The 54,889-nt window shown below is 51.1% G+C and carries 37 protein-coding genes, 2 tRNA genes and 1 pseudogene (1 of these 40 only partly in view); 11 read left to right on the top strand and 29 right to left on the bottom strand.

The features are described 5' to 3' along the window. On the bottom strand, nt 1–1,193 hold the 5' portion of the coding sequence (locus B5G10_RS05445; protein ID WP_087423723.1) for a Na/Pi cotransporter family protein. Its footprint begins 631 nt before the window's first position; only the first 1,193 of its 1,824 coding nucleotides appear in the window; its start codon is at nt 1,191–1,193; its stop codon lies off the left edge, out of view. Between the two features lie 181 nt (nt 1,194–1,374). On the opposite strand from B5G10_RS05445, the gene B5G10_RS05450 reads away from it, so the two are divergent. Continuing rightward, complete coding sequence (locus B5G10_RS05450; RefSeq protein WP_087423724.1) at nt 1,375–3,048, top strand: nucleoside kinase; 1,674 nt, start codon at nt 1,375–1,377, stop codon at nt 3,046–3,048. A 77-nt stretch (nt 3,049–3,125) separates the two neighbouring features. On the opposite strand, the gene B5G10_RS05455 is transcribed toward B5G10_RS05450, so the two are convergent. Then, nucleotides 3,126–4,103: a polyprenyl synthetase family protein gene (locus B5G10_RS05455; protein WP_087423725.1), complete on the bottom strand. Its 978-nt coding sequence runs from the start codon at nt 4,101–4,103 to the stop codon at nt 3,126–3,128. Nucleotides 4,104–4,219: 116 nt separating this feature from the next. On the opposite strand from B5G10_RS05455, the gene polA reads away from it, so the two are divergent. Together polA and mfd are read left to right on the top strand one after the other, a co-directional pair. Beyond that, nucleotides 4,220–7,003 carry a DNA polymerase I gene (gene polA, locus B5G10_RS05460; protein WP_087423726.1) on the top strand — a complete coding sequence of 928 codons (2,784 nt, stop codon included), beginning with the start codon at nt 4,220–4,222 and terminating at the stop codon, nt 7,001–7,003. Between the two features lie 77 nt (nt 7,004–7,080). Next, nucleotides 7,081–10,425, top strand: coding sequence for a transcription-repair coupling factor (gene mfd / locus B5G10_RS05465; RefSeq protein WP_087423727.1), 3,345 nt, complete (start codon nt 7,081–7,083; stop codon nt 10,423–10,425). Here the strand turns inward: mfd and B5G10_RS05470 are convergent. Together B5G10_RS05470 and B5G10_RS05475 are read right to left on the bottom strand one after the other, a co-directional pair. Beyond that, nucleotides 10,364–11,767, bottom strand: coding sequence for a mechanosensitive ion channel domain-containing protein (locus B5G10_RS05470; protein ID WP_087423728.1), 1,404 nt, complete (start codon nt 11,765–11,767; stop codon nt 10,364–10,366). The genes mfd and B5G10_RS05470 overlap by 62 nt on opposite strands. A gap of 126 nt (nt 11,768–11,893) precedes the next feature. Then, a complete protein-coding gene (locus B5G10_RS05475) occupies nt 11,894–13,675 on the bottom strand; it encodes a family 10 glycosylhydrolase (protein WP_087423729.1) in 1,782 nt (593 codons plus the stop codon). A 404-nt stretch (nt 13,676–14,079) separates the two neighbouring features. Here B5G10_RS05475 and ychF point away from each other — a divergent pair, with 404 nt between their 5' ends. Next, entirely contained in the window at nt 14,080–15,183 is a 1,104-nt protein-coding gene (gene ychF / locus B5G10_RS05485; RefSeq protein ID WP_087423731.1) for a redox-regulated ATPase YchF, read from the top strand. A gap of 85 nt (nt 15,184–15,268) precedes the next feature. Here ychF and B5G10_RS05490 read toward each other — a convergent pair whose 3' ends face one another. Next, on the bottom strand, nt 15,269–16,945 hold the full coding sequence (locus B5G10_RS05490; protein ID WP_087423732.1) for a S41 family peptidase: 1,677 nt from the start codon (nt 16,943–16,945) through the stop codon (nt 15,269–15,271). A gap of 36 nt (nt 16,946–16,981) precedes the next feature. Then, nucleotides 16,982–17,974: an adenosine kinase gene (locus tag B5G10_RS05495; protein ID WP_241147720.1), complete on the bottom strand. Its 993-nt coding sequence runs from the start codon at nt 17,972–17,974 to the stop codon at nt 16,982–16,984. An 82-nt stretch (nt 17,975–18,056) separates the two neighbouring features. Here B5G10_RS05495 and B5G10_RS05500 point away from each other — a divergent pair. From B5G10_RS05500 to B5G10_RS05515, 4 genes are all read left to right on the top strand, one after another. Continuing rightward, nucleotides 18,057–18,133 (top strand) — tRNA-Asn (locus B5G10_RS05500). A 19-nt stretch (nt 18,134–18,152) separates the two neighbouring features. After that, nucleotides 18,153–18,226: transfer RNA gene (locus tag B5G10_RS05505), tRNA-Asn, on the top strand. A 177-nt stretch (nt 18,227–18,403) separates the two neighbouring features. Beyond that, a complete protein-coding gene (locus B5G10_RS05510; protein WP_087423734.1) occupies nt 18,404–19,330 on the top strand; it encodes a magnesium transporter CorA family protein in 927 nt (308 codons plus the stop codon). A gap of 90 nt (nt 19,331–19,420) precedes the next feature. After that, a complete protein-coding gene (locus tag B5G10_RS05515) occupies nt 19,421–20,257 on the top strand; it encodes an HAD family hydrolase (RefSeq protein ID WP_087423735.1) in 837 nt (278 codons plus the stop codon). Nucleotides 20,258–20,343: 86 nt separating this feature from the next. Here the strand turns inward: B5G10_RS05515 and B5G10_RS05520 are convergent, their stop codons facing one another. Next, nucleotides 20,344–21,318 carry a DMT family transporter gene (locus B5G10_RS05520; protein ID WP_087423736.1) on the bottom strand — a complete coding sequence of 325 codons (975 nt, stop codon included), beginning with the start codon at nt 21,316–21,318 and terminating at the stop codon, nt 20,344–20,346. Nucleotides 21,319–21,640: 322 nt separating this feature from the next. Here B5G10_RS05520 and B5G10_RS05525 point away from each other — a divergent pair. Continuing rightward, nucleotides 21,641–22,336 (top strand): annotated as a pseudogene (locus B5G10_RS05525) (alpha/beta hydrolase); the annotation flags it as partial. A gap of 130 nt (nt 22,337–22,466) precedes the next feature. Here the strand turns inward: B5G10_RS05525 and B5G10_RS05530 are convergent. From B5G10_RS05530 to B5G10_RS05595, 14 genes are all read right to left on the bottom strand, one after another. Next, nucleotides 22,467–24,641 (bottom strand): alpha-N-acetylglucosaminidase, encoded by a 2,175-nt coding sequence (locus B5G10_RS05530; protein WP_087423738.1) that lies wholly within the window; start codon nt 24,639–24,641, stop codon nt 22,467–22,469. A 10-nt stretch (nt 24,642–24,651) separates the two neighbouring features. Continuing rightward, complete coding sequence (locus B5G10_RS05535; protein WP_087423739.1) at nt 24,652–25,746, bottom strand: heparan-alpha-glucosaminide N-acetyltransferase domain-containing protein; 1,095 nt, start codon at nt 25,744–25,746, stop codon at nt 24,652–24,654. Continuing rightward, nucleotides 25,737–26,990: a TRAP transporter large permease subunit gene (locus B5G10_RS05540; RefSeq protein ID WP_087423740.1), complete on the bottom strand. Its 1,254-nt coding sequence runs from the start codon at nt 26,988–26,990 to the stop codon at nt 25,737–25,739. Before B5G10_RS05540 ends, B5G10_RS05535 begins: the two co-directional genes overlap by 10 nt. Next, nucleotides 26,983–28,128: a glycerate kinase gene (locus B5G10_RS05545; protein WP_087423741.1), complete on the bottom strand. Its 1,146-nt coding sequence runs from the start codon at nt 28,126–28,128 to the stop codon at nt 26,983–26,985. The genes B5G10_RS05540 and B5G10_RS05545 overlap by 8 nt, the downstream gene beginning before the upstream one ends. A gap of 36 nt (nt 28,129–28,164) precedes the next feature. Continuing rightward, nucleotides 28,165–30,333 carry an alpha-N-acetylglucosaminidase gene (locus tag B5G10_RS05550; protein ID WP_087423742.1) on the bottom strand — a complete coding sequence of 723 codons (2,169 nt, stop codon included), beginning with the start codon at nt 30,331–30,333 and terminating at the stop codon, nt 28,165–28,167. A 141-nt stretch (nt 30,334–30,474) separates the two neighbouring features. Further along, nucleotides 30,475–32,058 (bottom strand): hypothetical protein, encoded by a 1,584-nt coding sequence (locus B5G10_RS05555; protein ID WP_087423743.1) that lies wholly within the window; start codon nt 32,056–32,058, stop codon nt 30,475–30,477. 12 nt (nt 32,059–32,070) lie between these two features. Then, entirely contained in the window at nt 32,071–33,096 is a 1,026-nt protein-coding gene (locus tag B5G10_RS05560; protein WP_087423744.1) for an endonuclease/exonuclease/phosphatase family protein, read from the bottom strand. Nucleotides 33,097–33,130: 34 nt separating this feature from the next. Beyond that, nucleotides 33,131–35,140 (bottom strand): beta-L-arabinofuranosidase domain-containing protein, encoded by a 2,010-nt coding sequence (locus B5G10_RS05565; protein WP_087423745.1) that lies wholly within the window; start codon nt 35,138–35,140, stop codon nt 33,131–33,133. A 37-nt stretch (nt 35,141–35,177) separates the two neighbouring features. Next, nucleotides 35,178–35,957, bottom strand: coding sequence for an endonuclease/exonuclease/phosphatase family protein (locus tag B5G10_RS05570; protein WP_087423746.1), 780 nt, complete (start codon nt 35,955–35,957; stop codon nt 35,178–35,180). Nucleotides 35,958–35,970: 13 nt separating this feature from the next. Then, a complete protein-coding gene (locus B5G10_RS05575) occupies nt 35,971–36,825 on the bottom strand; it encodes an endonuclease/exonuclease/phosphatase family protein (RefSeq protein WP_087423747.1) in 855 nt (284 codons plus the stop codon). Between the two features lie 26 nt (nt 36,826–36,851). After that, nucleotides 36,852–38,579 (bottom strand): RagB/SusD family nutrient uptake outer membrane protein, encoded by a 1,728-nt coding sequence (locus B5G10_RS05580; RefSeq protein WP_087423748.1) that lies wholly within the window; start codon nt 38,577–38,579, stop codon nt 36,852–36,854. Between the two features lie 13 nt (nt 38,580–38,592). After that, nucleotides 38,593–41,964 (bottom strand): TonB-dependent receptor, encoded by a 3,372-nt coding sequence (locus B5G10_RS05585; RefSeq protein WP_241147723.1) that lies wholly within the window; start codon nt 41,962–41,964, stop codon nt 38,593–38,595. 78 nt (nt 41,965–42,042) lie between these two features. Then, nucleotides 42,043–42,984, bottom strand: a complete 942-nt coding sequence (locus tag B5G10_RS05590) for a FecR family protein (protein ID WP_087423750.1) — start codon at nt 42,982–42,984, stop codon at nt 42,043–42,045. Between the two features lie 86 nt (nt 42,985–43,070). Beyond that, nucleotides 43,071–43,622: an RNA polymerase sigma-70 factor gene (locus tag B5G10_RS05595; RefSeq protein WP_087423751.1), complete on the bottom strand. Its 552-nt coding sequence runs from the start codon at nt 43,620–43,622 to the stop codon at nt 43,071–43,073. A 416-nt stretch (nt 43,623–44,038) separates the two neighbouring features. Here B5G10_RS05595 and B5G10_RS05605 point away from each other — a divergent pair, with 416 nt between their 5' ends. Both B5G10_RS05605 and B5G10_RS05610 read left to right on the top strand, forming a co-directional pair. Beyond that, nucleotides 44,039–45,268 carry a site-specific integrase gene (locus B5G10_RS05605; protein WP_087423753.1) on the top strand — a complete coding sequence of 410 codons (1,230 nt, stop codon included), beginning with the start codon at nt 44,039–44,041 and terminating at the stop codon, nt 45,266–45,268. Nucleotides 45,269–45,293: 25 nt separating this feature from the next. Continuing rightward, a complete protein-coding gene (locus B5G10_RS05610) occupies nt 45,294–46,412 on the top strand; it encodes a PDDEXK nuclease domain-containing protein (RefSeq protein WP_087423754.1) in 1,119 nt (372 codons plus the stop codon). 158 nt (nt 46,413–46,570) lie between these two features. Here the strand turns inward: B5G10_RS05610 and B5G10_RS05615 are convergent, their stop codons facing one another. From B5G10_RS05615 to B5G10_RS05650, 8 genes are all read right to left on the bottom strand, one after another. After that, nucleotides 46,571–48,586 (bottom strand): KUP/HAK/KT family potassium transporter, encoded by a 2,016-nt coding sequence (locus B5G10_RS05615; protein ID WP_087423755.1) that lies wholly within the window; start codon nt 48,584–48,586, stop codon nt 46,571–46,573. 230 nt (nt 48,587–48,816) lie between these two features. Continuing rightward, nucleotides 48,817–49,548 (bottom strand): hypothetical protein, encoded by a 732-nt coding sequence (locus B5G10_RS05620; protein WP_087423756.1) that lies wholly within the window; start codon nt 49,546–49,548, stop codon nt 48,817–48,819. 6 nt (nt 49,549–49,554) lie between these two features. Beyond that, a complete protein-coding gene (locus B5G10_RS05625) occupies nt 49,555–50,484 on the bottom strand; it encodes a relaxase/mobilization nuclease domain-containing protein (RefSeq protein ID WP_087423757.1) in 930 nt (309 codons plus the stop codon). Then, nucleotides 50,450–50,833, bottom strand: a complete 384-nt coding sequence (locus tag B5G10_RS05630) for a MobC family plasmid mobilization relaxosome protein (protein WP_087423768.1) — start codon at nt 50,831–50,833, stop codon at nt 50,450–50,452. The genes B5G10_RS05625 and B5G10_RS05630 overlap by 35 nt, the downstream gene beginning before the upstream one ends. Nucleotides 50,834–50,989: 156 nt before the next feature. After that, nucleotides 50,990–51,919, bottom strand: coding sequence for a toprim domain-containing protein (locus B5G10_RS05635; protein WP_087423758.1), 930 nt, complete (start codon nt 51,917–51,919; stop codon nt 50,990–50,992). Between the two features lie 162 nt (nt 51,920–52,081). Next, a complete protein-coding gene (locus tag B5G10_RS05640; protein WP_087423759.1) occupies nt 52,082–53,155 on the bottom strand; it encodes an AAA family ATPase in 1,074 nt (357 codons plus the stop codon). A gap of 5 nt (nt 53,156–53,160) precedes the next feature. Continuing rightward, nucleotides 53,161–53,448: a helix-turn-helix domain-containing protein gene (locus tag B5G10_RS05645; RefSeq protein WP_022456179.1), complete on the bottom strand. Its 288-nt coding sequence runs from the start codon at nt 53,446–53,448 to the stop codon at nt 53,161–53,163. Nucleotides 53,449–53,680: 232 nt separating this feature from the next. Next, on the bottom strand, nt 53,681–54,589 hold the full coding sequence (locus B5G10_RS05650) for a hypothetical protein (RefSeq protein ID WP_087423760.1): 909 nt from the start codon (nt 54,587–54,589) through the stop codon (nt 53,681–53,683). Nucleotides 54,590–54,889: the final 300 nt, after the last annotated feature.

Here is a 54,889-nt window from a genome sequence, read left to right on the forward strand (position 1 = left end):
GCCTGGGGCAAATTCAACTCCGAAGCCGACAACATGCCTCGCGAGATGAACTTCAGCTGGAACTCCTCGTCGGTCTTGTCCTTGACCCGTACCAACCGGGTAACAATCTTCTCGTAGAGCCCGGTAAACCAAATCATGATGGTCACGTTGATCACATTGAATACCGTGTGGAACATCGACAACCCAAACGATACCGAGAACTGCATGGCCTCGAAACGGGCTTTCTGCTGTTCAAAATCGGGGGTATCCAGGGAGGTGCCATTGTTCAGCGCATTAATCAGCGAAGGATGAGTCTGCTCGTTGACCTCGACAAAAGCCATCAGGTCGTTGGGATTCCCCACGCCGAGCGAAGTACATATCCACACGATAAAGCGAATAAAGGGATAATACAGAACAAGCGTCCAAATCGACCCCAGCACATTGAAGAGCAGGTGCCCCATGGCGGCACGCTTGGCCGACACATTGGCACTGATTGAGGCCAGCAACGGTGTGATTGTGGTACCTATGTTACTACCCAGGATGAGAGCCGCAGCGATATCGAAGGTAATCCACCCCTTGCTACACATGATGAGCGAGATGGCCAGCGTGGCACTTGAGGCCTGCACAATCATCGTCACGATGGCGCCCACGGCACAGAAGATGAGGATAGAGAGGAAACCCAGTTGAGTGTATGAGGTGAGAAATTCAAAAATCTCGGGATTGCTTTTCAGGTCGGGCACCGAGTGATTCAAGTAATCAAGCCCCATGAAGAGGAAGGAGAAACCTATGAGAAACTCGCCCCACGACTTGCGGGTACTGTTGCCCGAGAAAAGCAGTGGTGTACCTATACCAATGAGAGGGAGAGCAAACAGAGTGATGTTGACTTTGAAACCGAAGATGGAGATAATCCAGGCTGTGACGGTGGTTCCCACGTTGGCACCCATAATTACCGACATCGACTGCCCCAGAGTCATCAAGCCGGCATTGACAAAGCTCACCACCATCACCGTCGAGGCCGAAGAGCTCTGTATCAGAGCCGTTATCAATATACCGGTAAACATTCCTGAAAACCGATTCTTTGTCATTACAGCAAGGATATTGCGAAGCCTGTCGCCCGCCACCTTCTGTAACCCCTCACTCATGACCTTCATTCCATACAGGAACAAGCCTACCGACCCGATTAAGGTCAAGAAGTCCAGAAATGTGTACTCCATAAAAGTTTCTTAAATAGTTGTTTTATTATCCTCTTTGTGGTATATTTAACACTCAATCTTGCATCTGGGGAAAAGATTCCTTTGCAAATTTATACAAATAAAAAGACTTGCACAGAGCAACGATTATTGTTTTATTTTTATTAACAAAAAGTATGGTCCTCAGCCACATTTTGAGATGACTATGGAAAGAGAAAAATTTGACGTTTATTGTGTAAACACCGGCCAGTTCATACCTGTGGACGGAGGTGAAAGTCTGCTCGAAATCTACGAAATGGCAAAACCCCAACTGACTCATCGTCCGGTATGTGCCTATGTAAATAACAAAACCGAAGAGTTGCGATATCGGGTATATGGACCCAAGGATATCGAGTTTCTCGACATCACCCACCCCTCGGGCATGCGCACCTATGTGCGCTCGCTCTGCTTTGTCATGTACAAAGCCATCAGCGATATCGTTCCCGGCACGAGGTTGCGCATCGAGCACTCCCTCTCGCACGGCTACTACTGTCTGCTCGACAATCCCGAAGCACTCAAACCCGAAGTCATCGCCCGCATCAAGGAGCGCATGGCTCAAATCATCGCGGCCGATATCCCCTTCAAGAAAATCGAATGTCACACGACCGACGCCATCGAGGTTTTCCGCCAACAGGGCATGCTCGACAAAGTGGAGCTGCTGCAATCGACCCGCCAGCTCTATACCCAGTATCACACGCTCGACGGCTTGGCCGACTCGTATTACAGCTGGCTCACCCCCTCGACGGGCTATCTGCAAGGGTTCGACCTGATGAAATACAACGGCGGTGTGTTGCTGGTTCCACCCATGCCCGACGACCCGCAGACTCCAGCCCCCATAGAGCCCCAGGAGAAGATGCTGAACGCTTTCAAAGAGTACCTCACCTTCAACCACATCATCGGGTTGAGCAACATCGGCGACCTCAACAAGGTGGTCGAGAGTCGCCAGGCGACCGACCTCATCAAGGTGGCCGAGGCGTTGCACGAAAAGAAAATCAGCAAGATTGCCGACGACATTACCCGGCGGTATCACGAGGAGGGCACCCGCATCGTGCTCATCTCGGGCCCCTCGTCATCGGGGAAGACCACCTTCTCCAAACGGCTTTCGATCCAACTCATGACCAACCTGCTCAAGCCGGTGGCCATCTCGCTCGACAACTACTTTGTCAACCGCGAAGATACCCCGCACGACGAGACCGGCGACTACGACTACGAGTCGCTCTATGCCCTCGACCTCGACCTCTTCAACAAGGACCTCAACCGATTGCTGCATGGCGAGACGGTACAGATGCCTACCTACAACTTCGAGACCGGCAGTCGCGAATACCGGGGCAACACCTTGAAACTCGACGAGGGAGCCGTGCTCATTCTCGAAGGCATACACGGGCTCAACCCCGACCTCACCCCGCAAATCGAACCACACTTGAAATACCGCATATACGTATCGGCTCTCACCACCATCTCGATCGACGATCACAACTGGATACCCACGGCCGACAACCGGCTGCTGCGCCGCATCATCCGCGACTACAAGTACCGCGGTGCCTCGGCCCAAAGCACCATTGCCCGCTGGGGCAGCGTGAGACGGGGCGAAGAGAAGTGGATTTTCCCCTACCAGGAGAATGCCGACGCCATGTTCAACTCGTCGCTCCTCTTCGAACTGGCCGTGATGAAAGACTATGCACAGCCCATCCTCAGCGCCGTGCCCCACAACTGCCACGAGTATGCCGAGGCACACCGACTGCTCCATTTCCTGGGATATTTCCAGTCGATCAACCAGCGCGAGATACCGCCCACCTCGCTCCTGCGCGAGTTCCTCGGCGGCAGCAGTTTCAAATACTGACTTGTACAGCAAACGACAAACGGGACTGCCCCCCAAAGGGACAGTCCCGTTGTTGTATTCAAATCTCTTTTAAGCAGCTATTTCTCGCGCTCAATGGTATAGTCGAGAATAGAGATGAGGGCATCGACCGTCTCCGACGGAGGGAACCCCTCGAGCAACGCCACGGCCTCGTTGCGTATGCGCTTCATCGTCTCATAGGCATACTCGATACCACCCTCACGCTTGGCATACTCGATGAGTGTGTACACATGCTCGGCCGAGAGATGCTCTTCGCTAAACAGCAAAGCCCGCATGGCCTCGTTTTCGGCTCCCGAGCCGTGTGTAATCGCATAGATGAGCGGCAAGGTGATTTTCCCCTCACGCAAATCGTTGCCCGTGGGTTTACCTATCACCTTATCTTCGTAGTAGTCAAATATATCGTCCTTAATCTGGAAACAAAGGCCCAACTTCTCGCCAAACAGGCTCAACCGCTCGACATCGGCCTTGCAAGCTCCAGCAGCCAAAGCGCCCAACTGCATGCAGGCATAGAAGAGCGACGCCGTCTTGCGGCGAATCACCTCGAAGTATGCACCTTCGTCAAGCCGGTGATTGCGGGCATTGGAAAGCTGGTCGATCTCTCCGCGAGCCAACTCCCGGCCCAGCGTGCCCAGACTCGAAATGATTGCCATCTGGTTGGTACGCACCGAACAGTCGAGCGCGCACGACACGAAATAATCGCCGGTCAACACCGCAATGCGATTGTCATACAGATGGTTGATCGTAGGCAACCCGCGACGTTTCTGCGACTCATCGACTACATCGTCATGAATGAGGCTGGCATTGTGCAGCAGCTCCAGCGAAGCGGCGGCATCGATAGCCGTGCGAGGCACCGGGCCGAACAATCGAGCGCACAGCAATACCAGAATAGGCCTTATCTGCTTGCCTTTACTCTCGAGGTAGGTATTTATCACCTCGTTCATCAAAGGACTGTTTGTATGCAGGGTCTCGGTAAGGGTCTTATTCAGTAAATCGAGCTCTCCAATAATAGGTTGCCGTATGACCAAAAGTTTATCCATATCAATTTATTCTGGTGCAAAAATAGTAATAAAACAAAAGAATCCGTATTTTTATCGTAATTTTACCGCATTGCAATAACGCTTTTTTAATTCTTATCTACAAACCGCATATCCGCATGCAAGAGAAAAGACTGTTTCTGTTAGATGCCTACGCGCTTATCTATCGCTCCTACTATGCATTCATCAAGAACCCCCGAATCAACTCCAAAGGTGTGAACACCTCGGCCATTCTGGGGTTTGTCAATACCCTCGAAGAGCTGCTCAAGAAAGAGAATCCTTCGCACATTGCCGTGGGGTTCGACCCCCAGGGACCCACATTCCGTCACGAGGCCTACGACCAGTACAAGGCCCAGCGCGAAGAGACTCCCGAGGTGATACGCTACTCGGTCCCCATCATCAAAGATATCATCCGGGCCTACAACATACCCATCATCGAGGTGCCCCGCTTCGAAGCCGACGACGTGATTGGCACACTGGCCAAACTGGCCGAGAAGGAGGGATTCGACACCTACATGATGACCCCCGACAAGGACTACGGCCAACTGGTATCACCCCACATCTTCATGTATCGCCCCAAGTTCGGCGGCGATTTCGAGATACTGGGCCCCGACGAAATAAAGGCCAAATACGGCATCGATTCGCCCGAGCAGGTAATCGATATCCTGGGACTCATGGGCGACAGCTCCGACAACATTCCGGGCTGTCCCGGTGTGGGCGAAAAGACAGCCGTGAAACTCATCGCCGACTTTGGCGGCATCGAAAATCTGTTGGCCCATACCGACCAACTGAAGGGGGCTCTCAAAACCAAAATCGAGTCGAACCGCGAGCAGATTGAATTCTCGCGTTTCCTGGCCACGATTCGCACCGACGTGCCTCTGACCTTCGACGAGGTAGCTCTGCGACGCGAACCCGTCAACGGCGAGAAACTGCGCCCCATCTTCGAGGAGCTGGAATTCCGCACCCTCACCGACCGGGTACTGGGTAACAAGACAGCCGCAGCCACTCCCAAACCAGCGCCGCAACGCTCACTCTTCGACCAGGCTCCGGCCGAGCAGGAGACTGCCCAGGAGCAACCGGTCGAGTCGAAACTCGCCGACATCCACACCACCCCCCACACCTACCACCTGACCGATACCCCGGAGAAGATGTGGGACCTGGCTGCACTCCTGGCCTGTGCCCCGGCTTTCGCCTTCGACACCGAGACGACCGGCATCGACCCCATGAACGTCGAACTGGTGGGACTCTCCTTTGCCCTCAAAGAACACGAGGCCTATTACGTGCCCGTGCCCGACGACCAGAAGAAGGCACGCGAAACGGTACGCATCTTCAAATCGGCTCTCGAAAACCCGGCCTCGCTCAAGATCGGGCAGAATATCAAATACGACTACATCGTGTTGCACAACTACGGGGTAGAGGTCAAGGGCAACCTCTTCGACACCATGGTGGCCCACTACCTGCTGCAACCCGAGCAGTACCACAACATGGACTATCTGGCCAGCATCTATCTGGGTTACAAAACGGTGGAAATCGAAGAGCTCATCGGCCCGAAGGGGAAAAAGCAACTCTCCATGCGACAGGTCCCCATCGAGCAGATATACCCCTATGCCGCCGAAGATGCCGACATCACCCTGCAACTGAAAAACCGGCTTGAGAAAGAGTTGGCCACGGGCAAGATGGAAAAGCTCTTCTATGAGATGGAGATGCCTCTTACCCGCGTACTCGCCGACATGGAGATCACCGGCGTGAACGTCGATATCGCCGAGTTGAAGAGTTCGTCGGACCTGCTCACCCGGCGTCTGGAAGAGCTCGAACAGGAGATTTACCAACTGGCCGGCACCACCTTCAACGTCAGTTCGGCTCGGCAGGTAGGCGAGATTCTGTTCGACCGGCTCAAAATCGACGAAAAGGCCAAGAAGACCAAGACCGGACAGTATTCTACCACCGAAGAGATTCTGGAGAAACTGCGTTCGCGCCATCCCATCGTAGGCAAGATTCTCGACCAGCGCGGCATACGCAAGCTGCTGAGTACCTATATCAACGCTCTGCCCGAGCTGATCAATCCCAAAACGGGCAAGATTCACACCTCGTTCAACCAGACGATTACCGCAACCGGCCGCCTCAGCTCGAGCAACCCCAACCTGCAAAACATACCCATACGCGACAGCGAAGGGCGCGAGATTCGTCGGGCCTTCGTGCCCGACAAGGGGTGCCTCTTCTTCTCGGCCGACTACTCCCAAATCGAGCTGCGCATCATGGCCCACCTGAGCGGCGACCGGCACATGATCGAGGCCTTCCGCGAAGGGTCGGATATCCACGCCGCCACGGCCGCCAAGATCTACAAAGTGCCCATCGACCAGGTCACCTCCGATATGCGGCGAAAGGCCAAGACGGCCAACTTCGGTATCATCTACGGCATTTCGGTATTCGGCCTCGCCGAGCGGCTCAACATTCCCCGCAGCGAAGCCAAGGTGCTTATCGACGGCTACTTCGAGAGCTACCCCCAAATCAAGGAGTACATGAACAAGAGCATCGAGGTGGCCCGCGAAAAGGGTTATGTCGAGACCATCTGCGGCCGCAAACGCATGCTCCCCGACATCCACTCGCACAACAGCGTGGTGCGGGGTTATGCCGAACGAAATGCCATCAATGCCCCCATCCAGGGCAGTGCCGCCGACATCATCAAGATTGCCATGATACGCATTGCCCGGCGGTTTGAAGAGGAGGGTCTGAAGAGCCGCATGATTTTGCAGGTGCACGACGAACTCAACTTCAACGTCCCCGCCGACGAACTCGACCGGGTGAAGGAGATCGTGTGCCACGAAATGGAGAATGCCTATCCCCTGCAGGTACCTCTGCTGGCCGACTACGGAGTCGGACACAACTGGCTCGAGGCTCATTAACCAGAAAAACAGAGCTACACACCCCTTCGCGACAAATAATTGTGTAACTTTGTTTCCCGGTTAAGTATAGGACAAGCATGGACATTCAAAGTTTCTCGGCACTCTTCAACACGCCGGCCAGGCGTGATGCGTTTTTGTCACTGGTAAAGGATCACAAGAAAAAGAATATTTTCGTTCAAGGGCTCGAAGGTTCGGCCCCTGCCCTGCTCTTCTCCAATCTGTTGGAGAACAAGCAGCCACACCTCATCATTGCCAACGACCTCGACGAGGCAGGTTATCTCTACAACGACCTGGTACAAATCAACGGCAGCGACCGCGTCCTGCTCTTCCCCTCGGGCTACAAGCGCGACATCAAGTACGGGCAACCCGACCCTCCCTCCGAGATCCTGCGCACCGAGGTGCTCAACCGGCTCAACCAGAAAGGCGATGCCCTGCTGGTGGTCACCTATCCCGAAGCACTTGCCGAGAAGGTGGTACCGGTCGATACCCTGTCGGACAGCACACTCCATATCGACAAAAAAAGCAAATGCGACATCGTGGCCCTGGCCGACAAGTTGCGGGCACAGGGATTCAACGAGGTCGATTATGTGTATGAGCCGGGACAGTTTGCCGTGCGAGGCAGTATTCTCGATGTATTCTCGTTCACCAACGAGTTGCCCTATCGTATCGACTTCTTCGGGAAAGAGGTGGAGAGTATCCGTACCTTCGAGGTAGAGACCCAGCTCTCGACCGAGCGGCTCGACGAAGTCTATATCGTCTCAAACGTATGCGGGCAAGAGGCTTCGGGCATCTCGATGCTCGATTTCATCGACAAAAACGCCCTTCTCGTGTGCCACAATCTCTCGTGGGCGCTCGACCGCATCGAGGCTATCGCCTCGGAGTCTCTCTCGGAACAGACCCTCATTGCCGAGGAGGGCGACCGCGACGCCATGAAGAAGGTTATCGACCCGGCCGCTTTCCGCCGAAAGGCGCTCTCGTTCCGCCGCATCGACTACGGCTCGTCGAGCGAGGCGGCTACCCCGGCCGTCATGCGATTCGACTGTGCCCCACAGGGCATCTATCACAAGAACTTCGATCTCGTGAGTCAGTCGTTCGCCCAATTCATCGAGAAAAAATACACCATCTACATACTCAGCGACAGCGAGAAACAGATTGAGCGGCTCCAGGCCATCTTCGAGGAACGAGGCGAATCGATTACCTTTACTCCCGTGCTGAAGACCCTGCACGAGGGATTTGTCGATAACGACCTGAAGATGTGCTGCTTCACCGATCACCAGATATTCGACCGATTCCACAAATATACCCTCAAGAGCGAGCACGCCCGCTCGGGCAAACTGGCCCTGTCGCTCAAGGAGCTCAACCAAATCGAGGTGGGCGACTACATCGTGCATGTCGATCACGGTATCGGACGCTTCGGCGGACTCATCCGCACCGAAATCAGCGGGAAGATGCAGGAGGTAATCAAACTCACCTACCAGAACGACGACATCATCTTCGTGAGCATACACGCCCTGCACAAACTGGCCAAATACCGGGGCAAAGAGGGCGAAACGCCTCGTATCAACAAACTGGGCAGCGGCGCCTGGGAGCGCATGAAAGAGAAGACCAAGGGCAAGATGAAAGAGATTGCCCGCGACCTTATCAAACTCTATGCCGCCCGCAAACAGGAGAAGGGATTTGCCTTCTCGCCCGACTCGTTCCTGCAACAGGAGCTCGAGGCCTCGTTCATTTATGAAGATACTCCCGACCAGATAAAATCGACCGCCGAGGTAAAAGCCGACATGGAGCGCGAACGCCCCATGGACCGGCTCATCTGCGGTGACGTGGGATTCGGTAAAACCGAAATAGCCATACGGGCAGCCTTCAAGGCGACCTGCGACAACAAGCAGGTGGCAGTGCTCGTGCCCACTACCGTGCTGGCCTTCCAGCACTACCAGACCTTCAAGGAGCGACTCAAAGAGTTTCCCGTGCGCATCGAGTATCTGAGCCGGGCCCGCAAGGCCTCGGAGGTAAAAGCCATCCTCAAAGATCTGGCCGAACGGAAAATCGACATCATCATCGGCACCCACAAACTCATCGGCAAGGATGTAAAGTTCAACGACCTGGGATTGCTCATTATCGACGAGGAGCAGAAGTTTGGCGTAGCGGTCAAGGAGAAACTCAAACAGATGAAGGTCAATGTCGATACGCTCACCATGTCGGCCACCCCTATCCCCCGCACCTTGCAGTTCTCGCTGATGGGGGCGCGCGACCTCTCGGTCATCTCTACCCCGCCGGCCAACCGCTACCCCATACAGACCGAGGTACACGCCTTCAACGACGACATTATCAAAGAGGCCATCAACTTCGAGATGAGCCGCGGCGGCCAGGTGTTCTTTGTCAACAACCGCATACCGCAACTGTATGAACTCGAGAATACCATACACCGGCTGGTCCCCGATGCCCGCGTAGTCATCGGCCACGGACAGATGCCGCCCGATAAACTGGAGCAGGCCATCATCGACTTTGTCAACTACGACTACGACGTGCTGCTGGCCACCACCATTATCGAGTCGGGTATCGACATGCCCAACACCAACACCATCATCATCAACGATGCCCAGAACTTCGGGTTGAGCGAACTGCACCAGCTCAGAGGGCGTGTGGGCCGCAGCAACCGCAAGGCCTTCTGCTACCTGCTCACTCCGCCGCGACACACCTTCTCGGTCGATGCCCGCCGGCGGCTGCAAGCCATCGAGAGCTTCTCGGAGCTGGGTAGCGGCATACACATTGCCATGCAAGACCTCGACATACGGGGTGCCGGCAACCTGCTCGGGGCCGAACAGAGCGGTTTCATCGCCGATCTGGGCTACGAGACCTACCAGAAAATATTGAAAGAGGCGGTCGATGAGTTGAAAAACGACGAGTTCAGCGACCTCTACTACGGGGCCGATTCCGACACGAAACCCGAGGAGTTTGTCTCGGAGTGTACCATCGAGTCGGATCTCGAGATTCTCTTCCCGGCCGACTACGTGCCGCAGGAGTCGGAACGCATCTCGCTCTACCAGGAGCTCGACAACATGGAACGCGAGACTGATATACGCCAGTTCTGTGAACGGCTCGAAGACCGCTTCGGGCGTATTCCCCACGAAGCCATGGAGCTCATCCGGGTCGTACGCCTCAGACGCCTAGCCAAACAACTGGGTATCGAAAAAGTGGGTTTGAAACAGGGTCAGATGTATCTCTACTTCGTCTCCGACGAGCACGTGGCCTACTACCAGTCGGCAGCCTTCGGGCGCATCCTGGCCTACCTGCAAAAGAACCCGCGCCAATGCAAACTGCGCGAAATCAAAGGGCGTCGTTCCCTGGCCATAAAAGACATTACTTCGGTGGAATCGGCGGTTGCGGTGCTTGAGGAGATGCTGCAGACGACCCCGGTTTAGCCGCCGGCGAACCCGACCCTCGCATCGTACCGAAAGGTATCCCCCACAACTCGTCGGGGTGATGCCCGGCCGTGAGCAGGGCTGCATTGATGTAGTCGCGGCTCGACGGGTTCTGGAAAGGATAGAGCCCGAATTGCGGCATGATGGCGGCGTAGTGTTCGAAAATCTCCGATTGAATCGACTCGTAGCTTACCCAGTCGGTATTGGTCGAAAAGCAATAAAGCTGCAAAGGGAGCCCGTTGTCGGTGGGATCGAGGGCCCGCACCATCAGAAGCATCTGCCCACCGATAAACTTGTGCCGTTGCAGATAGAGCACCATATAGGCCCTGAACAGGCCCAGATTGGTCTCGATAGTACCATTGACCAGCCCCTCGCTATTCTGGGTATTCTCGACTACGCCACGTTGCTGTTGAGCCTGCTTTTTCTCGATGAAATCGCGCAAAATCTCGATCTGCTTCATCTTTTCCAGGAACTCGGGAGTACAGAATTTCACCGTACTCAAATCGATGGTCAGCGAGCGCATGATGCGTCGGCCACCGGCTTCGGTCATTCCCCGCCAGTTCTGCACCTCGCCCGACACCAGTGAATAGGGCGGCAACGTCACAATCGTGTTGTCGAAGTTCTGCACCTTCACCGTATCGAGCGACACGTCAATGACGATGCCGTTTACACTACCACCCGGCACCACAATCCAGTCGCCATTGCGAATCATGTCGTTTTGCGACAGTTGCACGCCCGCCACAAAACCCAGGATACTGTCTTTGAACACCAGCATCAGCACGGCAGCAAAAGCGCCCAGCCCCGTAATGAGGGCCATGGGCGACCGCTCGATCAGGATCGACACCGTCACAATCACCCAAAAACCGGCCAGCAGCCCTTTAACAATCTGAATCATCCCTTTCATGGGCCGATTGCGCAATGCCGTGCGACTCGAATAGATTTCCCAAAAGACCGACAACTGCGTATTAATCGAAAAAACAATCACGCCCAGCACATAAATCCAGCACAATTTCTCGATCAGTTTCAAGAAAGCCGGCGTGCCATGAAAGGCAAATGGCAACAGCGACAGAATGACCAGCGGCGGTATCACATGAGTCATGCGGGTAAAGAGGTGGGCCTTGACCAACCCCTTCATCAAACTGCCACCCCGATACCGGGCAACCTGCTGAATCACATAAATGACAATGACCCGCAAAATGCGTCCCACCACGATGGCAATGATAAACACCAAAATACTATACACAATCTGGTTCCACACGGGCGATGGCTCACCCGTGAACCTCAACAACAGATCCGATACCCAGGCCATCAACCGGTCGGCTATCTCGTATGCCTTGTTCATCGTTATCTCTTTTTTCCCCTAAAAACGCCTCACCCGCCCGTTGGGTTCATCTCGATTCCACACAAAAAAAAGTGGCTGTCTCTCCTGTGAGAGACAGCCACTTTCCGTAAAAAGACCACTATGTATCTATTGAACGATTATTTTCTGCCCGTTGACCAGATAGAAGCCGGCAGGTAGAGCCACCTCGGTCGTGCCCGGTTCGACTTGTACCTCGTGCATCAACTGCCCGGCAATCGTGTGGATGCTAACCATCGTCGCCTCGGGAGCCGATATGCAAACGGCGCCCGGTACCCCATAGATTGTCAGCGCGTCGGTCTCGACAGCCTGGATACCCGAAGGCGTTTTGATATAGGGTTCCGACTCGTTGCCGGCGGCATCGATGGCTGTCACAACAAAGTAGTAACCCGACTGTGTACATGACGATACATCGGCACTCGTCTCCCAAGTAACCCGCTGCAGATAGGCCGATTTCTCGTATGTTGCAGAATTATAAGCTACCCGGCTGGGCACGTAATAGATGGCATAGCGCATTGTCTCGTCGGCTCCGTCGGCCCGCCACGAAAGGGTATTCCCCGAGAGGGTAATCTCGGTAATTTCGGGCAGAGTCTGGGGCGTTTTCCAACTCATGAGCGGGGTCAAAGCCGGCTGGGTAAACTTCTCCTCGGCCAAGTAATCGGCCAAACCGTAACTGAAGAACTGGGTCGTGTTGAAGAATACATGCCCCGGAGCTCCCAGCAGGTCGGTCGAGCGGTTCATGTCCACCTCAAAGCCGCACTCCTCGGTTCCTTGGGCAGCCGTAGCGGCAACCGACCGCTCGACCATCGACAGACTGTTGTATTCGTTCTCGGTCATATGAAGCCGCTGTAGGATACTTTTGCGCTGCGGACCACTCTGCGGCATGGTAGAGACACGCATGCTCGAATAGAAATGACGCTCCATCACCTCGGCTACCCCGGCCCACCAGGGAACCAGGGTCTTGTAGCCCCATGGCTTGGTGTTGAAACTGGGCCAGTAACATTGTGGCGAAATGAAGTCGATACTCTTTTCCTTCAGCCAGGCCACACCGTCGCAATAAAGTTGCGAATAGGCACTCGTGCCCCCGCTCGTATTCAGGTAGTCGATGCCATAGGCCGTAGCCACACTTTGGGGCCCACCCCAGATGCCAAAGGGACCGATGCCGAATTTTACGGTAGGCTTCGTCTCCTGAATCATACTGTATATGTCGGCAATCAGTTTGTTCACACTCTCGCGTCGCCAGTCGCCCACATTCTTCCCTGCCGGCTTGTAAAGGCCTTGCGAATAGGCATCCTCGTTGGTAGTCCCCTCATAGGGATAGAAATAGTCGTCGAAGATGAGACCATCGACATTGTAGTGCGTGATGATATCCCTGAGGACATCTACCAGATAAGACGCCACCTCGGGGTTTCCCGGGTCGAGAATATAGCTCGACGAATACTCGAGCAACCACTCGGGGTGGTTTTTGCGGATGGGATCGTCGGCACCGTGCATATTCTTCACGCTCTCATAGCGGTAGGGATTGATCCAGGCATATAGTTCCATGCCCCGCTTGTGAGCCTCGCCAATGGCAAAAGCCAACGGGTCGTAACCCGGGTCTTTACCTCGTGTACCGGTGAGGAACTGCGACCAGGGTTCGTAAGCAGACTGGTACAAAGCATCGCACATGGGGCGCACCTGCAGATAGACGACATTCATGCGGGCTGCCTGCATGCCATCGAGTATCTCGATAAGCGAAGCCTGCTGCTGCGCAGCTGTTTCTGTCGATTTGGGCCAATCGATATTGCTCACCGAAGCCAGCCAGGTGGCCCTCAGTTCCCGTTTGGGAGAATCGGCTGCGACCGAAAAAGCCAAAGCCACAGCCCCAAAAAGAAGAAGGAGATGTTTTTTCATGGTACTCGCAGATTATCAGTGTGTTTACAAAAATACACCAAAATTGGAATTTACCCGCTTTTTATACCTAAATAAAACACAACAACATTTAAAATACTTTTATGCCATTTTACCCTTCTACACCTCCTCTGGCGTGGAAAAGACGAAATACGCAAAAGATTCCTTACCTTTGTAGAAGATAGGATGTGACTCGACATAGCCAAACTTGAAAAACAAGTTTTCCTGTTTGTCTTTACTCTCGCCTTTCACTATCTTTGCAGGGCCTGCATAAACAGGAGGCGACAGGACGAAAGTCCAGGAGCTGGCAATTGCTATGCTAAGCACTAAAATCCAGACACTTGCAGCTGCCGCCACCCGTTGCTGCGATATTTTTAGTGAGAATATAAACAAAACAATACAATAGCATGAGTTTACAATGTGGTATAGTCGGGCTGCCCAACGTGGGCAAATCGACTCTTTTCAACTGTTTGTCCAATGCCAAAGCGCAATCGGCAAACTTTCCGTTCTGTACCATCGAGCCCAACGTGGGAGTAATCACCGTTCCCGACGAGCGGTTGAACAAACTGGCCGAGCTGGTTCATCCCCAGCGCATTGTCCCCACGACGGTCGAGATTGTCGATATTGCCGGCCTGGTCAAAGGGGCCAGCAAGGGCGAGGGACTGGGCAACAAGTTCCTGGCCAACATACGCGAGACCGATGCCATCCTGCATGTGCTTCGTTGCTTCGACGACGACAACATCACGCACGTCGATGGATCGGTAAACCCCGTGAGAGACAAAGAGATTATCGACTTTGAGTTGCAACTCAAGGACCTGGAGACCATCGAGTCGCGCATCTCGAAGGTGCAGAAACAGGCACAAACCGGCGGTGACAAGGTGGCCAAAATCGCCTACGAGGTGCTGAGCCGCTACAAGGAGGCTCTCGAGCAGGGTAAACCGGCCCGCACCGTTACCTTCGAAACCAAGGACGAGCAGAAGATTGCCCACGACCTCTTCCTGCTCACCAACAAACCGGTCATGTATATCTGCAATGTCGATGATGCCAGTGCCGTGTCGGGTAACAAGTATGTCGATATGGTGCGTGAAGCGGTCAAGGACGAGAATGCCCAGATACTGATTGTGGCTGCCAAGACCGAATCGGAGATTGCCGAGTTTGAAACCTACGAAGAGCGGCAGATGTTCCTCAACGAGATAGGACTCGAAGAGTCGGGCGTGTCGCGCCTCATCCGCGCCGCCTACAGCCTGCTCAACCTCGAGACCTACTTTACCGCCGGACCTCAAGAGGTGCGTGCCTGGACCTACCTGAAGGGTAGCAAAGCCCCGCAATGCGCCGGTATCATACACACCGATTTCGAGAAAGGCTTTATCCGCGCCGAAGTCATCAAATACGACGACTATGTAACCCTGGGTTCGGAGAACGCCTGCAAAGAGGCCGGCAAGATGTATATCGAAGGCAAGGATTATGTGGTGCAAGACGGCGATATCATGCACTTCCGCTTCAACGTATAATCGGCATTAAGCTTCATAACCATAAGAGAAAGGGCGATGAAACTCGGTTTCATCGCCCTTTCTCTTATTCGTTTGGTGCCGCCAATCAGCGTTTCGGCGACAGGTTCAGAAGTTGAGAATAGCGGGCATTGTCGTTCAATACAGCGCAAGCCTCGGTCAAGTCCTTGTCGTTCTTGATCGACTCAATCACTTCGCCCTTCTGGTAGTAATAACGCTTCACAATCTCAATCGAGAGCAGTTGCCTTATTTCGTCGCGGAACGTCTCCAAATCACGGTCCAAATCGTGGTTCAGACTGGCCTCCAGCGCCTCAAACTGCTTTTGAGTATTCTCGTCGAAATAGCCCTCAAACTTGGCCACCTCTTTCAAGTCGGCCAGGATACGCTCGCTCTGCTTGTCGTATTTGAAGTTCTTCGACTTCACAAAAGCCTTGAAATCGTTATAGACCGAGTCGGGCAATACAAACTCCTTGGCAGGAGCAATCGTGTCGTGTTGAGCCGCATATCGGTTGGCATAGTCAAAGAAATAGAAGTCGCGCATCAGATAGTAGCTGATGTTTCCCCTCCGCTCGACCGAGGTCTCTATGTCGGGCTTGATACCGCCTCCGTCGCGCACGATGCGTCCGTGGGCTGTCTTGAATTCGTGGGTGAGGCTGTCGGGGATACGGGCCACACTGCCATCGGGGTTGCGGTGCGAATAGTCGATCGCCTGGATGAGTCGTCCGCTGGGGATATAATAGCGGGCAATCGTCACCTTGAGAATCCCGTTATAGGGCAACGGGCGGGTCGATTGCACCAAACCCTTTCCAAACGAGCGAGAGCCGATAATCACGGCCCGGTCGAGATCTTGCAGCGAGCCGGCTACAATCTCCGACGACGAAGCGGTTCCCCCGTCAATCAGTACGGCCAGCGGTATATGTTCATCGACCGGCTCCTGAGTGGTCTTGTAAATCTTGTCCATCTGCTTGTTGCGACCCCGGGTCGAGAGCACCTCTACCCCCTTGGGCACAAACAGGTTGACAATTTGCACGGCCTGCTCCAAAATACCGCCGCCATTGCCGCGCAAATCGAGCACGAGCGAAGTCACGCCCCGCCGTTTCAAGTCTTGCAAAGCCCGTTTCACCTCATCGGCAGCCGAGTCGGTAAAACTATTCAGATAAATATAGCCGACACTGTCGCACACCACATCGTAGTAGGGCACGACAGGCATATGCACCTTCTTGCGGGTGATGTCGAACGAAAGAGTGCCCTCGACACCCGGCCGCTCTACGGTCACTCGCAGCTTGGTATTGGCGGGGCCCTTCAGCCGCTCGCTCACGGCCGAACTCTTCCACCCCTTCACCGAGTCGTTGTCGATCATCACAATCTTGTCGCCGGGACGCAAACCTGCCAGCTGAGCAGGCATCCCCTCGTAGGGTTCGGAGATATAGACGGCATTGTCGCGCTCGACGATAATCGAGCCTATGCCGGCATACTCGCCGGTGGTCGATACGAAGAAATCGTCTTTGTCCTTCTCGGGAATATACTCGGTATAAGGGTCGAGGCGGCTCAACATGGCATTGACGCCGTCGCCGATAGCCTTCTCGGCATTGATGGTATCGACATAAAACAGGTTCAGCTCCTTGAAAAGCGAGTTGAATATATCGAGATTACGCGAAACTTCGAAATCACGCCGGTCCGATTTCCCGGCCGGTGCCGCATTTGCCACGCCCAACCCCAAGATAAGTACCCAGGCGAGTCCTATGCTCAAACTTACTTTTTTCATGACACAACTCTTTTTGTCTTAGCTTTACGAAGATAGTCAATGCTGCCGGTCCTCGGCAATCATTGCAGCTACTTTTAACTTTATTTCATCCCATATCTCGTCGCTCATCTTGGGGCCTATTACCTTGATCACCCTACCGGCCAGCAGCGAGCCTATCTCGCCGCAAACCTTCAACGAGCAATGTTGCGACAAACCATAGAGGAAACCCGAGGCATACAGGTCGCCGGCGCCCGTCGAATCGAGCCGCACCTCGGGTGTGGCCGGTACCTCTACAATGACATCCCCATGGCCCACAAACGAACCTTGAGCCCCACATTTGACTACCGCAATCTGGCAGTGACGGGCCAACGTCTCGACAGCCCGGCGCGGCTCTTCGCCCACATAGGCCATCGCCTCTTCTTCATTGGCAAAAAGGATATCGACATAGTTCTCTACCAGGGTGTGGATAATGGCGTAGTTCTCCTTCACGACATTGTAACTTGCCATATCGAAAGAGACCTGCAACCCCAACTCCTTGGCCAGTTGCACGGCCCGCAGGATGAGGGCCTCGTCTTGTACCAGATAGCCCTCGATGTGCAGCAGGTCATACCCGGCAAACCTGTCGGGTGTGAGTTCGTCGGCACTCAACGTGGCCGCGGCCCCCAGAAAAGTACCGAAGGTGCGCTCGCCGTCGGGAGTAATCAAGGTCATGGCACACCCCGAAGCCTGGTCGCACTCGATAAGCGAGGTCTTTACCCCGTTGCGCTCCATATCCTCGCGGAAGAAACGCCCGTAAGCATCTCGCCCTATCTTGCCGATGAAACCGCCCTCTACCCCCAAGCGGGTGACACCCGAGACGGCATTGGCAGCCGAACCGCCCGAAGCCAGCGTCGTTTCCAGACCTTCGAAGACCGCCATAATCTTCAATAACCGATCTTCGTCAATCAGTTGCATTCCCCCCTTCAAGAGGCCCATCGACTCGAAACACGAGTCGGAATGTAAACGTGCCAGCACGTCGGTAAGTGCGTTTCCCAGTCCTACTATCCTCATTGTAGAAATTTTTTTTGCAAATATATTGCATAATTGGAAATAACCCATTACTTTTGCATCGCATTTTTAAGGAATGATATCTTCTTCAGTAGCTCAGTCGGTTAGAGCATCTGACTGTTAATCAGAGGGTCGTTGGTTCAAGTCCAACCTGAAGAGCCACACATTTTAAGACTATTATTCTTCAGTAGCTCAGTCGGTTAGAGCATCTGACTGTTAATCAGAGGGTCGTTGGTTCAAGTCCAACCTGAAGAGCTTCGGGGAGTTCGTTCACAAGACGAACTCTTTTTTTCACCAAAAACCAATCAATTATGGACGATTCAAACCCGCGAACGTACAGTAGTATTCACACCTCCCTTGGGAGCAAGTAACGTTTGAACGTCAAATTTTGCGAGCTCTCCTTGGGATACAAAACAAGAAAGGAGCAACGCAATGAGAAAATATCTCTTTTGTGAAGCAGGGTTCGTAGAGAAACCCAACTGGCTTCCCAACTGCTGGGTGAACGTAGAGAGCCCCACTCAAGACGATTTCGATTTCCTGGAGAATGATTTGAAGGTGCCCGCCGCCTTTCTACACGACATCGCCGATACCGATGAGCGTCCCCGCATCGATAACGAGGGTAACTGGTTGTTGACCATCCTGCGCATCCCCGTGGTCGAGCAGAACAGCTCTATCTCCTACACCACCGTGCCCATAGGCATCATTACCAACAATGAGATTATCGTTTCGGTATGCTATCGATCGACCGACATGATTCCCGATTTCATCGAGCATACCCGCCGCAAAGAGATTGCAGTACCCAACAAATACGAGTTCATCTTACGACTCATCTACTCCTCGGCCGTGTGGTACCTCAAGTATCTGAAACAGATCTACAACGAAGTGAATTCGGCCGAAAAGGAGCTGCAACGAAGCATCCGCAACGAAGACCTGCTGCGACTCATGAACCTGCAAAAGTGCCTCGTTTACTTCAATACCTCGATTCGAGGCAACGAGATGATGATAAGCAAGCTGCCCAAGATTTTCCACGAGAAGGACTACCAGAACCCCGAACTGCTCGACGACGTCATGATCGAGTTGCGACAGGCCCACAACATGGTCAACATATACAGCGATATTCTCACCGGCACGATGGACGCCTTTGCCTCCATCATCTCGAACAACGTGAACACCATCATGAAACGCATGACCAGCCTCTCGATTGTGCTCATGGTGCCCACGCTCATCGCCAGCTTCTACGGCATGAACGTCGATATACACATCGAGCAGATACCCCATGCCTTCTCGCTCATCGTATTCTTCTCGATACTGTTGTCGGCCCTGGCTTTCGTCATATTCCGTAAAATCAAGTGGTTCTAACGACCGCTCCCTGTGGGGGCTGGCAAGCCAACCCCTCCTGCCCCCGTATAGAGACCCATAACCCACGAGACCGAAACAACCTGCACGACGATGAAAACCCAAACGCTCTATATCTCCGACCTGGACGGCACGCTGCTCAACGGCGACTCGGTCGTCTCGCCCCGTTCGATACAAATCCTCAACAGTCTGTTGCAAAAGGGGATGCGCTTTACCGTAGCCACAGCCCGCACGCCAGCCACGGTCATACCGCTGTTGCAGGAGCTCGATCTCGACCTGCCGGCCGTACTCATGAATGGGGCCGTACTCTACGACATCCGTCGCAGACGCTACATCCGCGCCAACGGATTTACCGACGACTCGGCCCTGCAATATATCCAACAACTCGAGCAGCGCGCCCTCGTGCCCTTTGTCTATCGCATCGACGGCAACAAACTGCAAGTCTTTCACAAGCCACTTGCCAATGACATGCAACGCGAGTTCAAACGCCAGCGCGAGCACACTCCCTATAAGGACTTCGTGCTCATCGACGACTATCGCACGTCCCTGCTCGAAAGACCACCCCTCTTCATCCTGGTCATCGACCTCTTCGACCGCCTCGAGACCGCCGCTGCCGAAATAAACCGGTCGGGCAAATGCAGCCTCTTTTGCTATCGCGATATTGTCGATCCCCGCTACGGCAATCTCGAAATTTACCCGCTGGGAGTCTCCAAAGCGGCCACGGCCCAACAGATAATCGACCAACTCAACCCCTGGGAGGTCGTGGCCTTTGGCGACAACCTCAACGACCTGCCTCTCTTCGGTCTGGCCGACCGTCGCTACGCTCCCGAAAATGCCATGGACGAGGTGAAGCGACAGGCTACAGCCATTATCCCCGACAACAATCACGACGGTGTAGCCCGGTTCCTTTGCGACGACTACCTGCAATAAGCGACACCCAACAATCTACCGATAAAAATTGAGCCGCAAGAATGGGATTTCTTGCGGCTCAATGCTATTTTCAATTCGTCTATTCCTTACCAGTTACCCTTGTCATTCGCGTCACGATTCTCCTGAGCAGCCTTGAGCGCCAACTCGGCCTCGAGTTGTGCCCTCGACTTACTGGTCGTCACCACATACACGCCCAGGAATACCAGCAAAATGGCAAACCCTTTCATCATATCGAAGCTATCCATACCCCACCAAACAGCCAGCAGCGAGGCCACAATGGGTTGAATATAGTTGTACATGCTCACTACGGTAGGCCGCAACCGTTTCTGACCGACCGAAACCAGCATATACGACAAGAAGGTGGCTCCGAATATCACAAAGAACAAGTCGAGATAGACCGTGCTGCCAAGCTTTTCAAACGGAATGTGCATCACATCGACACCACCGATGGGCAGACAACATATCGACGCAAACAAAAACATCCACTTCATGAGCGTGACCGGCTTATACCGGTTGATAAGATCTTTGAATGCCACATAGTAAATGGCAAAGCTTATCTCGGCAATCAGGCAGAACAGATCGCCCATGACCCTATCGCTCGACAAGGCTCCCGACCCGCCTTTGGCACTGGCTCCGTTCAGAATCAGCATCAACGCCCCCGAAAGGCCCATGAACACACCTATCACTTTCTTGCCCGTCATCGGCTCCTTCTGAATAAAGGCCGCCAAAATCATGGTGATGATAGGCGTGAGCGACGCTACTACCGAGGCATCGATAGGCGTCGTGTAGGAGATTCCCACAACAAAGAAACCTTGGTTGAGAGTGATGCCAAACAAAGAGGCGACAAAAAGTAACAGTAAATCGCGCTTGGTTACCGACTCGCGAGGCATGAACAGCGAGGCTATCCAAAAGAAAACGGCTGCCCCCACCATACGCATATTGGTCAACGAAAAGGCCGATATGAAACCTGTTAAAAAGATCGATTTAGAAATCGGCGACATAATTCCCCACAGGAAATTCGCCGTAAACATGGCCGAATGGCCCTTTAGCTTCTCTTTCATTTCCCGTTATTTTGGGCGCAAAAGTACAAATTGTTTCGTCACGAAATTCGTTTGGTCAAACATATTTTTTTGAGACCCGCATCACCTTTGGGCTTATGCGACTATCTTTGTAGTAGTTACCTCATCACGAGCAACACAATCGCATATCCTAAAGACAACACCTATGAAACGTCACCTGCTCACCACCCTGCTCCTCGCTACCACCCTACTGATTGCCCCCCTTCACGCCCAAGAGCGACAGCCCATCGATATTCCCCTGTGGGTAAATGGCCCTGCCGAGAAGAACAACGACACGGGGAAAGCCTATGACGAAAACGCACACATATACCAACCCTCGATACGAGTCTTTCTACCCGACGGGAAAAATACCGGGCGAGCCATCGTCATGTGCCCCGGTGGAGGCTATGCCATGCTGGCCTACGGCCACGAAGGGTATGACTTTGCCCCCTACTTCGCCCAGCAAGGCATTGCGCTCATTGTCGTGAAGTACCGCATGCCCCACGGCAATCACAAAGTCCCCCTGGCCGACCTGTGCGAAGCCATGCGGGTAGTAAAAGCTCATGCCCGGGAATGGAATATCGACCCCGACGATATAGGAGTGATGGGATTCTCGGCCGGCGGACATCTGGCCTCGACACTGGCCACCCACTACCCCAAAGAGTTGAGACCCGCCTTCCAGATACTCTTCTACCCCGTCATCACGATGGACGAAGCCATCACACACCCAGGTTCTCGCAAAAACCTCATTGGCGAAAAACCCGAAGCCCGACTCATCGACTACTACTCCAACGAACAACAGGTCGATGCCGAGACCCCGCGAGCCTTTATCGCGCTCTCCGACGATGACGACGTAGTGCCCGTCGAGAACAGTCTGCGCTACTACAACGCCCTGCACCGTCACCACGTGCCCGTGTCGCTGCACATCTATCCCACCGGAGGTCACGGCTGGGGCTACAACGACAGTTTTCTATTCAAAAATGCCGTTCTCAACGAACTGGCCGACTGGCTGCGCTCGTTCTGAACAACGAAGACAGTTTTTTCCTGCAAGCACACTGTAAAAAATGGCCAGTACCCACCGGCCAAATACCAAGAAAGAGGCGATGGCTGCTATCGCAGTCACCGCCTCTTTCCCTTTTCTACAATCTATTTTAACGCCCTATTTTCTTCTCGTATTTTCTCAACAGCTCTCGCGAAGTATCGAGCAAGGTACCGTTGCGATCAATCTCCACGGGGTCTGTACTCTCCACCCATGCTTGTTCAAAGGCGGCAAGCTGCCGGTTCAACGCCTGGCTGTCGAGCTCAACTCCCTGTTCGGCCGCAGCGATTACCGCATTGAAATAGATCTCCCAACGACCGGCATAATACGATTTCACCAATCCGGCCCACGTACGACTGGCATAGTCGTTCAAGTTGCCTCCCCAGGTGGTAATAAGATTACGGGCATTCTTCTCGTAATAGTCTTTCAAGGCTTCGGTCGTACCCATGCTGCGGGCCTCACCAATCCACGAATCAAGCGAGGCATGACTGTGAAAGGCATTAAGAGCCTCCAAATCGGCCAGAATCTCACGCATCTCGGCAGCCTTAGCCTGCAAGGCCGGGACATTCTGCTCGCGGTACAACCGATCAAACTCCTGCTTTACCGTCAAGAAATAATTCCCCAAAAGCTGACGACCCACCATCACAAGGTCGATACTGTATGCATCTCGCTGACAATCGGGCACATCGAGCAATAGTTTCCAAACCTGCAACAAGGTGGAATTGTCATATTCATTACCGGTGCGCTTGTCGTGGTTATTGCCCAACTGCGGGCGGAACCCCGGTAAAATACCCAACGTGCGGGGCACCTGCACGAAAATATCGTCATACAAGAGGTGCCAGGCTTTACGTGCCGGAACCGAGACAGCTCCCACGTGGCGATCGGCCAACCGGTCAATCCACTCTTGCTCGTCCACAGCTAGGGTCCAAGCCTTCTCGAAGATATACTCATAGGGGAACTGATCGATGTCCAGTCCCTCCAACGTAGAGCCTATTCCCACCAGATTGTCACCTCCGTTTTTCATAGCCTCATCAAGACGATGTCCGCTCTCCCCGACATTGCCGGTAAGGGTCGTATTCCCTCCGAAATTGCCCAGATAGCACCAGATATAGGGCTGCCCGTGAAACTTGTCGGTACTCTTCCACAACTCGACATTCTCGCAATGATAGTCGAGCAGCATCATCTTGTCTTGCGACACCCCGGTCAGCAGCGCCTTGATGCGTGGAGCTGTCCACAAATCGCGGTCATGATAAAACATCCAGGTCATCTGCAACCACACGGCTGCAGGGTCGGCGGCGGTCAGCGTCTTGTACATGTCGGCCGATACCTGGGCCAAATACTCCGGCTCCCAACTGGGCGGATCCACCTCGTTGAAGGGATCCACACCATAGATGTGATCGGTACCGAACAGCTTTTCCTGCTCTTGAAGGAAACACTTCTGAATCTCGGCAAACAGCGGCTCCTCGGGGTTCAAGAAATGGCAACGGTAAGTATCGGAAAATCCGGCCCACTTACCCAGGTATTGAATATTGGCCTCGGGATAGATACGCTTCAACGCCGCTGGCACATGACCGGCAAAAGCCGGCAACACGGGAGTCATGTTCAACTCGCGCTCCCGGGACAGGATCTTCTGCTGCAACGCGGTCTGCGACTCCAACCACTCCATGGGCAGAGGCCCGTTCCACCCGTCGATATTGGCCATGCGGTGCCAAGGCAGGTAGGTAGGCCCGGTAAAATAGGAGCGTATCTCCTCATCGGTCAGCCCCATCTTCCGCCACACCTTGTACCACACCGACTCCTGACCGGTGATGGCCAACGGCATGTTCACGCCGTTCAAGGCCATCCAATCAATCATGCGCTCCCAGTCGCGCCATTGCCAAAAGGGCATGGAATAACCATAGGTGCAATAGTTCAGAAAAAAACGCGTATCGACCTTGGCCTCTACCGTAACCGGCTTGTCAACAGAGGGTAAGACTCGCGGCATCTCGACCGGAATATCGGCATACCACGATACGGTTGTGAGGCAATAGTATTTCAAATAGTAATTAAGCCCGACCGCCATCGAATTGGCATTATTCCCACGGACAACTATTTTCCCGTCCCGGCTTTCGAGCGTATAATAATCCCCGGCCCTGGCCGAAGCCTTCTCAAACACGAATCCATCGGCATAATCGGGAATCAAGCGGCGAGTAAGCTGTTCGGCCGCCTTCACATCGCTATCTTGTGAAAAGCAACAGGCTGTTCCCAAAAACCAAAAGGACAACGCAATAATAAACAGTTTCTTCATTTTCTTATTCTTACAATTTGATATAGATATGCTTTTTATACAAAAACCAGGCGACAAGCCAGTTGAGCAGGAGGAATGCCAGCGCATAGGCCAGACTTCCGCCGTAATTCCCGAAGAGGGGTTGCCACAGGCTGTCGAACGAAAGTGTGGTCCAATGCCACTTACGAAATGCCTCCCCGACTATTTCGCTGAATATGTAGATAGACAAGGGATTCACTCCCACAACGACAAAGGGGAACGTCCACCGGGTCTTTTTCAAATCATCGATAAAATAGACGAGCGTGGCCAAGATGAGCGAGGTAGCTCCGCAAGTCACCAACACGAAGCTCGATGTCCACAACCGCTTGTTCAACGGCGCTCCATAGCTCCACAAGTAACCGAGTATGAGCATCACCGTACCCCAAACGGCCAACTTCACGATTTGTGTGCGAATCTCCTTTTCTCCAACAATAATACGGCCACACAAGAAACCTATCATTACCTGAGCTACCGCGGGAATTGTGCTCAACACCCCCTCGGGATCGACAAACTGGGCTCCGCCCAAATACATGTGCGAAGGGCCAAGCACGGCAAAATCGACTATCGAGACCACATTCTCGGCACACTTTTCAAAGCCGTTTCCAAAGAGTTGAAGCAAATAGTATCCCACCAACAACAAGGTTATTATCGCCGGGAAAAACCGATGCCGTACCGTGACCGACAGAAGCGCGACAATACCGTAGCAGATACCCAGTCGCTGCAAGACACCCATGATGCGAAGATTCTCGATTGTATTACATTCGCCCGTCGCAATCCAGGCCAATACCCATTTGAGGGCTATACCCGACAGGATTATCAAAAAGGTGCGTCGCAGAATACGTCCAATCGAAACCCGCCAGTCAAATCCGGCTTTATTGAGTGACAAATAAATCGATACCCCCATTATGAACAGGAAGGCAGGAAAAACGAGATCGGCAGGCGTAAAGCCGTCCCACCTCGCATGTTTCAATGGAGCGTAAGCATACCCACAAGCCCCGGCATTGTTGACGAGAATCATGCCATAAATGGTAATTCCCCGCAACACATCGAGCGAAACCAGTCTTTTCGTAGTTTTTTTCAACGACATATCCAATACATTAACGTGGAACACAAGGTTAATACAGCCCCAATGAGGCTTTCATAAGGAATCAATTTCAACCGCTCCCTGAAGGAGAGCTCACATACTCCGCCCGTAGCATGGAAGAAGGATCCGTGAGGCAGATGGTCGAGCACGGTAGAGCCGGCATTGACCATGGCCGCACCCCATACCGACGAAACACCTACCGCCAGGATAGTGTCGGCAAAAGAGGCTGATGCCAGCGTCGCTCCCGCTGTCGTGGAAGCCGTAGCCGCCGACATCAAGATACCCGAGACGGGAGCTATCAACTCTTTCCCGACGCTGATGTGGTCGAGCAGTGCCAATATATGGTCTTTGAGTGTAGAATCTTGAATGACTCCGGCAATCGTCCCCGTGCCGATAAGCAGCACGGCGATTACCGACATCTTCTGCAACCCGAATTCGATACTGGGCAGAGCGTTTTTCCATTGCTTCATGCAGAGGAGTCCGCATAGACCACCTACCGGTAAAGCGATCAACGGGTCAACGGTAATCCCGCACAACGGACGCAAAGCCAGCAGGAGAATGGTCACAACGGGGGCGACCAGACTGCTCCACAACGGAGGTAACGTTTGGTCATCGGCCACGGTCTCCCGATCGGATTGAACCTGCCGTTCAGGCACCGGGAAGAAACGGACTATGATAAAAACGGTAAAAAGCAATCCGATGAGGGCCGGGATGATATTGGCAAACATGACCGAAGACAAATCGGCTCCGAAATTCTCGGCCGCAATAATCGTATTAGGATTGGGCGAAATGATATTGCCACACTTTCCGCCCCCAATCATCACCAGCAGCAACTGCGGAGTGGGGACTCCCAACCGACGGCCTATCGAGAGGGCTACCGGGGCTACCGTAATGACCGCTACATCGATAAATACTCCTACCGCACACAACAGCATCGTCGCAAAGGCCAGTGCCAGATAGATGCGCTTCTCGCCCCAGAACCGAATGATAGCATTCGAAATGGTCATGGCCGCGCCAGTCTTAATCAACACACCCGACAGCACTCCGGCCGTCAAGATACGCAACACGGCCGAAGAGACTCCTTTCACCCCTTCGGTCATCGAGGCCACCACCTCTTCCAGCGAGAGGCCTCCGGCCAAGCCCCCGATCAAAGCCCCCAAAATAAGGCTATATGCAGGCGATACCTTTTTGATAATCAGGCCTATTGCAACCAGCAACCCCAACAATGCACCTACCGTACTATCCATGGTTTACGATTTGAAGGGTTCGCATTATCTGTGACACGACTTGCCGAATATTCTGCAAGGCAAACGCACGGTCCATCGCCTTCTGCAACGCGACCGGCGCAGGCTGTATGGAAAAGACACCGGCAAAGCCCATCTGATTCAACACCTCGCAATCCTCTACACATCCACCCAGAGCAATAACCGGTACCTTCTCACGCTGCGCATGGTGCAAGATGCCTCCCAAAGCTTTCCCCATACCTGTCTGCCGGTCCAGTTTACCTTCGCCAGTCAGAATCAAGTCGGCACCCCGTATAATCTCATCGAAGCGGAGCATCTCCAACACAATGTCGATACCCGAATGTAACTCGGCCCGAAGGAAGGGCAGCATACCTCCACCCAATCCGCCGGCAGCACCAGCTCCCGGAATAGTTGAAATATCGATATGCTTCGATGATTCTATTACTTGAGCATAATGAATCATCCCCTTCTCCAACAAGGCCACCTCGTCGGGCGAAGCCCCCTTTTGGGGAGCATAGATTGTAGCCGCGCCGCGAGGCCCGTAGAAGGGATTGTTCACATCGCACACTATCGTAAAAGTCGTCTCGCGCAAAGCTCCATTGGCCCCATGTTCGTCGATGCAGGCTATGCGCTCCAGGTTCTTTCCCATCGGGAAGAGCTCCTCGCCCTGGTCATCGAGAAACCGATAACCCAATGCGGCCAACAATCCCGTACCCGCATCGTTGGTAGCACTGCCACCAATCCCCATGACGATGCGACGACACCCGCGGCTCAACGCATCGGCAATTATCTCGCCTGTACCCCAGGTAGTCGTCAGCAGAGGATTCCGCTTTTCGGACGGTACCAAAGGCAATCCACTGGCAGCCGCCATCTCCATCACGGCTGTCGTGCCGTCGGCTGTGATACCATACACAGCCTCTATCGGGCACATGAGCGGGTCGTGGACCCGGCACGATACCCGCTCGACAGGCAGACTGGCACAAATTGCCTCGGCTGTACCCTCGCCGCCATCGGCTATGGGTACCGTTACCACCTCGCACCCGACAAGGACATCAGCAATTCCCTGTCGGGCAGCGGCAGCTATCTCCTGCGAACCCGCGCAACCCTTGAATGAATCAAATGCTAAAATTATCTTTTTCATGGTCTTTTCTTCCTTTTCTCCAAATGCAGCAAAACACTACTCTCCTTTACACCGGTCCACCCATTCGATAGCACTCTGCAACGGGTCGTTAAACGCAGTAGAGGTATTATGCCATGGAGTCTTTATCCAGTTCTCCTCCCAGCGCTCCAGGTCGGCCCGCTGTTCCGAGAAATACAATTTCATGCGGGGAATATAGTAGTCCTTTATCAATCCACTCCAAAAACGGGCGGCATAATCTTCCTGGAATCCACCCCAGGTCGTAATGAGACGCTTGGCGTTGGACTCATAGGCATCCTTTTCTCGATTAGTCTTACCCCATTCGCGAGCCCGGTCAACCCACTCGTCCAGTCGATACAGCGGGTGCGAAGCCAACAGTTTGTCAACAGCCAAAAGAATCTCGACCGAGCGGTTCAATTGTTGTGTAGCCTCCACCTGATTACCCAACGAATCGGCATGCAACGCCTGCCGATAATGGTTGTCGGCCTTGACGGCCAAATAGTAAGAGGCATACTCGATAGCATCGTTTACATAGAGCTGCGACGATTTCAAACTATCGGCACACGACAGGAACTGCTCCACCCCTTGCAGGAAAGTCTCGTTCATATCGTGCTTGCTCACCCGACGGGTATCGGGCACAACCGTCTGCCAGGTAAACCGGGGATAGGAGTAGAGCGAGCTGTAAACCGATGCTCTGAACCGATTCCAGGCACTGTCCATAGCGGCAGGACAACCCCCGTAACGAGCCCGGCAATAATCGGGCACCCAGGTATCCAGATTAATCGAATCGGCCGTCCAACCCATATCGGCCAGCAGTTCATAAATCACCTCGTTGTTTTCAAGTCCTTCGGGAGCCGATCCAAATCCTATCAGGTTCCCGGCTTTTCCGCTGTGCAGAGCCTCGGCCGACGAGGTGGCATACATCTGCAGGTCGCCAGTCATCGGAGTCTTTCCCCCGAAGTTGGGCACATAGCTGAAAATCCACTTTTTCCCGTAGAAGCCGTCGTGATTCTTCCACGTCTGTTCGGTACCCCAAACCCACTTGGGATAATCATTTCCCAGGTCAACGATAATCATCTTATCGTCGGGGACCCTGCTCAACAAAGCCTGCAAGCTGGGACGGTCCCAAAAGTCATGCTGATACCCGAAGGTCCAGCCTTGTGTCACCCACACGGCATCGGGGTTACCGGCCGCAATCGAGCGATATATCGATTCGCCATACTGGGCCAACAGCCGGTGTTTCCCGGCTTCATCCCCCTCGGCGACAGGCAATTTCATCTCATTGAAACTATCCGACAGATAGTAGGTGTTCTTACCAAACTCCTTTTCCCACTCCTCGACAAACATCTTTCCTATCTCGCTGAAATAGGGCGTATCGGGAGGTAATACATAAGCATTATATTTTTCATCAAATCCACCCCATTCCAAATGTTTGAACCCAATCTCGGGGTGTTTTTGGGCAAATGCCATCGGGACAAACCCGGCAAACGCAGGTGCCACAGGCTCCATGCCCAACTCACGCATGCGTTTCAATATCTTGTGTTGCAATTTTATCTGGGCTTCCTGCCACCCTTCCGACAGAGGTCCATCCCAACTGTTGAGGTTGCCCATACGATGCCAGGGCAGATGAGCCGGCCCGGTGAAAAAGGTTCTTATCTCTTCTTCCTTCAATCCCATCCTCAACCACACACGCTCGGCTATCGCCTCGCTGGCAACGGTAGCCAACGGCATGTTCACACCCCGTAACGCCATCCAGTCGATTTCCTTTTCCCATCGCTCCCAATCCCAATAAGGAGTGGTATATCCAAACGTACACACGTTCAGAAAATAGCGATACTGATAGGGGGTGGTCTGTCGCTTCAAGGCATAGTCGGGCCATACGGCCGGTAATGTCATGTGCTCCCCACTCCACGTCTTCATCGAATGACAAGCCTCTCGCAGATAGGTATGAAAAGCATAACAGATGGCAACCGTACTACTGCCTCTCAGGGTGAGGACTCCTTGCCGAGCCTCGATCTCGAACGTCTCTTTCCCGTTCTCGGGAGCGATAACCTCCAACCTTATCTCCGATGCCCGCTCGCCGATTTGTCGCTCGAGCAGTTCAAAAGCAGGCTGTATCACCGTATTCGATTCACTCGACGAGCTACACCCGCACAGGCACAAAATCAGAGAAAGAAGATAAAAACAAGGAGATATGAAGCTTTTCATGGATGAATATTTTTTTGAATTAAACGAACGGGAAAGTCACAAAAAAATCGTGTTGCGAATCACTTACGCCTCGTGAGCAGATAAGCAACTCACAACACGAAAATTCATGAATTTACCACAAAGAAACAACCTGTTTTCTAATTATCTAACAACCAGTTTTTGGGTCAAGCGATCTACTACAATCAGATAGATACCTTGGGCTACGGACAATTCCAATGAAGCACCGTCGGCGATAACTCCTTTGTAAACCAAACCACCGGTCAGGTTATAAACCCGGGCCTCGGCTTCGCCGTCCAAACCAGCAGCATAGACTACACGACCGTCATTCCAGATGCGGACCTCATTGGCAACTACGGCACTCTCGATGCCACTCAACTCGGCGTCATATTCAACGGCACCTACTGCGGGAGCCTCGGGACGCGGATTACCCAGCTGGTCGGTCGTAGGAATCTCAACCCCTTCGTAAGTCTTCAAACCCTTGCCGATAACAACACTGTTCTCGGCAATCATGGCTACGTGCAAATCGCCCATCAAGGTAGCTGTCATGTGCGAATATTCGGGATCGTTCTCGTCCCACGGATTCTGTTCGGTAGCGGCAAAAATGGCATCGCTCGAAAAATCGATCAGCGTATTATTGTCGGCCACATCGAGAACTTGATAGAACTTATCGTTGGCAGCGGCAAAATAGTTGTTTTTGCAAACCGGGAATACAGTTTGAGGTTGTGCCTCATCGCCGGCTTTATCGCCTTCGAGATAGAAAGCCTTCACGTCGTTCAACGGATTTGTAAACCAGGGATCGTAGTAGTTCTCGGCAAAGAGGTTGTTGATAAATACCGGTTTCATCGGTTCGGCCGTGGCACGAGCCCATACGTTGATGGCACCGCCGTCGTCACTGTTGGTAATGTTGTTGAGATTACCCACAAAAGTGCAGTTGACTATGGCCGGTTCAAAAGCGCCCGAAGGTTCGGCTGTCTGCATGTAAATAGCTCCACCCCGGTTGCCGCATGTGTTGTTGGCAAACGTAGAGTTGGCAATATATACACTGGGAACCACTCCCTTTTTGAGAATGTTCACACCAACGGCTCCACCCGATACGGCTTCGTTGTATTCAAACGTACAGTTGGTAATCCGCAATGCAGGAGCCATCGTCGATTCGGCCGTATAGAAGCAAAGAGCTCCGCCTCCATAACCACCCATTCCCTTGTTGTTGTAGAACCAGCATTGGTCGAAGGTAGCATTACAGTTGTTGATACGGGCTACGCCACCATTGTTTCCACTCTCGTTCTTGGGGTCGCGATTATCGCGGAAGACACATTTCGTAGCAGAGAAGGAGCAGTCACCCGACATCTTGATGGCAATGGCGCTGAACCCTTTGACCACGAGATTCTCTATCGATACATTCGAGCCTCCCGACAAGTTCAGGAAGTAGTTGGAACCTCCCACGATAGTCACGGGTTTACCGGTTTTCTTGTTGAGACCATCGATTTTGATATTTTTCTTGTCCAGATCGATTCCTTTGCAATCTTCCGTATTGTATTCCAACGTTTCTCCATCGAAATTAAACTCGACCGTTGTTTCCGTTTCGCCAGAAATGGCCGACATAACTTGCAGCAGAGAACCCTCTGTAGCTGCGTTCATTTCGGCAGTAGTCACCTGTACGGTCTCTGCCAACAATGTGCCTGAGCAAAGTGCAAATGCACACAATAATGATGTACTCTTTTTCATAATTTTAAAAATTTAATGGTTAAGAATGTATTTGAAAGTACTATTTTGATAGCCGTTTTTCACTTGAACAAGATAGAGCCCGTTGCGGCACGAGGCCGGGAAACAGACCTCCTCGCCGTTATCGACCCAGTGCGAATCGACCAACGTGCCGTCCATGGCATAGAGATTGACCATCGACTCGGCTTGAAGAGAGGACAGCGAAAATCCGCCGGAGGTTCTTACCAACCGCATCTCACGAGTTTCGGTCGCATTGTTCACTCCACTCTCCTCAATCGGATCGATTACCACATAGACCGGCAGGTGGTCCGACACATCGGAAAGGGTAAGCCCATTGACCGAAGTGACTACCCCCGTCTCGGCCACATCATACTCCTGACCTAATTCGCTGCAATAGGAAATAATCATGTCGATACACGACGTAGGTCCGTCGGCAGGGAAGGTATAGGCCGAGGTGTTGTTCAGTATCGAGAAGCCGTTGTTCTTGAAAGTGACCATGGCCCGATACGTGGGTTGAGCATTGAAATCGCCGGCAATGAAGACCGTTTTGTCGCTCTTTCGGGCAAAATTGATGGCCCAAGCCGTAGCGGTATCCCGATCGTCGGCATTGAGCGAATAGTGAGTACTGATGAAATAGAAATCCTCAAACTCGGCTATAAGGAACCCGCGGGCCTCCTTGTCTTTTGAGGTATCCGACGGATCGAACGACTGAGTCTGTACCGACAGGGGTTCGGTCTTCGACAACAGCCCCACTCCATAGTAGGAGCCGACCAGCGCAAAGAACGACGAGTGCATGCCGGTAGCTTGGGCCAGTTCGCTCAGATAGTCGTGCTTGATACCAATAAAAGTGCGGTTATCCACCTCCTGCAAAGCCACGATATCGGGCGTTTGGGCGTTGATGACGGCGGCTATATCGTCCAACCGCGAATCGGTCATGCCATGCCCCTTGATGTTATAGGTGAGCAACTTCACCGGTTCGGCCGCAGTCATACTTCCTACTACGGCTACCCACAAAACAATTATGGTAAATACTTTTTTCATGAATCTTATCTTTTTGTTATTCGTTTTATTCGTTTTATTCTGCCGCTTGTACCTCGGGCGGGACTTCACCTACGCGTCCAAAGGGAAACATGGCAATCCTCAATGTGGTGCGCCCATACGGTTCCAATCGGAGCAACTGCGGAGAGGCGTTGTTCAACGCAAATATCATGATGCCTCTGGCCGGTAAACCCGGTGTGACGGGGGCAAATATTTCGCTCCCAGACGGGTGCACGATCTTGCGGTATTCAAGTTGCCAACCGGCCAGTTCATAGCCCGGCAGGACCACTGTAAGCGGCGACGGCGACAAAGTCCAGGGATTCTCGTCTGTACCAATGCGTCGTTCGATGAGCTTATATCCATTGTCCTGTTCGTCGGCAACCCCCAAGGCAAAGTTCCATTTCGAGGCCGGAGTCATCGTGTATCCCTTATAGCTGAACGATTGTATGGCGGGAGTGAACACATCGGTCTGTACCGTATGACTCTTGACAGGCAGCGCCATCAACAGGGGTCCGCACGTGACCACCATGGCCTCATGGTCCCACCGCTGCAAACGCACCTGCTTCGGGAAAAGCAATTCGATGCGGTCGCCCGCCTTCCAATCCCGATGAATATCGAAATAACCGGCATGTACGGCACGCGTTACCTTTTGATTGTTGACATACAACTCGGCCCGATCGCACCAGCCTGGGATTCGCAAATGAAGCAACAACTCGGCCTGTCCCTCGACAACCGAGAGCACAACCTTGTCACCAAACGGATAGGCCGACTCTTCACGCACGGTTATCGCCCCCTCGGGCGAAGTCAGCGTGGCTTCACCCGGGCCATATAGCATCTTGTAATACTCGCCCTCACCGTGCATCCACTGAGCCCCGGCATAGATGGGTAACATACGGTTCAGATTGCCCGTGCAGCAAGACGGCCGATGAACCTGCCGATAGGCGAAACGACTGTTGTCATAAGCCCCCGTGTGGTTGGAATACTCGGTACAAACTACCTGATTGGGAGCCGAGTAGTATTGATGGGCATCGAAATTCTTGGTAATACCTCCCAGCCCGGCATTGAACAAGGCCCATTCGATGCGGTCGGCAAACTGCGTGTCGCCGGTGGCCCGCAACATGTAGGAGCAGGTCCACATGTAATCGACCACATTACACATCTCATGTACGCTCCGGGCCGTCCGCCCCGAGAGCCCCTCTTCCCCACTGGCCACCCCGTCGGGGAGCAAGTGATAGCGGTCGAGTTTAGCAAAGGCCGCCCGGACCAAGTGGAGGTATTTGCGGTCGCCGGTGAGGTCGTAGAAGAGAACCGGCAGTTTGAGAAACTCGTGGAAGGTCACGGCGTGAATCTCGGTACGCTCATCGGCAGCAAATTGTTCCATCGCCTGCCGCAACGTGTACTCGCCAAAGCAGGGCTCATCGAGCATCGAGAGCGCTTTTGCCTTGAAGAAGGCATCACCAGTCTCCCGATAGAGCCAGTCGAGGGCCTCGATATTGCACAAGCTTCGGGCCGTATATCGCACCGTATCGTTGCGAAAATGCCGGTCGAGTGCTTCGACGATGGCCTTGTTGCGTGTCACTTCATACTCGGCCATCATCGCTCTGAAAAAGACAGCCTGTACCCAACGGCTCATCTCCTTCGACACAATGCGGGGCCCCAGCAACCCGTCGTCGCCGGCACGGTCGATAGTACCGTAAACAGCCCGACGGGCCTTGTTGAGCAGCGGGGTCGAGTCGAGCAGATAGCCCAAACGTATCATGCCGTCGTAATAATAAGCCGTCTGCTCATAAGGGACCCAAAACTCCTCGGTGACCCCGTTTTTCACCCTCAGGAAAGGCTGCGTCCCCCACCCTCCTTGTGTAAAGGGGAAGGCAGTCTGGTCGAGAATCCCGGTAAAGTTCTGCTCCTGAGCCTGCATAAGATCGGCCAGCCAACCTTGCGGAGTCAGACGATCGAGAGGTTCGGGCGACAGTAGTCGGCCCGCTTCCACCGACAGAGGCAGCAGGGAGATGATGAAACACCATATGGTAAACCAGGTTGTTCTCATAAGCGCTTTTCCAATGGATAGTGAATTGGGGAAGTTTTTATTTCACGAAAATCAAATCGGAGACTATGGGCAGGTGGTCGGAGAGCTGCGAATGTACGGTTTGTGTCTTGACCAGCGTCCACCCCTTCATAGGTCGAGCAAAGAGATAGTCGATTTTGATGATGGGATTCCAGGCCGGGAAGGTAAAGTCGTTGTTCGTAGCCGGGAACCAGCTCTTCGACATGATATTGACAATCGCATTGGAGTAATGACGAGCATTGAAATCACCACCGATAATTACCGGATAGGGAGCATTTTCAAAGCGGTCGCAGATGAACCGAGCCTGTATGTCGCGCGAGCGCTCACTATTCACTTCCAAATGGGTGGTCACAAAGGTAAGAGTATCGCCTCCCATCTCAATCAGAGCTTCGAGTAATGCCCGTTGCTCCTTTTTATCGGGATTGGGCAGCAGCACCTTTTCGGTCGTGATGTAGGGATATTTCGACAGCATACCTATACCGTAGTATCCGCCGCCATACTCGATTGTCTTGCCATAGAGACCGAACATACCGGTACGATAGGCCAGCTCACCGATAAAATCTTTCCCTTTCTGATGCGGAGCCCGCTTACGGTCGGTGTGGACATCTACCTCTTCCAGCGCTACGAAATCGGGCTTAAACGATTTGATGTGACTGGCAAGATCTTCGAGCGACGACAATTCGCCAAAACGCAAATTATAGGTCATTACTCTCACCCGCAGAGTATCCTGCTGGGCCGAAATAACCCCGCAAGAGAAGGCGATAAAAAACAGAATTACTATTTTACGAAATGTGTTCATACGATAATTATAATTAGGGTTTTATTTCCAAAACCGAGATAATGGGCAGGTGATCCGAAGCGTTCACACCGGTGATGACCATATGGGAAACGACCCGGAACCTGTCGTTGGGATAATAGGTGATGTAGTCCAACTCCCGATTGGGATTGTTCGACGGAATGGTAAATTTCGTCGGATCGGTGTTTGTGCGGGTAAACCCGGCAGCATCGAGAATAGCAATTGTCGAGTTGGAAGGCGTAGCGTTGAAATCACCGCCAAGTACAATGGGCCGCTTTATCGGCTCGAAGATATTTTCAAGAGCATAAGTGATTTGCAAGTCGCGTTCGCTTTGTATTGTAGAGAGGTGAGTAACGGCAAATGTAATGTCGGTACCACCGATGTTGATGATGGCCGTACCCACGGCATTATCGCTGGTCATGACCTGCCCCTCGATCTCATCGGGGAAAAGGTAGGTCTTGGTCTCCTTAAACGGTTTTTTCGAGAGCATGGCCAGGCCATACTCTCCGCTGCGATAGTCCATAATCCGGAAGAAATGGTAATAGGGATACTTGGCTCGCGCGGCTATCTCCTTAGCCTGGTCTATCCCCAGGCTGCGGGTAGTGCAACTGTCGATCTCTTGAAGCAGAACGACGTCGGGCATCTTCGACTTGATAACGTTGGCAATACCGTCAACATCGGGAACGGTCTCTTCGCCGCTCACCCCATAATACGGAGCGCAATGCCGGGTATTATACGACATCACCGTCACCCGCTCGTTTCCCACCGGTCCACCGATGCCCCCGGGAACAGCGGGCTCGCCGCTGTTCTCCTTGGAGCAACTCGGTAACAGGAGTAGTAAATAAAACAATATGAATAAACTACGATACATGACGTGAGTCTGTGAATAGTCGGTTATTATTCGGGCCAACCGGGATTCTGTCCCAGCAGCGGATTCTTGATGCGCTCGGCATAAGGTACTGGCCACAGGTAGTGCACAGCCGGGTCGAAATAGCGGGGACCTCCCTCGGCACGCGATTTCTCGTAGATAATGTCGCCAAACTCATCGACTCCGGTATCGGGATAGGGATTGGCTCCCAGGTCGTTGATACAAACCCGTTCGCTCGGACCCGTGATGGCCCGGCCGAAGCGCAATTCGCCTTCACGCCAGCGCATCACGTCGGCATACCGCATACCATCGAGCACCATCTCGATGCGACGCTCACGCTTGATTTCGGTCCAGAGGTCGAGGTTCCAAGCCTTCAACTCGTCCAGATTCATGCGGTGCATACCCACCCGGTCTCTCAGTTTGTTGATCGTATAGTCGATTTGATCCTGCGTGAGGGTCCCGTTCAGCTGATACATGGCCTCGGCATAGATAAGCAACACTTCGGGGTAGCGCAACACATTGAGGTTATCGTGCGACAGGTTGTAGTTACCGGCAATCTGCATATCGTTGTACTTTTTGAAGTAGAATCCGGTACGGGCATTGGCTCCGTTGTTACCAGCCTGCAAGGAAAGGAAGCGAGGCAAGTTGAATATCTTGTTGGGTTTCTTGGTCTCGGCATCACCGTCATCCCCACCGGGCCACTCGTCGCCGGGGCAATAGAGCGTCATATACATGCGGGGATCGCGATTCTTGAAATAATCGGCATAATGCTCCTCGGGGAAGGTGTACAGATCGGAGGTGACAATATCGGTACGCTTGTAATATTCCAGACCAGCCTTGGCCGGTTTACCATCGGTACACAAATAGGCATCGACCAGCGATTTGGAAGGATTGATGCGGATATAATCAACCGGGCAGCAGGTTTCGTTGGAAACGTTATGGGTACGCACGTCGGGTACATAGACACTGTAAATCATCGACTCGGTATTATCGGGGTTGATTTCGGTATCACCCTCGGGCTGATATACCATGCCATAGTCGTACAGCTTGTAAGGACTGTTGTCGATAATCTCTTTGGAGAGCGATGCAGCCAACTCATAACGTCCGTTTTGCAAGGCAATGCGAGCCTGCATGGCCAAAGCGCCCCAGCGGTCGATACGACCTACATTCGCACCCAACTGACGTTCACGGGGCAGTTTCGACGCCGCCCATGTCAAATCATCCATCAGATGGTCTATCACTACATCGCGGTTGTCACGGGGCACATAGGCCTCCTCGGCAGTGATGACGTGGTCGATCCAGGGCACATCGCCCCAGAAGGTGGTCAACAGGAAGTAGAGATAGGACCTGATAACCTTTACCTCGGCAGCATAGACATCTTTGACATCCTGATCGACCTCAGCGCGGTTGTAGTTATCGAGAAAATTGTTGCAGACAAAGATATATCCATAGGCCTGTTCCCAATAGGTAGTAAAGGGGAAACCGTCGGTATAGGCGTGTTTACCGCCCGACACCTTGCTCAATCCGCTTGTGATGTTACCCCACATGCAGGTCTCGGCACAACACTCGCTCCAGTTGATGATAAAGTCTTTGAAAAACGCTTCGTAGCAGGGATACAACGCGGCCCGCAGCTGTTCCTCGTTTTTCCAATAGGTCTCATTGGTGATTGAATCCTGTGGATAGCGATCCAAAAAGTCGGAGCAGGAAGTCGACAACAACACGACTACTGCCAGTATATATTTATATATCTTTTTCATAATATATTTATTTTTAGAATGTTGCTGTTAATCCAAATATAACGGTCTTAACCTGGGGATAGGCATCGCCCGAACTGGTTCTCACCTCGGGATCGTAGGCCCCGAAATAGTTGGAGAAGGTGAGCAGATTATCGGCCGAAACATATACTCTCACGTGCTCGAGCTTACACGGATTCAGCCACTTCTTGGGCAGGCTGTAACCCAACTGAACATTTTTCAGACGCAGATACGATGCATCCTCCAACCAATAGTCACTGAAAAGCAGGTTGTGTGTCTGCGATTGGTACATACGCGGATATGTAGCATCGGGATTGGAGGGAGTCCAACGGTCCAGATGTTCTACCTTGGGTACCGAGTAATCGTTGATAAAGCAGTGACGAGCCTCGTCCGAAAGGTAACCGTTCACCTGGCCGATACCTTGCAGATAGAAACTGAAATCGAATCCTTTCCACTCTACCGAACCTTTCAGCGAGAAGGCATAGTGCGGATCTTTGTCGCCGAATACCACCTTGTCGTTATCGTCGATTACACCGTCGGGAACCCCATTGGGACCACTGATGTCGCGATACTTAATATCACCAGGTTGAGTGATGGCCTCAGCAGCCTTGGGTATGGCAAATTTGGGATTGATATAACGGCCATCACTGTCAACACCGCCAAAGTCGTCGATTTGAGCCAGACCATCGGTGAGGTATCCGTAGTAGGCGTCAATAGGATCACCCTCGCGACGGATATAATTGCCCAACGAAGGTTCGCTGGCACCCAGATCGATAATCTTGTTACGCGAGTCGGAGAGGTTGAAGGCCACGCTATACTTCACCTGATCGATGCGATCGCGCCATTGAATCCACCATTCCCAACCTTTATTCTCGATTTCTCCCATATTCTCAAACGGCAGGTTGGCCGAACCAGAGATACCTACCAGCGTAGGATAGATGGGCTGAACCAGAGCGTCGATGTTGTTCTTTTTGTACCAGTCGAATGTGGTCGATAAGCGGTTTTCAAAGAACGAAAGGTCGATACCCACATTCAACATGCGAATGGTTTCCCACTTGATATTCTTGTTACCCAGCTTGGTCTGCTGGAAACCCACGTTGTTCGTTCCACCGATAGGATAGGTTTTGTCAACTCGCTCGATAGGAGTCAAATAGGGATAATAGTTGCTGCTGATATTCTGGTTTCCCAGCTCACCCCACGAAGCACGAATCTTACCGCCGGTAAGTACCGATTGAGCCCACTCGAAGAAATTTTCCCGGGCAAAGTTCCAACCAGCCGAGAAAGAGGGGAAGTAACCCCAACGGTTCTCTTTGGCAAAACGCGAGGTTCCATCGATACGGAGGTTGGCCTCGAACAGATATTTGTTGTCATAGGCGTAGTTGACACGACCGAAATAGGAGCGTAAAGCCCACGATTGTTTGGTACCGCCATTGGTAATGTCCTCGGTACCGGCATCAAGTACATAGATGCCATCGAGCAAAATATTCTTACGGCTCGCCGTGAGCGTACTACGGTCTTCCCACTCCTGCGAAAAACCCAGCAAAGCCGATACCTCGTGTTTCTGAGCGAAAGTCTGGTTGTATTTCAAGGTAGCCTGAACCGTTTGTGTCAGGTAGTTGTACTGACTTTGCGACACGTAGTTCCTCAAATTCTCGTTACCGCTGCTGGGAGTGCCGTCCTGATAGTACTGATACATGGCCGGGTTATACTCGTTAGTCTCCCGCGAATAATAGTTGGCGGCATATTGGCCAGTCAGATGCAACTGGTCGATGATGCGAATGTCGGCCCCCACGATACCATTGAAGGTACGGGTCTGGCGCTTCTCGGTACCCGAGTTATAGGCCACATCGACCGGGTTCCGCACCATACCGAACGAATACCACTCGGTGTCACTCCAGGTTCCGTCGGCGTTCTCCTGCTGCCATTTGACCGGCAACAGCGGCGAGATGCGTTGTGCCAGACGGAACACACCCGATGTGCCACTATATCCGGCTTCACTGCGGAAGAAGTCAACGTAGCTCATGTTTCCCGTAATTTTGATGCGGTCGAAGACCTCGGTATTGACCGACATGCGGGCGTTATGACGGTGAGAGTTGAAGGCATCGCCTACCACAAGACCCTCTTGATTCAAATAGCCATACGAAATGAAATAGCCGCTCTTGGCCGTTCCGCCCCGAATACTCAGATTGTGATTGGTCTGAAAGGCACTCTTCTTGTACACCTCATCAATCCAGTCGGTATTGGAATAGTCGTTGGGATAACGACCCGAATCATATTTCTCAAAAGCCGTCTGATCATAGGGAGCCGAGAATCCGGCAGCCACCATGGCCTCGTTCGACAACGTCATATAGTCACGACCGTTGACCAATCGGGGCAAGCGTGTAGGGCTCTGCCAACCTGCATATCCCGAATAGGTGAGTTTGGCCTTTTCGTTCACACCACTCTTGGTCGTTACCAAGATTACACCATTGGCGGCCCGGGCACCGTAGATAGAAGCCGATGCGGCGTCTTTCAGTACCGAGATACTTTCGATGTCGCCCGGATTGAGCAGGTCGAGGTCACCCCCAGCCACACCGTCGATGAGAATAAGCGGCGAGGTCTCGCTGTTGATGGTACTCACGCCTCGAATCACGATAGAGGTGGCAGCTCCCGGCTGTCCCGAGGCGTGGGTCACCGATACACCCGGCAACTCGCCCTGCAAGGCGGCTGCGGCACTGGTTACTGGACGACTTTCGAGTTCGTCACCTTTGATCATCGACACGGCGCCGGTTACGTTGATTTTCTTCTGTACACCATAACCCACAACAACCACATCGTTGAGCGAGACCGAACTTTCGGCCATGGACACATCGATGGTTCCCGCCTTCTGCACGGTTTGCTTTTCGTCTTTATATCCTACATAGGAAAACTTCAAGGTACTGCCCTCGGGTACATTGATGGCATATTTGCCATCGACATCGGTTGAGGTTCCCTTTGTCAAGCCCTCGACAATAACCGAGGCTCCTATGATAGGTTCTCCGGTCAGACGATCGACTACGGTACCGTTGACCGACAGACCCTTTTTACTTGTACTGGTCGTACTCTTTCCGGTACTCCCCTGTTGTTTGTCACGATTGTAAAGAAGGACACTGTTGTCCAAGAAGCGAAAACCAATATTGGTTCCTTCAAAAAGTTGAGTCAGCGCCGCCTGCAAACTTACATTGTTGACCTTCAAGGAAACAGGTTTGTCGGGATCGACAAATTCCTTGCTATATGCCACATTAACAGACGCTTGTTCTTTAATTTGCTCCATCGCCTGCTTTAATGTAACATGCTGTATGTTCAACGTTACTTTCTGTTGCTGAGCGAATGCAACCCATGGAAAAGCAAGACAAAGCCCTCCCACCATACACCACTTGCGGATGTATGGAAAAATGTATTTTTCCAGCATAAATTGTGAGTGTTTATTATATTATTAGACTACAAGTTATTTCTCTTTCACTGCATAAACATTCTCCGATATTTCATTAAATTTTATGGGGGTAATGGCGGACATCATTTCAAGGATACCTGACAGGTTGTTAAGCTTGCAGGTGAAATTATAGGTGAAGGTATTTATTTGCTTGCTCTGCACATCGAAGGTAACATCGAATTGTCGCGACAGCGTGGTCAAGACCTCGCTCAAAGGCGCATTCCTAAATACCAATTTATTATCTTTCCAGTCCGAAGCCTCTTGATAATATTCGTCTCGCATGATCTTGCAAATATTGTTTCCTTTCTCATAGACAGCTGTCTGGCCGGGTTCCATCTGATACGAACCCATCTTTTCGGCATAGGGGTAACTAATCACGATACCACCCTCATTCAGCGTTGTGGTCACCACCGAATCGGTAGGATAGACCGACACGTTGAACTGGGTTCCCGTCACCCGGATATTCATCTCGTCGGCCTGCACCATGAAAGGCTTCGACACATCTTTCTTTACCTCGAAATAAGCCTCACCCACCAACGTTACCTCGCGTTTATCGCGGGCAAACTTTTCGGGATAGACCAGTTTTGAGTCGGCATTCAGCCACACTCTCGTACCATCTTCGAGCAGAACGACCAACCGTTCACCTCGTAAGGCACATATTTCCTTGTATTCAGGCTCGGAAAAATCAAAACTTTGGTATGCCCAATACCCCACATTCAACAAAACCAAAGCAATGGCACAAGCCCACTTACAGATAGTTCCTATGTTGCGTCGCTCGTTTCGCCGAATATCCTCCAACAAATTTTCATAGACACCAAACTTGTCGAAATCGGGAACTTCACGACCTCCCATCGGCAAAGATTCGGCATCCATCAGCCGCTCTATATCCTTGTCGATGTGATCCGAGATATAATTCAATATCTCACTATCGGTTTGATGTCGTTTTCCAAGACGCATAATTCATAGCCTTTCATTAGTAATACACATCGAACGTGTAAAAGTATTATAGAAAAAATGGATTTTTTCAATTATTTTTTGTTATCTCACAATAACAACGAGATAGCACATTGACGAATGAGTTCTTTGATCTGTTTCAGTGACTGGCTGTATTGAAACTTGACGGTATTGACAGACAGATGCAACTTATCGGCAATCTCCTGATTGGAATACTGCCCCGAAATTTTCAGTGAAAAGATTTTCCTGCGCTGAGGCGATAACCGATCGATTGCCCGACGAATCATGTCCAGCTGCTCGCGATCAATTTCGTCATCGACCTGATCGTCGTCGATTCTCTCCAACAACTCCAAGCAATCGTCCAGCACGAAAATGTTGTTTTTAGAATCGCGCAGGATATTCAAAATGTCATTCTTCAGCACCGTAAACAAAAAGTGATTCAGCGGCCGCCTTTCATCGAGATAGTCGCGCTTGGTCCAAATCTTCATAAAAAGATTTTGCACGGCATCTTCGGCCAATTCTTTATTACACAGATATTTGAATGCAAGCCGATAAGCCTGATTCGAATAGGTGTTGTAAAGAATGGTAAAAGCCAGTTGATTGCCTTGTTTTAACTGTATCGTTAAAGCGACGTCGTCCATTTTTATCGATTAAGAAAATCCTAGCACGGTGCAATATTCAAAAAAAATCATGAATCCACAAAAAAAAATCGATGAATTTAGAACTACAAATTTGAGTTTAATCTCAACTTGAGAAAAAAAATGGGCTGCAACCTGTTGGTTGCAGCCCTTCGATCTTGTACCCAGACCCGGTACAAGGCATAGAAATCATAGGAAAATAAAAGGATTTATCTTCCTTATTATCAATTATTTGCATCTTTCTTATTTTCTCTATTTTTGCCATATTTTGCCCATTTTTCGTCATTAAGTACACTTTTAGTACACTTTGAAATTCCATTTTCTTTTGTACCTTTGCAATATCGGAAAACAAAAGAAAATCAATTATTTAGCGTAATCACCCGGTTATGGTACCTAAATCGGGATAAAACCTCTAAACAATGGAAAAGTTAGAAAATAAAACGAAAGAAAACCCTAAATTGGAGCAAAACAGGCTGTCGGACGGCAGAATTAGTTTGTATCTGGAGTATTATTTGGGTAGAGAGGAAAAGCCTGTATTGGATGAAAACGGTAATCAGGTGTATTATGAAAGCGGTAAGATGCGGGGAAAGCCGAAGTTCGCTATCAAGCATCACAGGCGAAAAGAGAACCTCAGCCTGTATCTGATAGAGAAGCCACGTACCCCTGCGGAACGCCAGCAGAACAAGGAAACACTGGAGCTTGCTGTAAAAATACGTGCCGAACGTGAACAGGAGTTTAAGGAAAGTATGTTGGGCTATCGCCTGAAAAAAGACCGGAACGTGAATTTCTTGGATTATTTTCAAGCCTATATCAATGACTATACCAAGAAAGACATTCGGATGGTGCAAATCGCCCTAAGCCGTTTCAAGGACTTTTTGAAGGAGCATTACCCGATGCACGAGTTCGGCATCAAGCCGGAACTTATCACGAAGGACATGATGGAACAGTTCGTAGCTTATCTGCAATCCCGGAGCGTGGGCGAAGGGGCTAAAAGCATCTTCCAGCGTTTCAAGAAGGTTATCCACTATGCGATTGACCACGATGTGATGCTGAAAGACCCCTGCAAAGGCGTTACCTGCAAGGCGGATAGCCAGATACTACGCAAGGACGTGCTTTCGCCGGAAGAAATCCAGCGGTTGATTGCGTGCCATTATGACAACGAGAACCCCAACGTAAGGCGTGCGTTTATCTTTTGCCTGTATTGTGGCTTGCGCTTCTGTGATGTGAAAGACCTTACCTATAAGAATATCGACTACGCTAATAAGCTGCTAAAATTTGAGCAGAACAAGACCAAAGGTCATTCCGCCAGTAGCGGTGTGGTCATTCCGCTCAATGACGGTCTTCTTTCGCTTGTGGGAGAACCGCCGGCAGACGGTAACAAAGACGCTCTCATCTTCAACCTGCCTTCGTATGAAAGTTGCTGCAAATCTGTCAAGCGTTGGGTGAAAAGAGCCGGGATAGATAAGCACATAAGCTGGCATTGCGCTCGTCACTCATTCGCCGTGAATATCCTCAACAATGGGGCGAACATCAAGACGGTTGCCAGCCTGCTCGGGCATAGCGGACTGAAACATACGGAGAAATACACCCGTGCGGTGGATAAATTGAAAGAGGAAGCGATAAACAGCCTGCCGGAATTAAAGTTTTAACCATAAAAGACTTACCTTTGCAATTATGGATTTTGAAGCATTAGTAAAACATATCAGCACGATGCAAAGCACGTTGCAGGCGCAAGCCGCACACGCTGTAAACCTCGCCCTGACTGCCCGCAATTGGCTCATGGGCTGCTATATCGTGGAGTTTGAGCAAAACGGTGAAGACCGTGCCGCATACGGCGAACAACTGTTGAAGAAACTGGAACAGCGGTTGAATGTCAAAGGACTGAACGAGCGCAGGTTTCGTGAGTTCCGGCGGCTATACCTTGTTTATCCGCAACTGAAAGAGCCTATCGCACAATACATATTGGCAGGAAGCGAAATTCGGCACACACTGTCCGCCGAATTCACAGACCCAATTCGGCACACGGTGAGTGCCGAATTACAATCCGTTAATAATCAACCAAGTGAATGGAATACACAAGCTGATAGATTATTTGAAAGATTACCGTATTCTCATTTAAAGTTTATTTCTAAAATAGAAAATCCGGTCAAACGTGCTTTCTATGAAATGGAAGCAATAAGGGGTTGTTGGTCAGCAAGAGAACTGGAGCGACAAATCAATTCCCTCTATTACGAGCGCAGCGGATTGTCGAAAAACAAAGAAGCCTTATCTGCTTTGGTGCAACGGCAAGCCATGCCGCTGCAGCCCAAAGACATTATTAACACGCCCGTTACGTTGGAGTTCTTGGGATTGAACGACCGTGCTTTGGTAACGGAAAACGACTTGGAGCAATCCATTCTGGACAACCTGCAACACTTCCTGTTGGAAATGGGACATGGCTTCTGCTTCGAAGCACGCCAAAAGAGAATCCTGATAGACGGGGATTATTTCTTTGCCGACCTCGTGTTTTACCACCGCATTTTGAAATGCCATGTCATCGTGGAATTGAAGATAGACAAGTTCCGCCACGAATACGCTTCGCAACTGAACCTATATCTTAACTACTTCAAGGCGGAAGTGATGCAACCCGACGACAATCCGCCTGTCGGCATCCTGCTTTGCACCGAGAAGGGCGACACGTTGGTAAAATACGCCACTGCCGGATTAGACCCGAACATCTTCGTGCAAAAGTATATGATAGAACTTCCCACTGAAGAGGAAATTAAGAAGTTCATTTCAACTGCAAACTATTAGCAATAAAAAACACTACTGGCGAAAAGAAGGAAAGCCATTCTTTCTCTTTTCGCCAGCACGTTTATTACTGCCAACAAGAATAGGTTTAGGTTAGTTTGGATGTATATACAAAAGACAGAACTAAACCGTAAATGCAGACGATAATTATAGCAAGTCACTTATGATACATTCTGTTCTTCCAAGACTATATTAGCATCATTATCGCATTTTTCAGGCTTAATCCGCTCTATACGACGAATATGTTTTGCCCTATTAGCTATAATTAACGGTACACGCTCGACAACAACAACCGATGTGTCAAGCCCCAACGCACTCGGTTCTCCAATGCCTATCTTTCTAATTAAGGCATAAAGGCTCATCAGCAAATTTTGTCGGCGGTTACGGGAATCTTCAGGATAATATATCCGGTGGATAATAATAAAGCGAAAATCACCCGGTATGCCATTCTTATGCAATGAAGGATAAGAGCTTGTTAGTTCTACTTCACCATCCGCAACAAGGTCATCAACTACTTGTCGTAAATATAGGCTCACGCGCGGTTCTATACGAAAACCTATACGCATGGTTATACTAAACAATGTCCCTTTTATTAATGTGGAACAATTATATTCAAGTGTGTCTGGTGTATCCACAAATTCAAGGTTAATAAGCCAATAATGATCTGCCCGTTTAGGCTGCTTATTAATTATGGAATACAACAATTTATCGTCCACACAACCTTCTTTGTCTGCATGATTCACATAGACAAGATTAGAAGCATATTTGGATATGCTTTCGTCCGCCTTAATATCAGAAATAATGTTGTAGTATTCACTTAACCGTTTGGAAGACATATGTTTTCGACGAATTTTGTTGGCACTTACCCATACAAACATGATAAAACATAATAATCCACCTATTAACAACGTAAACCAACCTCCGACCATAAATTTGGACAGGTTTGCAGCAAGGAAAATACCTTCAATAACACAATATCCGCCGACAAACAGTATTGATAGAATGCGTGGAATGTTATGCATATGCAAATAGAATCCCAACAACAATGTTGTCATCAACATTGTAATAGTTATGGCAAGTCCATAAGCGGCTTCCATGTGGGTGGAATCTCGAAACAACAATATAGTAAATATTACTCCAATATACATTACAAGGTTTACCATTGGAATAAATGACTGACCTTTTACGTTGGTAGGGTGCTTAATACGCATACGAGGCCAGAAATTCAAGTTCATAGCTTCACTCAATATGGAAAATGAACCGCTTATTAGAGCTTGGCTCGCAACAATAGCTGCCCCGGTAGCCATTGCTATGGAAAACAACAGTATTTCTTGTGGCATGATTGAATAAAATGGGTTCACTGTACCTTCTGCACTTTCCGGATGATGCAATACCCACGCTCCTTGCCCCAAATAATTTAGAATAAGCATCACCTTTACAAATATCCAACTGACCGTAATATTTCGTCTGCCACAGTGCCCTAAATCAGTGTATAAGGCTTCTGCACCAGTGGTACACAAGAAAACGGCACCCAATATCAGAAACCAGTGGGGGGATTCCACTAATAACCGTATGGCATAGTAAGGATTGAATGCCTTGAATACTTGAGGATAGGAAGTCAGACTGATAGCTCCGGCGATTCCAAGAAGCAGGAACCAAAGTAGCATAAATATGCCAAATGACCGTCCTATATTTTCTGTACCAAAACGCTGAACGAAAAATATAATGGTAATAATGGTCAGTGTAATAGGAATCACAGGCAGATGCGGACTGATACTTTCAAGTCCTTCTATGGCAGTTGTGACCGTAATGGCTGGAGTGATAATACCATCAGCAAGCAAAGTGCTCGCACCGATAATGGCAATGATGTAAATCCACCTTCTTCTGTGGCGGCGTAAAAGGGCATAAAGCGCAAGTATGCCACCCTCCCCGTTATTGTCGGCACGGAGAGCCACCAGCACATATTTCACCGTAGTCTGAAGAGTAAGCGTCCATATGATACAAGACAATGCGCCTAAAACATAATTTTCATCAAGAGCTTCTCCAGTATGAATGATGGCTTTCATAACATAGAGTGGCGATGTTCCAATGTCACCAAAAACAATACCCAATGTGATGAGTAACCCGGCAAATCCAAGTTTATGTTGAATATTGCCTTCTTTTGATAGGTTTGCCATAAAAAGTAGTTTTTTGTTCTACATATATTTGTTTTCCTTTCAAGCGGCGCAAATATAAAATAAAATCTTAACAATAAGATTTCACTTTTCTTTTTTCGTGAAAAATATCATATAAACCTTGACGATGGTCAAGGCTTGTCTAAAAAAAATAGTCTGTTTGAATTACGTATAACTATTAAACTCAAAAGCCGAAGTTATGGGACTTATCCTTCACCTCGGCTTTTTGCTATTTACTGATTTCCTAACCTATCAGCTTCCTTTTTCAACTGCTCAGCCTGCTCATTAAGCAGCTTTGCCCGTTCCAAGGCTTCCGCCTGCCTGCGGCAACGTTCCTCAAAATCTAGTACCGAATCCGTCAGGTTGCGGATAAAACGCTCGTCCCGCTGCCACTTGAACTTATTCTCCAGTCTTTCAAGGGTATTGCCGTCCGCTTGTCCCTGCATCAGCAGATAACGGTATTTCATGTCGTTGTCCTGCAACTGCCCCATCCGTTCAGCCAGACGGACATTCAGGAACAGGGACGTGGCACAGACAATCAGACCTGCCGAAAAGAGGAATAGCTTCGGGCGTACCAAAGAAGTTACTTTGTTGTAAATCCGCCGATGAAACGGTACGGGTTTGGCTTCTTCTTTTTCTGCCATGCGCTCATCATGGTACCGCTTCATTGTTTCCTGCATTTCCTTGAGACAGCCGAAAGTGGCTACTACATAATTCTTGACCTCCCCGAAAGATTGCCGTTGTTCCTGTCCTGATTTCCGCAGTTCGGCAAGCCGGGTCAGGATGTCTTGCAACTCTTTTTCGGGAACCGCCGGGTTCCTGCGTAACTCAGACAATGCCCGTTCTATAGCCTCCAGTCGGGAAAGGGTTTCCTCGCGTCCGGCTGGCGTCACCTGCGCTTCCTGCTTCTCCTTCAGTTCCGTGACCATGGAGAGAAGCCCCTCTAAAATCAAATTTTCTTCCATATCCGTTTACAGTTTAAGTTGTCTTTTCTTTTTCTTCTTCTTTTTTCTCAGACTCCAGTCAATTTCTTCGTCCGATGGAGCAGACGGCGAAACATCGAACAAGCTGAACAAGCCGCCCATTGAAGGGCTGTCGTTCCTTTGCGGTGTTTGCTCAGGCTCCAAAATAGGTGCGGAAACTATCTGCTGGCGGCTATTTTCTACGGTATCCATTCCTGCGTTCCCGAAATGCTTATCCAGTTTGGAGAAGCTGAAATTGCGGTCTATTTCCGAACCTTTGAACGTATAGGCACCTTTGGTGAAGGAGATGCCCTGCACCTCGTCTGTACGCCCTTTATACTTGAAGCGGATGCCGATGCCCTTTTCTGCCAGCCGCTCCTGTAACTGCCGCCAACTTTTGGACTTGCCGATTTCATTCCTCACAGCCGTGTAAATCTCGTATTTCGACTTGTCCGGCTCTTTCAGGCGATGCCGCTTAACCAGTTCCTTGCCTTTGGCGAAGTATAGCCCGTGCTTGGCTTTCAGCTTCTTGCACACCTGCTCGTTGCGGTACATGTCGTTCCTGTCCGAGATGGTCTTGCCGTCGTTGTCTATGCGATTGAACACGATATGTACATGCGGATGCTCCCTATCTTGGTGGCGCACGATGATGTACTGCGTATCGGTGATTTTCATCTCTCGCATATACTCTTGCGCAAGTTGTATCATCTTCTCGTCCGTCAGCTTGGGCGCATCGTTTACCGAATAGCTCAGCGCGATATGTCCGACTGGCTTGCCCAGACGGGGATTCATGGAGGCTTGTGCGCAGAAGCAGCGGATGATGTCCTGCCTGCTTTCCGCCAGTACTCCGTCTGCATGGAGCAAGACCGCCTGCTGCTTGCCCAGCACGTAGTCCACACAGCCCTTAAGCCCGCTTCCCTTCCTTATTTTTCCAATCATCCGACAAATGGCTTATGATTTCCACTATCCTGTTCTTAAGTTTCACCAGTTCGACCGCCACTTTCGCAAAGCCTCCGGCATTTGCCCGGTGCGCCAGCTGGTTGATGTTGTTCGCTTCGCCTGCCAGTTTGCGGAGGATGTCCGTATCCTGCCTGTTCAGCCGGGGCGTTATCTCTGCCGACACGACAGCCTGCCGCACATACTCGCTGACACGCAGCTCGGCTTCTGACGCCCGCTTCCTAACGGCGTAATACTGCAACTCGGTCAGCTTCGTGCTGACCACACGTCTTTGCTTGTCTATCCGGTTCTTTGCCGGACGACCGCCTGATTTGTTCCTTGTATCTGTCATACATTTTTGTCTTTGGAAGTTGTCTTGAAAATTGCGACCGACGGGAGCGGTTTCCTTTGCGGGGAGCAAAGCAAGGCGGTTTCGGTCTACCGAAACATAACCTTGCTTCCCCTAAGAAACGTCTGCCCGTTGCTCACAGTGTCTATCTCCGCCGGGTTAGATTCCCCTGCCTTTCTTCTGCCTTAGCAGCAGTTTCTGTCCGTTTTTCTGTTCCTGCTTCCTGCCGCACAGGTAATCGTTCAGGTCGGAATATTCCCGGTAATTGTGCGAGAAATCCCGTACCAGATAGGAGTATTCCGCTGTGATGGCTTGCGTTGCCCGGAAGCCTGCCCCGTCATTGTCGAGCAGGCAGTGGATGCGTTCATACTGCCCCAATGCGTCAATGGCTTTCTGTACATTGGCGGTGGAGTTGAGTATGACGTAATCCTGCCTGTCAAGGTTGGGCATGGCAGGGCAGTTCTTTGTCCTTAGCGTGAGGAATGAAAGATAGTCCATGAAGCCCTCGAACACCAGGCACTTCTCCCTTGGTTCGCCCTCTTGCCGGATATGGGTGATGTCTTTCGGTGTGATGCTGCCTTTGAAAAAGGAGTTGCGCACCTCGTAGCCGCCAGCCACATTCGGGAAACCGATGGCGAAGTAGGGCTTGCCGTCATGAGTGAAACGCAGTTCCCTGCATTCTCTTTTTGCCAGTGTAAGGTCAATGCCACGCCCCTGCAAGTAACGGAGCAATGCCGGATGGGTGAGGTCACGGACTTCCAAATGTTGAAAACTCGGTGCCGACCTTTGCTGCCGAAAAGAAAAACTGACCGGGCGGACATGCTGTGCCTGTTCTGCTATCCGGTTTAAGAGGTACGGCAGATGGTCGGAACAGTAAAGTTCCTGTGCCAGTGCGATGATGTTGCCGCCTTTGCCAGCCCCGAAGTCATACCATTGTTCCCGTTCTGTGTTTACTTTAAAGGATGCTTCATGTTCCTCCCTCAGTGGCGATTTGTACCATAGATTCGCTCCCTGCTGCTTGACGGGTGAATATCCCAGACTGTGCAGGTAATCGGTGATGGGTATTTTCTTTGCTTCTTCAATGTTCATAATGCAAACTTTTTAGTGGATGATGAATAATTGGGAAGTGTACCAGTCCGGTTTAGACCTTCATATATACGCCCGTACTGTACCGGACTTGATTGCCGGGAGTGACGGGAAACGGGAAGTCTGTTCCCCTTATATATATGTCCGAACTAAACCAAACCTGTTTTAGTAGTGAAAATCGGGATTGTAACGGTATCCCTTTCCTTCCTTTACAATCATACGCTTGTTCACGAGGAACGTGTTCAATGCCACGAGGACATTGCGTCCCCGCTCGTAGCCGATGCTTGCATAGCCCTGCTTCAACGCCTGTATGACGTTGGAATAGCCCTGCACGGTGCGCTTGCCGAAACCGTTTTCCAACGCCGTGCGGTGCTGCTGTTCAGTCAGTTCCGTAAGCGGGAAACTTTTTTCCTGCTTGGGCTGCTGGAATACATAGCCGTCCACGACTTCGGGCAATGCGCTGTCGTTGATGCGGAAGGCGAAAGGCTCGAAGTCCCGGTCGCGTATATGTGCCGCCTTTACCTCGCTGATGTTCCCGTCCTGCGTGCTCTTGGTGATTTGCAGGACGGTTTCCGCCTTGTTGTTCAGTTCCGTGCCGATATGTCCCCTCGTATTGTCATCCCCCTTGTTCAGATGCAGCACGGTATGAATGTGCAGGTTGTATCCGCTTGACCAGCGCATGAGCAGGTTTATCAGGTCGGTCGATTCGCTGGGGCTGTTGATGTCATACATCAGGTCGCGGATGCCGTCAATGATGAGCAGCCCCACATCGGGCATGTTCTCCAGCATATACTCGATAATCCGCTTCCGCATGTCAGGGGTCTGTTCCCGAAGTACGATGAAAACAAAGTCGTCCCTGTCTTGGTCGGTCGGCAGCCCGGCAAGCCGCAGGATGCGTTCCATCACCTTGTGGCAATGGTATCTGCTCTGTTCGGTGTCCACATAAAGGATTTTCCGTTTGTCCGGAGGCAGGCACGCCGAATAGTGCAGCACCTCGTCATTGGTCAGTGCCGCTGCAACGATGGCGGAGATGTTGAACGTCTTCTTGCTTTTCGCCTTGCCTGTGGAGGCGCTGAAGTTGCCCAGCGTCCCGATGGTGGAGCCGTTTACCCAAAGGATTTCAGGCGGCACATCGTAAGTGTCCGTCACTTTCAGGCGGATGCTTTTCCAAAGGGCAGCAAATTCTTCCTTCTTCATGATGGTGTCCCCTTTAGCCTCCGTGCTTTTCTTGTTTTCCATGGGCTTTATTTCTTTAAGGGACGGTTGAGAACATACTTCTGCGCTTCCTGCTCTATCTGCGTTTTGGTCTTTACCGGATTCTGGCGGAGCCATGCTTCCAGTTCGGACTTCTCAAAATAAAGCATCTTCCCCTGCGGCTTGTAATGGGGAATCAGATTGCCCGAAGTCAGCTTGTAAAGGTAACTTTTGGACAGGTTGAGGAATGTGCTCGCTTCATCAAAGCTAAGCACGTTCTTGGTTAGGAACAACATTCTTTCGAGTTCTTCCACTCGCATTTCCAAAGTTTTTTCCATATTGCTTGAAACTTTTTGGTGAAACAATATGAAGGTGCGCCCCCTCGTTTTATTTTTGATGGAGCAAAAATCGGCATCCTCCAAAACATCAACACATAAGTTACGGGTAACTCACGTGAAATATTTTTGTTTTGACCTATGCCGACATGCCGCATCGTTTTGTTAACGGGGGCAAAGTTAAAGGCTTGGAAATGAAGTCTAATTGAGCTTTGTTTGACCGCTCAGACTATGCTCAACCTTTTTGCAGTTGCTTGATGTATTTGTCTATGAGTTCGTATCCTTTCGGGTAGATGCACTTCACGTTGTCTGTCGCGCTCGACAAGTCGCTGCGTGTGAGGTATTTGTCTTTTATCTTGGCAAGTACCAGCTTGTTGTTGGCTATGACGGACTGCCACTCATAAGCGATATAGTTGTAGCAGCTAAGCTGCATCATCAGATAAGCCAGCAAGCGGTTGTTGTTGGACTTCAATACCCCGTTCAGTTTGCAGGCGAAGAAGTCCGAAAGGATTTTCGGGGTGATTGTCGTGGTGAATATGTGCGCTTCGTTGATACATTCGACCAACAGTTTGATTTGTTGCGTTGTAAGGACTGATTTGAATGGATTGGATTTCCCGACTATCTTGGTCGGCTCAGGCTGTGCCTTCTCTTCTTCTTTTGGCTGTTCTTCTGATTTCTCATCCAAAGGAACAGAGGCATGACTGGCGTTCTCCAGTTGTTGGAGGTATTCCAGATATTGGGTCTGCATGACAAGGCGCACAATGGAAGAAAAGAACGGAAGCTGCTCATCATAGCAAGTGGAAGATTGCAGGTATTTGTCCATATCAAAAGAAGAACATTGGAACGAAATATATTTTTTCCGCTCGTCAAAAGAGAGATTCTCGAAGAAACCGCTTTCCCAAAGGAAGTCCGGCATCAGTATGTCAAAACGTATATTGTGCAGGGCACGGTTCTTTTGGCATAGGGATACAAGGTTCTCGGTCACGTTGAAAATTTCTTGCCGGATGTAGTCATTCATTTGCGCTTCCGTCAGGTATTCACGCTTTAAGGCAAGCGCATTAGTTTTTATCCCGTATTCATGGGCAACACATTTATCAAGTAACTGCTGTATCTTTTTGAAGTTGGTTTCTCTGAAATCTTCCATATACGTTGTGCATTAAAATCGGTTTGGGTTACAAAGATAAGTGATGGATACCGTTTTCAAAGCAAACAAAAGCAAGAGAAAGGAAGAAATATGCAGCATCTTTGTTAATAAAGCATAAATATAAGGTTGCTAAAACGGCGAAAGTACTCTTTCTTTTTCTTTTCGTCAGGAAGTACACTTTTAGGCCTAGTCGACAAAATTCAGGATGAAACCAGTTGAAAAACTTCCTAGTCGACAAAATTCAGGATAATCCTCAATAATGTCTTGATATATATTCGTCAATAAGTTTCATTCTATGAG

Source organism: Barnesiella sp. An55 (genome assembly GCF_002161555.1).
Classification (GTDB): domain Bacteria; phylum Bacteroidota; class Bacteroidia; order Bacteroidales; family Barnesiellaceae; genus Barnesiella; species Barnesiella merdipullorum.

Coding starts and splice junctions, on each gene's coding strand:
- B5G10_RS05540 (WP_087423740.1), bottom strand. CDS start 26,990: ATGGATAGTACGGTAGGTGCATTGTTGGGGTTGCTGGTTGCAATAGGC.
- B5G10_RS05475 (WP_087423729.1), bottom strand. CDS start 13,675: ATGAAAAAACATCTCCTTCTTCTTTTTGGGGCTGTGGCTTTGGCTTTT.
- B5G10_RS05535 (WP_087423739.1), bottom strand. CDS start 25,746: ATGTCGTTGAAAAAAACTACGAAAAGACTGGTTTCGCTCGATGTGTTG.
- B5G10_RS05545 (WP_087423741.1), bottom strand. CDS start 28,128: ATGAAAAAGATAATTTTAGCATTTGATTCATTCAAGGGTTGCGCGGGT.
- B5G10_RS05635 (WP_087423758.1), bottom strand. CDS start 51,919: ATGAACATTGAAGAAGCAAAGAAAATACCCATCACCGATTACCTGCAC.
- polA (WP_087423726.1), top strand. CDS start 4,220: ATGCAAGAGAAAAGACTGTTTCTGTTAGATGCCTACGCGCTTATCTAT.
- B5G10_RS05450 (WP_087423724.1), top strand. CDS start 1,375: ATGGAAAGAGAAAAATTTGACGTTTATTGTGTAAACACCGGCCAGTTC.
- B5G10_RS05470 (WP_087423728.1), bottom strand. CDS start 11,767: ATGAACAAGGCATACGAGATAGCCGACCGGTTGATGGCCTGGGTATCG.
- B5G10_RS05575 (WP_087423747.1), bottom strand. CDS start 36,825: ATGTATCGTAGTTTATTCATATTGTTTTATTTACTACTCCTGTTACCG.
- B5G10_RS05615 (WP_087423755.1), bottom strand. CDS start 48,586: ATGGCAAACCTATCAAAAGAAGGCAATATTCAACATAAACTTGGATTT.
- B5G10_RS05520 (WP_087423736.1), bottom strand. CDS start 21,318: ATGAAAGAGAAGCTAAAGGGCCATTCGGCCATGTTTACGGCGAATTTC.
- B5G10_RS05565 (WP_087423745.1), bottom strand. CDS start 35,140: ATGAGAACAACCTGGTTTACCATATGGTGTTTCATCATCTCCCTGCTG.
- B5G10_RS05570 (WP_087423746.1), bottom strand. CDS start 35,957: ATGAACACATTTCGTAAAATAGTAATTCTGTTTTTTATCGCCTTCTCT.
- B5G10_RS05645 (WP_022456179.1), bottom strand. CDS start 53,448: ATGGAAAAAACTTTGGAAATGCGAGTGGAAGAACTCGAAAGAATGTTG.
- B5G10_RS05595 (WP_087423751.1), bottom strand. CDS start 43,622: ATGGACGACGTCGCTTTAACGATACAGTTAAAACAAGGCAATCAACTG.
- B5G10_RS05630 (WP_087423768.1), bottom strand. CDS start 50,833: ATGACAGATACAAGGAACAAATCAGGCGGTCGTCCGGCAAAGAACCGG.
- B5G10_RS05550 (WP_087423742.1), bottom strand. CDS start 30,333: ATGAAAAGCTTCATATCTCCTTGTTTTTATCTTCTTTCTCTGATTTTG.
- B5G10_RS05455 (WP_087423725.1), bottom strand. CDS start 4,103: ATGGATAAACTTTTGGTCATACGGCAACCTATTATTGGAGAGCTCGAT.
- B5G10_RS05625 (WP_087423757.1), bottom strand. CDS start 50,484: ATGATTGGAAAAATAAGGAAGGGAAGCGGGCTTAAGGGCTGTGTGGAC.
- B5G10_RS05560 (WP_087423744.1), bottom strand. CDS start 33,096: ATGAAAAAAGTATTTACCATAATTGTTTTGTGGGTAGCCGTAGTAGGA.
- B5G10_RS05620 (WP_087423756.1), bottom strand. CDS start 49,548: ATGGAAGAAAATTTGATTTTAGAGGGGCTTCTCTCCATGGTCACGGAA.
- B5G10_RS05555 (WP_087423743.1), bottom strand. CDS start 32,058: ATGAAAAAGAGTACATCATTATTGTGTGCATTTGCACTTTGCTCAGGC.
- B5G10_RS05640 (WP_087423759.1), bottom strand. CDS start 53,155: ATGGAAAACAAGAAAAGCACGGAGGCTAAAGGGGACACCATCATGAAG.
- B5G10_RS05530 (WP_087423738.1), bottom strand. CDS start 24,641: ATGAAGAAACTGTTTATTATTGCGTTGTCCTTTTGGTTTTTGGGAACA.
- B5G10_RS05495 (WP_241147720.1), bottom strand. CDS start 17,974: ATGAGGATAGTAGGACTGGGAAACGCACTTACCGACGTGCTGGCACGT.
- B5G10_RS05580 (WP_087423748.1), bottom strand. CDS start 38,579: ATGAAAAAGATATATAAATATATACTGGCAGTAGTCGTGTTGTTGTCG.
- B5G10_RS05610 (WP_087423754.1), top strand. CDS start 45,294: ATGGATTTTGAAGCATTAGTAAAACATATCAGCACGATGCAAAGCACG.
- B5G10_RS05515 (WP_087423735.1), top strand. CDS start 19,421: ATGAAAACCCAAACGCTCTATATCTCCGACCTGGACGGCACGCTGCTC.
- B5G10_RS05650 (WP_087423760.1), bottom strand. CDS start 54,589: ATGGAAGATTTCAGAGAAACCAACTTCAAAAAGATACAGCAGTTACTT.
- ychF (WP_087423731.1), top strand. CDS start 14,080: ATGAGTTTACAATGTGGTATAGTCGGGCTGCCCAACGTGGGCAAATCG.
- B5G10_RS05585 (WP_241147723.1), bottom strand. CDS start 41,964: ATGGTGGGAGGGCTTTGTCTTGCTTTTCCATGGGTTGCATTCGCTCAG.
- B5G10_RS05490 (WP_087423732.1), bottom strand. CDS start 16,945: ATGAAAAAAGTAAGTTTGAGCATAGGACTCGCCTGGGTACTTATCTTG.
- B5G10_RS05605 (WP_087423753.1), top strand. CDS start 44,039: ATGGAAAAGTTAGAAAATAAAACGAAAGAAAACCCTAAATTGGAGCAA.
- mfd (WP_087423727.1), top strand. CDS start 7,081: ATGGACATTCAAAGTTTCTCGGCACTCTTCAACACGCCGGCCAGGCGT.
- B5G10_RS05590 (WP_087423750.1), bottom strand. CDS start 42,984: ATGCGTCTTGGAAAACGACATCAAACCGATAGTGAGATATTGAATTAT.
- B5G10_RS05510 (WP_087423734.1), top strand. CDS start 18,404: ATGAGAAAATATCTCTTTTGTGAAGCAGGGTTCGTAGAGAAACCCAAC.